Annotated in this window: 59 protein-coding genes (2 of these 59 cut by a window edge); 42 read left to right on the top strand and 17 right to left on the bottom strand. The window is 66.4% G+C overall.

The genetic code is table 11. The features are described from left to right. The 6 genes from ACFXNW_RS09260 to ACFXNW_RS09235 all read left to right on the top strand — a co-directional run. A protein-coding gene (locus ACFXNW_RS09260) for a PadR family transcriptional regulator (RefSeq protein ID WP_379417119.1) crosses the window boundary here: on the top strand, positions 1-538 show its 3' portion. The gene continues 128 nt to the left of window position 1, outside the view; the window shows 538 of its 666 coding nt (coding positions 129-666); its start codon lies beyond the left edge, outside the window; the stop codon is at positions 536-538. 62 nt (positions 539-600) lie between these two features. Beyond that, a complete protein-coding gene (locus tag ACFXNW_RS09255; protein ID WP_379417118.1) occupies positions 601-1,626 on the top strand; it encodes an esterase/lipase family protein in 1,026 nt (341 codons plus the stop codon). 162 nt (positions 1,627-1,788) lie between these two features. After that, entirely contained in the window at positions 1,789-2,331 is a 543-nt protein-coding gene (gene def / locus ACFXNW_RS09250; protein WP_379417117.1) for a peptide deformylase, read from the top strand. Then, positions 2,331-3,254 (top strand): methionyl-tRNA formyltransferase, encoded by a 924-nt coding sequence (gene fmt, locus ACFXNW_RS09245; protein WP_379417116.1) that lies wholly within the window; start codon positions 2,331-2,333, stop codon positions 3,252-3,254. Before def ends, fmt begins: the two co-directional genes overlap by 1 nt. A gap of 395 nt (positions 3,255-3,649) precedes the next feature. Continuing rightward, complete coding sequence (locus tag ACFXNW_RS09240; RefSeq protein WP_379417364.1) at positions 3,650-4,978, top strand: RsmB/NOP family class I SAM-dependent RNA methyltransferase; 1,329 nt, start codon at positions 3,650-3,652, stop codon at positions 4,976-4,978. A gap of 384 nt (positions 4,979-5,362) precedes the next feature. Further along, a complete protein-coding gene (locus ACFXNW_RS09235; protein ID WP_379417115.1) occupies positions 5,363-5,710 on the top strand; it encodes an MmcQ/YjbR family DNA-binding protein in 348 nt (115 codons plus the stop codon). A gap of 21 nt (positions 5,711-5,731) precedes the next feature. On the opposite strand, the gene ACFXNW_RS09230 is transcribed toward ACFXNW_RS09235, so the two are convergent. Together ACFXNW_RS09230 and ACFXNW_RS09225 are read right to left on the bottom strand one after the other, a co-directional pair. Beyond that, entirely contained in the window at positions 5,732-6,505 is a 774-nt protein-coding gene (locus ACFXNW_RS09230) for an RNA polymerase sigma factor SigF (RefSeq protein ID WP_379417363.1), read from the bottom strand. 140 nt (positions 6,506-6,645) lie between these two features. Next, entirely contained in the window at positions 6,646-7,068 is a 423-nt protein-coding gene (locus ACFXNW_RS09225; RefSeq protein WP_379417114.1) for an anti-sigma factor, read from the bottom strand. A gap of 128 nt (positions 7,069-7,196) precedes the next feature. Here ACFXNW_RS09225 and rpe point away from each other — a divergent pair, with 128 nt between their 5' ends. Continuing rightward, positions 7,197-7,853: a ribulose-phosphate 3-epimerase gene (gene rpe, locus ACFXNW_RS09220; RefSeq protein ID WP_379417362.1), complete on the top strand. Its 657-nt coding sequence runs from the start codon at positions 7,197-7,199 to the stop codon at positions 7,851-7,853. Between the two features lie 10 nt (positions 7,854-7,863). On the opposite strand, the gene ACFXNW_RS09215 is transcribed toward rpe, so the two are convergent. Beyond that, positions 7,864-8,334 (bottom strand): hypothetical protein, encoded by a 471-nt coding sequence (locus ACFXNW_RS09215; RefSeq protein ID WP_379417113.1) that lies wholly within the window; start codon positions 8,332-8,334, stop codon positions 7,864-7,866. Positions 8,335-9,175: 841 nt separating this feature from the next. Between ACFXNW_RS09215 and ACFXNW_RS09210 the strand changes: the two genes are divergently transcribed. The 4 genes from ACFXNW_RS09210 (at position 9,176) to ACFXNW_RS09195 (ending at position 12,159) form a co-directional block, all read left to right on the top strand. After that, on the top strand, positions 9,176-9,799 hold the full coding sequence (locus ACFXNW_RS09210; RefSeq protein WP_379417112.1) for a riboflavin synthase: 624 nt from the start codon (positions 9,176-9,178) through the stop codon (positions 9,797-9,799). Between the two features lie 95 nt (positions 9,800-9,894). Then, positions 9,895-11,139, top strand: a complete 1,245-nt coding sequence (locus ACFXNW_RS09205; protein ID WP_379417111.1) for a bifunctional 3,4-dihydroxy-2-butanone-4-phosphate synthase/GTP cyclohydrolase II — start codon at positions 9,895-9,897, stop codon at positions 11,137-11,139. A gap of 28 nt (positions 11,140-11,167) precedes the next feature. Beyond that, on the top strand, positions 11,168-11,647 hold the full coding sequence (gene ribH, locus ACFXNW_RS09200; protein ID WP_379417110.1) for a 6,7-dimethyl-8-ribityllumazine synthase: 480 nt from the start codon (positions 11,168-11,170) through the stop codon (positions 11,645-11,647). Positions 11,648-11,649: 2 nt separating this feature from the next. Further along, positions 11,650-12,159, top strand: coding sequence for a PH domain-containing protein (locus tag ACFXNW_RS09195; protein WP_379417109.1), 510 nt, complete (start codon positions 11,650-11,652; stop codon positions 12,157-12,159). 58 nt (positions 12,160-12,217) lie between these two features. On the opposite strand, the gene ACFXNW_RS09190 is transcribed toward ACFXNW_RS09195, so the two are convergent. Together ACFXNW_RS09190 and ACFXNW_RS09185 are read right to left on the bottom strand one after the other, a co-directional pair. Beyond that, a complete protein-coding gene (locus ACFXNW_RS09190; RefSeq protein WP_379417108.1) occupies positions 12,218-14,167 on the bottom strand; it encodes a gamma-glutamyltransferase family protein in 1,950 nt (649 codons plus the stop codon). 11 nt (positions 14,168-14,178) lie between these two features. Beyond that, complete coding sequence (locus tag ACFXNW_RS09185) at positions 14,179-14,331, bottom strand: hypothetical protein (protein ID WP_379417107.1); 153 nt, start codon at positions 14,329-14,331, stop codon at positions 14,179-14,181. 216 nt (positions 14,332-14,547) lie between these two features. On the opposite strand from ACFXNW_RS09185, the gene uvrC reads away from it, so the two are divergent. The 7 genes from uvrC to tpiA all read left to right on the top strand — a co-directional run bounded on the left by uvrC (position 14,548) and on the right by tpiA (position 22,971). After that, positions 14,548-16,578 (top strand): excinuclease ABC subunit UvrC, encoded by a 2,031-nt coding sequence (gene uvrC / locus ACFXNW_RS09180; protein ID WP_379417106.1) that lies wholly within the window; start codon positions 14,548-14,550, stop codon positions 16,576-16,578. A gap of 88 nt (positions 16,579-16,666) precedes the next feature. Beyond that, a complete protein-coding gene (gene rapZ, locus ACFXNW_RS09175) occupies positions 16,667-17,620 on the top strand; it encodes an RNase adapter RapZ (protein ID WP_379417105.1) in 954 nt (317 codons plus the stop codon). Then, on the top strand, positions 17,617-18,663 hold the full coding sequence (gene yvcK / locus ACFXNW_RS09170) for a uridine diphosphate-N-acetylglucosamine-binding protein YvcK (RefSeq protein WP_379417104.1): 1,047 nt from the start codon (positions 17,617-17,619) through the stop codon (positions 18,661-18,663). The genes rapZ and yvcK overlap by 4 nt, the downstream gene beginning before the upstream one ends. After that, positions 18,654-19,637, top strand: coding sequence for a DNA-binding protein WhiA (whiA, locus tag ACFXNW_RS09165; protein WP_379417103.1), 984 nt, complete (start codon positions 18,654-18,656; stop codon positions 19,635-19,637). Before yvcK ends, whiA begins: the two co-directional genes overlap by 10 nt. A gap of 306 nt (positions 19,638-19,943) precedes the next feature. After that, complete coding sequence (gap, locus tag ACFXNW_RS09160) at positions 19,944-20,960, top strand: type I glyceraldehyde-3-phosphate dehydrogenase (protein WP_379417102.1); 1,017 nt, start codon at positions 19,944-19,946, stop codon at positions 20,958-20,960. A 5-nt stretch (positions 20,961-20,965) separates the two neighbouring features. Continuing rightward, on the top strand, positions 20,966-22,186 hold the full coding sequence (locus ACFXNW_RS09155) for a phosphoglycerate kinase (protein WP_379417101.1): 1,221 nt from the start codon (positions 20,966-20,968) through the stop codon (positions 22,184-22,186). Then, positions 22,186-22,971, top strand: coding sequence for a triose-phosphate isomerase (tpiA, locus tag ACFXNW_RS09150; protein WP_379417100.1), 786 nt, complete (start codon positions 22,186-22,188; stop codon positions 22,969-22,971). Before ACFXNW_RS09155 ends, tpiA begins: the two co-directional genes overlap by 1 nt. A gap of 55 nt (positions 22,972-23,026) precedes the next feature. Here the strand turns inward: tpiA and ACFXNW_RS09145 are convergent, their stop codons facing one another. Next, positions 23,027-23,440: a hypothetical protein gene (locus tag ACFXNW_RS09145; protein WP_379417099.1), complete on the bottom strand. Its 414-nt coding sequence runs from the start codon at positions 23,438-23,440 to the stop codon at positions 23,027-23,029. Then, complete coding sequence (locus ACFXNW_RS09140) at positions 23,437-23,985, bottom strand: helix-turn-helix domain-containing protein (protein ID WP_379417361.1); 549 nt, start codon at positions 23,983-23,985, stop codon at positions 23,437-23,439. The genes ACFXNW_RS09145 and ACFXNW_RS09140 overlap by 4 nt, the downstream gene beginning before the upstream one ends. 105 nt (positions 23,986-24,090) lie before the next feature. On the opposite strand from ACFXNW_RS09140, the gene ACFXNW_RS09135 reads away from it, so the two are divergent. After that, entirely contained in the window at positions 24,091-25,371 is a 1,281-nt protein-coding gene (locus ACFXNW_RS09135) for an alpha/beta fold hydrolase (RefSeq protein ID WP_379417098.1), read from the top strand. Positions 25,372-25,398: 27 nt separating this feature from the next. On the opposite strand, the gene ACFXNW_RS09130 is transcribed toward ACFXNW_RS09135, so the two are convergent. After that, positions 25,399-26,196 (bottom strand): META domain-containing protein, encoded by a 798-nt coding sequence (locus ACFXNW_RS09130; protein WP_379417097.1) that lies wholly within the window; start codon positions 26,194-26,196, stop codon positions 25,399-25,401. Positions 26,197-26,372: 176 nt separating this feature from the next. Between ACFXNW_RS09130 and ACFXNW_RS09125 the strand changes: the two genes are divergently transcribed. The 3 genes from ACFXNW_RS09125 (at position 26,373) to secG (ending at position 29,007) form a co-directional block, all read left to right on the top strand. Further along, positions 26,373-26,945, top strand: coding sequence for a DUF3841 domain-containing protein (locus ACFXNW_RS09125; RefSeq protein WP_379417096.1), 573 nt, complete (start codon positions 26,373-26,375; stop codon positions 26,943-26,945). A gap of 186 nt (positions 26,946-27,131) precedes the next feature. After that, the gene (locus tag ACFXNW_RS09120) at positions 27,132-28,730 is read left to right on the top strand and encodes an MFS transporter (protein ID WP_379417095.1); all 1,599 of its coding nucleotides are present in this window, start codon (positions 27,132-27,134) and stop codon (positions 28,728-28,730) included. 43 nt (positions 28,731-28,773) lie between these two features. Continuing rightward, the gene (gene secG, locus ACFXNW_RS09115; RefSeq protein ID WP_379417094.1) at positions 28,774-29,007 is read left to right on the top strand and encodes a preprotein translocase subunit SecG; all 234 of its coding nucleotides are present in this window, start codon (positions 28,774-28,776) and stop codon (positions 29,005-29,007) included. A gap of 110 nt (positions 29,008-29,117) precedes the next feature. Here the strand turns inward: secG and ACFXNW_RS09110 are convergent, their stop codons facing one another. Continuing rightward, positions 29,118-30,305, bottom strand: coding sequence for a YbfB/YjiJ family MFS transporter (locus ACFXNW_RS09110; protein ID WP_379417093.1), 1,188 nt, complete (start codon positions 30,303-30,305; stop codon positions 29,118-29,120). A 70-nt stretch (positions 30,306-30,375) separates the two neighbouring features. On the opposite strand from ACFXNW_RS09110, the gene ACFXNW_RS09105 reads away from it, so the two are divergent. Further along, on the top strand, positions 30,376-31,203 hold the full coding sequence (locus ACFXNW_RS09105) for a LysR family transcriptional regulator (RefSeq protein ID WP_379417092.1): 828 nt from the start codon (positions 30,376-30,378) through the stop codon (positions 31,201-31,203). A 19-nt stretch (positions 31,204-31,222) separates the two neighbouring features. On the opposite strand, the gene ACFXNW_RS09100 is transcribed toward ACFXNW_RS09105, so the two are convergent. Further along, positions 31,223-32,071: an SDR family NAD(P)-dependent oxidoreductase gene (locus ACFXNW_RS09100; protein ID WP_379417091.1), complete on the bottom strand. Its 849-nt coding sequence runs from the start codon at positions 32,069-32,071 to the stop codon at positions 31,223-31,225. 55 nt (positions 32,072-32,126) lie between these two features. On the opposite strand from ACFXNW_RS09100, the gene ACFXNW_RS09095 reads away from it, so the two are divergent. Continuing rightward, positions 32,127-33,128: an alpha/beta fold hydrolase gene (locus tag ACFXNW_RS09095; RefSeq protein ID WP_379417090.1), complete on the top strand. Its 1,002-nt coding sequence runs from the start codon at positions 32,127-32,129 to the stop codon at positions 33,126-33,128. A gap of 59 nt (positions 33,129-33,187) precedes the next feature. Here ACFXNW_RS09095 and ACFXNW_RS09090 read toward each other — a convergent pair whose 3' ends face one another. Next, complete coding sequence (locus ACFXNW_RS09090) at positions 33,188-34,060, bottom strand: hypothetical protein (RefSeq protein ID WP_379417089.1); 873 nt, start codon at positions 34,058-34,060, stop codon at positions 33,188-33,190. Between the two features lie 479 nt (positions 34,061-34,539). On the opposite strand from ACFXNW_RS09090, the gene ACFXNW_RS09085 reads away from it, so the two are divergent. The 10 genes from ACFXNW_RS09085 (at position 34,540) to ACFXNW_RS09040 (ending at position 43,182) form a co-directional block, all read left to right on the top strand. Next, entirely contained in the window at positions 34,540-36,000 is a 1,461-nt protein-coding gene (locus ACFXNW_RS09085; RefSeq protein ID WP_379417088.1) for a recombinase family protein, read from the top strand. A gap of 183 nt (positions 36,001-36,183) precedes the next feature. Further along, positions 36,184-38,475 (top strand): hypothetical protein, encoded by a 2,292-nt coding sequence (locus ACFXNW_RS09080; protein ID WP_379417087.1) that lies wholly within the window; start codon positions 36,184-36,186, stop codon positions 38,473-38,475. A gap of 152 nt (positions 38,476-38,627) precedes the next feature. Next, positions 38,628-39,032, top strand: coding sequence for a hypothetical protein (locus tag ACFXNW_RS09075; RefSeq protein ID WP_379417086.1), 405 nt, complete (start codon positions 38,628-38,630; stop codon positions 39,030-39,032). Further along, a complete protein-coding gene (locus ACFXNW_RS09070) occupies positions 39,025-39,378 on the top strand; it encodes a hypothetical protein (protein WP_379417085.1) in 354 nt (117 codons plus the stop codon). Before ACFXNW_RS09075 ends, ACFXNW_RS09070 begins: the two co-directional genes overlap by 8 nt. 150 nt (positions 39,379-39,528) lie before the next feature. Continuing rightward, positions 39,529-40,074 carry an HK97 family phage prohead protease gene (locus tag ACFXNW_RS09065; protein ID WP_379417084.1) on the top strand — a complete coding sequence of 182 codons (546 nt, stop codon included), beginning with the start codon at positions 39,529-39,531 and terminating at the stop codon, positions 40,072-40,074. A 12-nt stretch (positions 40,075-40,086) separates the two neighbouring features. Next, on the top strand, positions 40,087-41,415 hold the full coding sequence (locus ACFXNW_RS09060; RefSeq protein ID WP_379417083.1) for a phage major capsid protein: 1,329 nt from the start codon (positions 40,087-40,089) through the stop codon (positions 41,413-41,415). Positions 41,416-41,508: 93 nt separating this feature from the next. Then, the gene (locus ACFXNW_RS09055; protein WP_379417082.1) at positions 41,509-41,688 is read left to right on the top strand and encodes a hypothetical protein; all 180 of its coding nucleotides are present in this window, start codon (positions 41,509-41,511) and stop codon (positions 41,686-41,688) included. 1 nt (position 41,689) lies between these two features. Beyond that, positions 41,690-41,830, top strand: coding sequence for a hypothetical protein (locus tag ACFXNW_RS09050; protein WP_379417081.1), 141 nt, complete (start codon positions 41,690-41,692; stop codon positions 41,828-41,830). 308 nt (positions 41,831-42,138) lie between these two features. Next, the gene (locus ACFXNW_RS09045) at positions 42,139-42,462 is read left to right on the top strand and encodes an HNH endonuclease (RefSeq protein ID WP_379417360.1); all 324 of its coding nucleotides are present in this window, start codon (positions 42,139-42,141) and stop codon (positions 42,460-42,462) included. Between the two features lie 531 nt (positions 42,463-42,993). Then, entirely contained in the window at positions 42,994-43,182 is a 189-nt protein-coding gene (locus tag ACFXNW_RS09040) for a hypothetical protein (protein ID WP_379417080.1), read from the top strand. A gap of 1 nt (position 43,183) precedes the next feature. Here the strand turns inward: ACFXNW_RS09040 and ACFXNW_RS09035 are convergent, their stop codons facing one another. From ACFXNW_RS09035 to ACFXNW_RS09020, 4 genes are all read right to left on the bottom strand, one after another. Next, positions 43,184-43,582 carry a hypothetical protein gene (locus ACFXNW_RS09035; protein ID WP_379417079.1) on the bottom strand — a complete coding sequence of 133 codons (399 nt, stop codon included), beginning with the start codon at positions 43,580-43,582 and terminating at the stop codon, positions 43,184-43,186. A gap of 10 nt (positions 43,583-43,592) precedes the next feature. Beyond that, positions 43,593-44,153, bottom strand: coding sequence for a DUF3558 domain-containing protein (locus ACFXNW_RS09030; RefSeq protein ID WP_379417078.1), 561 nt, complete (start codon positions 44,151-44,153; stop codon positions 43,593-43,595). Between the two features lie 98 nt (positions 44,154-44,251). Beyond that, positions 44,252-44,884 (bottom strand): hypothetical protein, encoded by a 633-nt coding sequence (locus ACFXNW_RS09025; protein ID WP_379417077.1) that lies wholly within the window; start codon positions 44,882-44,884, stop codon positions 44,252-44,254. A 40-nt stretch (positions 44,885-44,924) separates the two neighbouring features. After that, on the bottom strand, positions 44,925-46,139 hold the full coding sequence (locus tag ACFXNW_RS09020; protein WP_379417076.1) for an erythromycin esterase family protein: 1,215 nt from the start codon (positions 46,137-46,139) through the stop codon (positions 44,925-44,927). Between the two features lie 114 nt (positions 46,140-46,253). Here ACFXNW_RS09020 and ACFXNW_RS09015 point away from each other — a divergent pair, with 114 nt between their 5' ends. From ACFXNW_RS09015 to ACFXNW_RS09000, 4 genes are all read left to right on the top strand, one after another. Beyond that, entirely contained in the window at positions 46,254-46,949 is a 696-nt protein-coding gene (locus ACFXNW_RS09015) for a MerR family transcriptional regulator (protein WP_379417359.1), read from the top strand. An 88-nt stretch (positions 46,950-47,037) separates the two neighbouring features. After that, on the top strand, positions 47,038-47,706 hold the full coding sequence (locus ACFXNW_RS09010) for a molybdopterin-dependent oxidoreductase (protein WP_379417075.1): 669 nt from the start codon (positions 47,038-47,040) through the stop codon (positions 47,704-47,706). A 189-nt stretch (positions 47,707-47,895) separates the two neighbouring features. After that, positions 47,896-48,096 carry a hypothetical protein gene (locus ACFXNW_RS09005; RefSeq protein WP_379417074.1) on the top strand — a complete coding sequence of 67 codons (201 nt, stop codon included), beginning with the start codon at positions 47,896-47,898 and terminating at the stop codon, positions 48,094-48,096. Between the two features lie 19 nt (positions 48,097-48,115). Next, positions 48,116-49,603, top strand: coding sequence for a DUF222 domain-containing protein (locus tag ACFXNW_RS09000; RefSeq protein ID WP_379417073.1), 1,488 nt, complete (start codon positions 48,116-48,118; stop codon positions 49,601-49,603). 576 nt (positions 49,604-50,179) lie between these two features. On the opposite strand, the gene ACFXNW_RS08995 is transcribed toward ACFXNW_RS09000, so the two are convergent. Together ACFXNW_RS08995 and ACFXNW_RS08990 are read right to left on the bottom strand one after the other, a co-directional pair. Next, the gene (locus ACFXNW_RS08995; RefSeq protein ID WP_379417072.1) at positions 50,180-50,374 is read right to left on the bottom strand and encodes a hypothetical protein; all 195 of its coding nucleotides are present in this window, start codon (positions 50,372-50,374) and stop codon (positions 50,180-50,182) included. Between the two features lie 184 nt (positions 50,375-50,558). Next, the gene (locus ACFXNW_RS08990) at positions 50,559-50,729 is read right to left on the bottom strand and encodes a hypothetical protein (RefSeq protein WP_379417071.1); all 171 of its coding nucleotides are present in this window, start codon (positions 50,727-50,729) and stop codon (positions 50,559-50,561) included. 307 nt (positions 50,730-51,036) lie between these two features. On the opposite strand from ACFXNW_RS08990, the gene ACFXNW_RS08985 reads away from it, so the two are divergent. The 4 genes from ACFXNW_RS08985 to ACFXNW_RS08970 form a co-directional block, all read left to right on the top strand. After that, positions 51,037-51,927 carry a helix-turn-helix domain-containing protein gene (locus ACFXNW_RS08985; protein ID WP_379417070.1) on the top strand — a complete coding sequence of 297 codons (891 nt, stop codon included), beginning with the start codon at positions 51,037-51,039 and terminating at the stop codon, positions 51,925-51,927. Then, positions 51,917-52,126, top strand: coding sequence for a DUF397 domain-containing protein (locus ACFXNW_RS08980; RefSeq protein ID WP_379417069.1), 210 nt, complete (start codon positions 51,917-51,919; stop codon positions 52,124-52,126). The genes ACFXNW_RS08985 and ACFXNW_RS08980 overlap by 11 nt, the downstream gene beginning before the upstream one ends. A gap of 617 nt (positions 52,127-52,743) precedes the next feature. Further along, the gene (locus ACFXNW_RS08975; RefSeq protein ID WP_379417068.1) at positions 52,744-54,156 is read left to right on the top strand and encodes a glycoside hydrolase domain-containing protein; all 1,413 of its coding nucleotides are present in this window, start codon (positions 52,744-52,746) and stop codon (positions 54,154-54,156) included. 187 nt (positions 54,157-54,343) lie between these two features. Next, positions 54,344-55,932 carry the beginning of a WD40 repeat domain-containing serine/threonine protein kinase gene (locus ACFXNW_RS08970; RefSeq protein ID WP_379417067.1) on the top strand. 1,756 nt of this gene lie beyond the right edge of the window, so the window shows 1,589 of its 3,345 coding nt (coding positions 1-1,589); it begins with the start codon at positions 54,344-54,346; the stop codon falls past the right edge of the window.

Genomic DNA, 55,932 nt, shown 5'->3' with positions numbered 1-55,932 from the left:
CGAGTTCGGCCCGGGCTTCGGTCCTGGTTTCGGCCCCGGCTTCGGTCCGGGATTCGGCCGTGGACGTGGTCGCGGCGGCCGGGGCAGGCGCGGTGACGTCCGCGCGGCCATCCTGCTGCTGCTGACCGAACGTCCTATGCACGGCTACGAACTCATCCAGCAGATCCGTGAGCGCAGTGACGATCTGTGGCGCCCGAGCCCCGGATCCATCTACCCCGCGCTGGCGCAGCTCGAGGACGAGGGCCTGGTGCTCATCGAGAAGGTGGCCGGTCGCAAGACCGCCAAACTGACCGAATCCGGCACCGCCTACGTCGAGGAGCATCGCGACGAGCTCGGCGACCCGTGGGCCGACGTCAAACAGGACGTCGGTGCCCAGGCGATCGACCTGCGAGCGTTGGTCGGACAGCTCATGGGCGCGGTCGCGCAGGTCGCGGCGGCGGGTACTCCCGAGCAGGCGGCCAAGGCGGCCGATGTGCTCAACGAAGCACGCCGTTCGCTTTATCGAATCCTGGCTGACGACGCGACCCCCGAAAAATAACGGGGTGGTGAATACCCCGCCCGGGGGGCGCTTTTCGCGCAGACAGGGTAGATCATTGTGACATGGAACAAGCACGAGGTTTGTGGGGTCGGGGAACGTCACAATGGGGTCGGGCCGTACTGGCCGGCGTCGCGGCGGCGGCCGTGCTCATCGGTACGGCGACGGCGCAATCCGGGTCGGCCAGGGCCCAGCCATCCGGATACCTACCGCCGCTGGTACCCAGCGGGTCGGCGCCACCGCAGCCGGACCATCTAGCGGCCGCGCTGTATATGAAAACGCATCCGAACGCCGTCCCTGAAGGCACCAACGACTTCGGTTGCAAGCCGACTGCCGCGCATCCGCGGCCGGTCGTCCTGGCCCACGGCACCGACGCAAGCGCCTACTCCGATTGGTCGGCGATCGCGCCACGGCTCGCGTCCGAGGGGTATTGCGTTTTCGCGCTCAACTACGGCGGCAAGCCCGGCGCGACCAGCTTCGGCACCGAGGACCTGCGCCTGAGCGCCCATCAGATCGGTGACTTCGTCGACGACGTCCTCGCTGCCACCGGTGCCGAGAAGGTCGATCTGGTCGGCTTCTCGCAGGGCGCCAACGTGACGCGCTACTACATCAACAAGCTCGGCGGGGCCGGCAACGTCGGCCGTTGGGTCGGGCTGGCCTCGCCCAGCTATGGCGGCGTGATGTACGGGCTGGTGCCGATCGCCCAGGCCATACCCGGCGTCTTGGAAGCATTCGCGCAGGTGACGTCGCTGGCCGCGATCCAGCAGGTGCAGGGGTCACCGATCATGCTGGAGCTGAACGCGGGTGGCGACACCGTTCCCGGCGTGCACTACGTAACCATCGGCAGCCGCGTCGACGAGATGATCCAGCCCTTCGAGAACATCGCCCTGCACGGTCCCGGCGCCGAGAACGTCGTGATCCAGGACCGCTGCGCCGCGAACCTGACCGGACACTTCCACATGGTGTACGACCCGTTCGTGATGCAGCTGTTGCTCGAGGCTCTCGATCCGGCAACGGCGCCGACACCGATCTGCGAACCCGTGCAGCTCGGAACTGGCATCCCGCAGGTGATCATCGGGGGCAATATCTGAGCGGGAACACCGAGACGGGCGGCCGGACGGAGGGCTCGACACCCCGCCCGGACCGCACCGGATTTGTACCAGCAATCGGTCGCGGGATCCGGGATCTCCGGCCGGCCCGGCGTGCTCTCTAGAATGAGGCGACCGAATTTCCTCCGCACTCCGGGAGCCGCCGTGACCATTCAGCCCGTTCGCCTGTTCGGCGACCCCATCCTGCGAGCCCGCGCCGCGGAGGTCACCGGCTTCGATCGTGAGCTGCGGCAGCTGGTCACCGACCTCACCGAGACCATGCACGACGACGGCGGGGTCGGCATGGCCGCGCCGCAGATCGGCGTCGGGTTGCGCGTGTTCGTCTACGACACCGGCGACGCGGCCGGTCATCTGGTGAACCCCACCTGGACGGTGCTCGACGATCAGGAGCAGGTCGGGCCGGAGGGCTGCCTGTCGATTCCCGGCCTGCGCTACGACACCCGCCGCGCGCTGCGCGTGCGTGCCTCGGGTGTGGACATGACCGGCGCGCCGGTCGAGTTCGACGCCGAAGGCCTGCTGGCCCGGTGCGTGCAGCACGAATCCGATCATCTCGATGGCGTGCTGTTCATCGACAAGCTCGAGTCCGCCGACCGCAAGGACGCCATGCGGTCGATCCGGGAATCGGACTGGTTCGCCGCGGGTATCACCGTGCGCCCCAGCCGGTCGGTCGTCGAGCGGGGTCGCTGATGCGCATCGTGTTCGCGGGCACACCCGAACCCGCGGTGCCGTCGCTGCGGCGGTTCATCGACTCCGAACGGCATGAGGTCGTGGCGGTGATCACCCGCCCCGACGCCGTCGCCGGGCGCGGGCGCAAGGTCACCCGCTCGCCGGTCGGCACACTGGCCGACGAGCACGGCATCCCGGTCCTGACCCCGTCGCGCCCTTCCGATCCCGAATTCATCGCGCAGCTCACGGATCTGGCGCCCGACTGCTGCCCGGTGGTGGCTTATGGCGCGTTGCTGCCGCAGCAGGTGCTCGACATTCCCCGGTTCGGCTGGATCAACCTCCATTTCTCGCTGCTGCCCGCCTGGCGTGGCGCGGCGCCGGTGCAGGCGGCCATCGATGCGGGCGACGAGTTCACCGGCGCCTCGACCTTCCAGATCGAGGCCGGACTCGACACCGGTCCGGTCTTCGGTGTGGTCACCGAACGCATCGCCGTCACCGATACCGCGGGTGCGCTGTTGGACCGGCTCGCCGACAGCGGCGCGGTGCTACTGGAGAAAACCCTCGACGGTGTGGAAGACGGGACGCTGCAAGCGGTCCCGCAGTCCGCCGATGGTGTGTCCTACGCTCCGAAGGTGTTGGTGGAAGCCGCCAGGGTGCGGTGGGACCAGCCGGCCCTCGCCGTCAACCGCCGCATCCGCGCGGTTACTCCCGCACCCGGCGCGTGGACCGAAGTCGCGGGCAACCGCCTCAAGCTGGGCCCGGTGGAGCTGGTCGAAGAAGAGCTTCCGGAACGGCATATCGAGGTCCGCAAGTCCGGCGTCTTTGTCGGCACCGCGACCACTGCCGTCCGCCTGGAACAGGTTCAGCCACAAGGTAAACGCATGATGGCGGCGCTCGACTGGGCACGCGGCGCACGCCTCGAGCCGGGTGCGGTGGTCGAATGAGCGGCAACCAGAACTCCGGCGATCGAAACGATTCGGGCAGGCCGGACCGTCGACGCGATTCGTCGACGCGATCGGCCCGGGGGAAGCGGGACTACACCGGCGGGCAGCGCGACGATCGCGGTCGTGGCCCGGGCGAGGGCGGCGCCGGGCGTCGCGACCGCCGAGATCAGCCCGGCACGGGGGAGCCGAGATCCGGCGGCCGTCCCCGATCGGCCGGGGCCGGCGGCGCAGGGCGGCGGTTTGCGTCGGGTGATGCCCCCGGCGCTCGCGGTGGGCCGACCGGCGGCCGCGGAGCGGCGAAGGGTGCAGAACGCGGCGGTGGCCGTCGCGGTGCAGGAGATCATGGCACCAAAGCCGGTGGGCGAGCGCAGGATCGGGGCCGACGGCCGGACTCGATCGATCCGGCACGTGAGGTCGCGCTCGAGACATTGCGCGCGGTCCGTGAGCGCGATGCCTACGCCAACCTGGTGCTGCCGGGGCTGCTGCGCGAACGCCGGCTCGAGGGCAGGGACGCGGCGTTGGCCACCGAACTCGGGTACGGCGCTTGCCGGGCACAGGGCGTGCTGGACGCGGTGATCGCCGAATGCGCCGGTCGCGACGTCGCCGATATCGACGGTCCGCTGCTGGATATCTTGCGGCTCGGCGTGTACCAGTTGCTGCGCACCCGGATCGGTGCTCATGCCGCGGTCGATACGTCGGTGGCCTTGGCACGGGCCGAGTTCGGTGCGGGCAAGGCCGGTTTCGTGAATGCGGTGCTGCGCCGGGCAGGCGAGCGCGACGCTGCCGAATGGGTGGAATTGCTCGCCCCTCGTGATCCGGTGGGCCATCTGGCCTTCGAATACGCGCATCCGACCTGGATCGCGCAGGCCTTCGCCGACGCCCTCGGCGCCGACGCCGCGGAACTGGGGGACGCGCTCGCTGCCGACGACGCGCGACCGTCGGTGCATCTTGTGGCCAGGCCCGGCGATATCACCTCCGAGGAGCTGGCCCTGGTCACCGGTGGTGAGGAGGGCCGCTGGTCGCCCTACGCGGTGTATCTGGAAGGCGGTGATCCGGGCAAACTCGAGCCGGTGCGCGAAGGCATGGCCGCGGTGCAGGACGAAGGCAGCCAGCTGGTCGCGCTCGCGCTCACCCGCGCCCCGCTCGAGGGGCCGGACAACGGCCGATGGCTGGACCTGTGCGCAGGCCCCGGCGGCAAAGCGGCGCTGCTCGGTGCGCTCGCCGCCATCGATGGTTTCCACATCGACGCGGTGGAGCCCGCCGAACACCGCGCCGAACTGGTCCGCAAGTCCACCTCGGGTCTCCCCGTCCAGGTGCACGTCGTCGACGGCCGCGACAGCGGACTTACCCCCGGCTACGACCGCATCCTGGTCGACGCACCGTGCACCGGGCTCGGCGCTCTGCGCCGCCGTCCCGAGGCCCGCTGGCGTCGCACCCCCGCCGACGTCGCCGAACTGGTGGTGCTGCAACGCGAACTGCTGGCTGCCGCGTGGGATCTGCTACGACCAGGCGGGGTGGTGGTCTACTCGACCTGCTCGCCGCATCTGCCGGAAACGGTGGCCGTGGTGGCCGACGCCGTCCGCCGCACCGGCGCCGAGCAACTCGACACCCGCACCTACGTCCCCGGCGTCCCGGACCTGGGCCCCGGCCCCGGCGCGCAACTCTGGCCGCACCGCCATGGGACCGACTCCATGTTCCTGGCCGCGCTGCGCAAGCCGCTGTAGTCGCCGGATCCGACGCCGTTCGTCTCTCTGGCGGGATGGGCGGCGTCGGCATTCCGGGTGCCACTGCCAAGGCGGGTATCGGTGGTTCGGACTGGTCGTGGCGGTGGTCGGGCCCAGCTGCTTCCACAGTCCGCTGCGGCCATCGGCGGCCGGTGCGGCGATGATACGGGTCCTGCACCGACAGCACTGGCTGTCCGGCGGCGTGGCGCAACGTCGTGCCGCGATCGTGCCACCGGTGGCCGCCGATACATCACTCTGGACCGACGACTCGGACGTCCGAGGCGAGGTTCCGTCGGTACCGGAGGACCGATGTGCGCCCGGGCGCCGCGCCGCCATGCGACATTCGTCCAAGCCGTCTCACATCCACGAGTGCACACTCGACTCATGGGAATCGACTGGGCGGGTGTGGTGGCGCTGGCGACGGAGTTGCCCGGGGTCGAGGAGTCGACCTGGTGGCGGACGCCGGGGCTGAAGGTGGGCAAGAAGGGGTTCGCGCGGCTGCGGGTGGAGGCCGAGGGCGGGCTGGTCTTGCTGTGTGATCCGCAGGAGAAGGCCGCGCTGCTGGCCTCGGGGGATCCGTCGTACTACACGACGCCGCACTACGACGGCCATCCGTTCATCCTCATCGACCTCGACCGGGTCGATATCGCCCAGCTGCGCGAACTGCTGGATGCGGCGTGGTGGCTATCGGCCCCGGCAAAGCTGCGCAGGGAACGCGAACGCGCGGGCTGAGCAGACAATTCGGCCGCCCGGCTATTCCCGTGAGGACTGTTCCCGCAGGCGGGCAAGGGTTTTCGCAAGGATGCGGGAGACGTGCATCTGCGAGATCCCCATATGCTGCGCGATCTGGGTCTGGGTCATGGATTCGAAGAATCGCATGGTGAGGATGCGGCGTTCACGTTCGGGCAGGCCGTCCAGCAGTGGCCGGATGGCGACGTATTCCTCCACCCGGTCGAACTGGGATTCCTCCTCGCCGAGGGTGTCGAGCAGCGATGCGTCGGTATCGCGGCCGACGGAGGCGGCGTCGATGGAGGTGGGCTGGTAGGCGTTGCCCGCGATGACGGCCTGGGTGACCTCGTCGGGGTCGACCTCGAGTTCGGCGGCGATCTCCTTCGCGGTAGGGGAACGGCCCAGAGTCTGGGACAGCGAGTCGACGGCGGCGCCGATGCGCAGGTGGGTTTCCTTGACCCGTCGCGGCACCCGCATCGCCCAGGTGTTGTCGCGGAAGTAGCGGCGGACCTCACCCATGATGGTCGGCACGGCGAAGGACAGGAAGTTCGAGCCGCGTTCGACGTCGAACCGGTCCACGGCGTGAACCAGGCCGACACGTGCGACCTGGGTGAGATCGTCGAACGGTTCACCGCGTCCGCTGAATTTGCGGGCGATGTGGTCGGCGAGGGGGATGCATCGGTTGATCAGTTCGTCGCGCAACGCGATGTAGGCGGCGGTGCCGGTCTCGATGGTGCCGAGACGGGTGAACAGCGCCGCGACATCGTCGTAACCGGAAGCCTGTCGCGCCGTCTCGATGGTGTCGTCGGTGCTGTCGGCGGGTTGTTCGGTGTTGTCAGCGGACTGGACGGCATCGCCGGTGGGCTGTTCGATGTTGCCGGGCGTCTCGGGAGCACCGTCGTTGTCTGCGGGGTCGAGCACGGTGTCCTCGTCGGCCACTACGCCTTCCCTCGGACGCGACGGAATTCGACCGTCGTCGGGTATCCGGAGGCGGCCGGATCGAACGGGCCCTGGGCTGCTTCGACCGAATCGGTGAGCGTGCGCAGCACATGCCAGCCGAAGCTGCGCTGGTCGGGCAGCCCTTCATCGGCGGCGATGCCGGATACGTGCACCCGAAGCTCGAGGTCACCGACAGTGAACCGGCAGTGCAGGCTGCTCTCGGGAGCGGCGACCGCGATGAGCGTCGAGCACACTTCGTCGACGGCGAGGCGGATGTCGGCCACTTCGTCGAGGGTGAAATCACTGAGCAGGACCAGTGTTTCGGCGAGTCCGCGCACGATCGGCAGCTGACCGACCGATGCCGCGACCCGAATTTCCACCGGGGTGCTGTAGAGCCCCTGTTCCGCCGAAATATTGATCACGCCATGAGGCTACCCACTCCGGGCCGTGGCAACCCAACTACGGCTGTGACCCATCCCGCAGTGCGCGCGCCCTACCGTTAAACTGCCGCGTTGTGTCCACGCCGACGTTCTCCCGCCCCAAGTCCCCGATGATCGCTCCGTCGATCCTGTCCGCCGATTTCGCGCATCTCGCGGACGAGGCGAATGCCGTGTCCACCGCCGACTGGCTGCATGTCGATGTGATGGACGCCCATTTCGTTCCGAACCTGACCCTGGGGTTGCCGGTGGTGGAGAGCCTGCTCAAGGCCACCGACATTCCGCTGGACTGCCACCTGATGATCGAGGACCCGGCCCGTTGGGCGCCGCCGTACGCGGAGGCGGGCGCCTACAACGTGACCTTCCACGCGGAGGCCACCGACGATCCGGTGGCGGTGGCGCGCGATATCCGGGCGGCGGGTGCGAAGGCAGGCTTGTCGGTGAAGCCGAACACTCCGATCGAGCCGTATCTGGAGATATTGCGCGATTTCGACACGTTGCTGGTGATGAGCGTCGAGCCCGGTTTCGGCGGGCAGTCGTTCATCGCGAGTGTGCTGGAGAAGGCGCGCACTGTGCGGCGTCTTGTCGATTCCGGTGAGCTGCGTCTTGTCGTGGAGATCGATGGCGGTATCAATGCCGACACCATCGAGCAGGCCGCAGAAGCCGGTATTGATTGTTTCGTCGCGGGTTCGGCGGTCTACAACACCGCTGATCCCGGCGCCACCGTGGAGACGCTGCGCAGGCAGGCCGCCACGGTGTGGACGCGCTGATCAGGATTCGCTATACCTGCTCGAGCCTGCGGGTGCCGAGCGCTCGGATGGCTTCGATGACGGCACTTTGCGTCGGTCGGTCGGTGCCGCTTTCGGGCGCCTTCACCCAGCTCCGATAGCCGGTGCGTTCGTCGTCGGGGGAGGGCAGCACGATGTGGCTGCCTGCGCTGGCGACGGTGGCGTAGAGCCGGAACAGTTCGGCGGATTCGGCGACGGTGAGGCTGTCGGGCCGGGCGGGCCCGGTGAGGAAGGTCCAGCGCCGGGCGCGTGGGTGGGCGACAACGGGCCCGGCGATACCGGCCAGGCGTAGCCGCTGCTGGACTCGTTCGCCGAGTTCGGCGGGCATGGTGATGGCGCCGTAGCGGGCGCCCATTTTCAGGAGTATGCGTCGTGAGGTGGGGTCGATGGTGGCTGGGAATTGGAATTCGCGCCGGTAGCTGACGCAACGGTTTTCCAGTGTGAAATCGACGAGCGTGGTCACGCCGCACCCCCGGTGGTGTGGTTTTCGCTGGTGGATGTGTGCTGATCGACGGGCTCGGTGTCCGCGCCGATCTCGGTTCTGTCCACGGTGATCTTTCGGCTTCCTCGAGTGGTGGACTTGCGGTGGTTGTTGCGATAGCGCCGTCGCGCGATCGGTCTCGCGATGTTCCGGCCGTTGGCTGTGCTGCCGAGAGCTGAAACAAACTGGTGCACAACGGTTTACCAGTGAGCTCATGGCAAGGGGACGCTGTGGTCGGTGGTGAGGTGTCACGTGTGGCGTGCCGAGATCGAACTGCCGTGTAGGACTCTGCCGTCCGTGGTCACTCTGCCGTACGGAAACGCTGGTGCTGTTGAACGGTGGGAGTCGGCTACATAACGATTTTGCGTCAATATCCGCCCCGGCGCAAGCGATTGCGGAAATTTATGTTTCGGCGGTGTTTCGTACGGGCACCGACTGTACGGGCCTTGCGTGACATTCTTCTGTGCGTTTCGCAAAATGCCGCCCAACAAAGGCTACGGACCGAACGAGCGGTATTTTTCTGAATATCGGTGAAGAATTATCGCGCCGAAAGTTATCGGTCCCCGTTCGAGTAGATGGACACGGCTCGATGGTTGGGTTCGACGGCGTGTCACGGTCTCGCTGTCCGGCATCGACCCGATCGGCGGCTCGCTCCCCGCGGTGGACTATCGCCGATGATCGCTACAGATGTGGTGCGGCCGCGCTCATCGGGCCAGGTGCCGCTCATTAGGGTGAATCACGAGCACGGCACGGCCCTCGGGAATACCGGTCCGGGTCACGGCCGTTCCGCAACCGGAAGAACACACGCGACAGGGAGTCAGGCATGTTCACAGGCATCGTCGAGGAACTGGGCGAGATCGTCGCCACCGAGCAGCTGGCCGACGCCGCACGGTTGACGATCCGGGGCGAACTGGTGACCTCCGATGCCGGCCACGGCGACTCGATCGCCGTCAACGGGGTCTGTCTCACCGTCGTCGAAGTGGTCGACGGCGATTGCTTCACCGTCGACGTCATGGCCGAAACCCTGAACCGCTCCAGCATCGGCGGCCTCACCTCCGGCGCCAAGGTCAACCTGGAGCGCGCCGCCGCACTCGACAGCCGCCTGGGTGGACACCTGGTGCAGGGCCACGTCGACGGCACCGGCACCGTGCTCTCGCGCACCCCGTCGGAGAACTGGGAGGTCGTGCGGATCTCGCTGCCCGACGCCATCGCCAAGTATGTGGTGGAGAAGGGCTCCATCACCGTCGACGGCATCTCCCTGACTGTTTCCGGGCTCGGCCTGTCCGAGACCCCCGCCGCCGACGGCAACCGTGACTGGTTCGAGGTCTCCCTCATTCCGACCACCCTGTCGATGACCAACCTCGGCACCGCCGCGCCGGGCACCCTGGTCAACCTGGAGGTGGACGTCATCGCCAAGTACGTCGAACGCCTTCAGCAGCGCGGCTGACCACACCGCCCACCAGGCGGGCCACTGCCTCCGGAGCGACACTTCCCACCCAGTAGTGTGGGGTGGCACCTTATTCGAGATGGAGCACAACAGACGTGACCAGGTTCGACAGCATCGAGCGCGCAGTCGCCGATATCGCCGCCGGTAAGGCGGTTGTCGTCGTCGACGACGAGGACCGGGAGAACGAGGGCGACCTCATCTTCGCGGCCGAAAAGGCCACCCCGGAGCTGATGGCCTTCATGATCCGCTACACGTCCGGGTATATCTGTGTGCCCCTCACCGGTGAGGACTGCGATCGCCTCGGCCTGCCGCCGATGTACGCGGTGAACCAGGACAAGCACGGCACCGCTTACACGGTGTCGGTCGACGCCAAGGAAGGCGTGAGTACCGGCATCTCGGGCGCGGACCGCGCCACCACCATCCGCCTGCTTGCCGACGCCGAGGCCAATGCCGACGACTTCACCCGCCCCGGACATGTGGTTCCGCTGCGTGCCAAGGACGGCGGCGTGCTGCGCAGGCCCGGCCACACCGAGGCCGCGGTCGATCTCTCCCGCATGGCCGGGCTGCGTCCGGCCGGTGTGATCTGCGAGATCGTCAGCCAGAAGGACGACGGGCATATGGCCCGCACCGAGGAACTGCGCGTCTTCGCCGACGAGCACGAGCTCGCGCTGATCTCCATCGCCGACATGATCGCTTGGCGCCGCAAGCACGAAAAGCATGTGGTCCGAGTCGCCGAGGCGCGCATTCCCACCGTGCACGGCGAGTTCACCGCGGTCGGCTACCAGAGCATCTACGACGAGGTCGAGCATGTGGCGCTGGTGCGCGGCGACATCCTCGACGGTGACGACGTGCTGGTCCGGGTGCATTCGGAATGCTTGACCGGTGACGTGTTCGGCTCGCTGCGCTGCGATTGCGGTCCGCAGCTCGACGCTGCCATGGAGATGGTGGCCGCCGAGGGGCGCGGTGTCGTGCTCTACATGCGCGGGCACGAGGGTCGCGGCATCGGTCTGATGCACAAGTTGCAGGCCTACCAGTTGCAGGATTCCGGCCACGACACCGTCGATGCGAATATCGAACTCGGATTGCCCGCCGACGCCCGCGACTACGGCACCGGCGCGCAGATCCTGGTCGACCTCGGTATCCGCTCGATGCGGCTGCTGACCAACAACCCGGCCAAGCGCGTCGGACTCGACGGCTACGGCCTGCGGATCACCGAGCGAGTGCCCATGCCCGTGCGCGCCAATGCCGAGAACCTGCGGTACCTGCGCACCAAGCGCGACCGCATGGGTCACGACCTGATCGGTCTGGACGACTTGGATCTGGGAGAGACCGCGCAGTGAATCCGGCCGGACGGAAAGGCGAGAACCGATGAGCGGTACCGGCGTACCCACCTTCGCGCTCGAGGATGCCAAGGAGCTGAAGCTCGGTATCGTCGCCTCGCGCTGGCATACCCAGATCTGCGACACGCTGGTCGCCAATGCCGAGCGGGTGGCGAAGGAAGCCGGTGTGCGTGAGGTGACGGTGGTGCGCTGCGCGGGTGCGATGGAACTGCCGGTCGTCGCGCAGGAACTCGCTCGCACGCACGATGCCGTCGTCGCCCTCGGCGTGGTGATCCGTGGTGACACACCGCATTTCGAATACGTCTGCGACGCGGTCACCTCAGGGCTGACCCGGGTCTCGCTCGACGAGGGCACCCCGGTCGCCAACGGTGTGCTCACCACCAACAACGAGAAGCAGGCGCTGGACCGGGCCGGGCTGCCCGGCTCCGCGGAGGACAAGGGTGAGCAGGCCTGTGCCGCGGCCCTGGATGCCGCGCTGACCCTGCGCTCGCTGCGCGGGTCGAACTGACGATGCCCGTCGTCCGTATCTGGCGCAGGAACGCGGGCCCAGCACCGGCAGGGTCGGGCACCGAGCAGCCCGTCTGGGATCTCGAGGTACGCCCGCGCCGGGCACGTCGGACCGCGGTCGTGGTAGCGGTGGTGCTGGTGATCGCGTTCACCGCCGCCGGGATCTTCCTGCGCGTCGGCTCCACCGGCGTGCATTTCCGGGTGCTCGATCAGTTCGCCATGGCGGGGATCGGCGTGCTCGGTGCGTGCGCGGTGCTACTGCTCACGCGCCCGCGGGTGCGGGTCGGGCCCAAGGGTGTGGTGGTCCGCAATGTGCTCGGTGACAACGAGTTCCCATGGAAATACATTCGCGGGGTCTCCTTCCCGGACCGTAAGTCCTGGGCGCGGCTGGAACTCGTCGACGACGACTACGTGCCGATGCTGGCCATCCGCTCCAATGACAAGGAATACGCCGCCGCCGCGCTCGATCGGATGCGCGAGCTGGGCGCGAAGTACGCCGGTTCCGCCGACTGACCGGTACCGCGACTCGAAGGGTCGCGGCGCCGGTCCAGCGGTGTGTGCCCCTTGTCGATCAGCGGGTGTCGCCGAGGACTTCACCCTCTCGGCGCGGGTCTGCGCCGCCGATCCAGCCGTCTCCGTCACGGCGGACCACACTGAGCCCGCTCGTTTGCGGTGCCACCGAGACCTCGTGCCCCAGTTCGCGTAGGCGCACGATCAGCGGATCGTGGGCACCGTCGTCGCTGGCGTCGATCGCCGGATGTTCGCCGCCCACTCCGGTGACCGGAGTATTGGCCGCTCCGAAGGACACCGCCGACACCGCCTGCTGCGGGTCCAGGCCCCAATCCAGCATGCCGATCAGCGTTTTGACCACGAACTGGATGATCACCGAACCACCCGGTGATCCCGCGACATGGGTGAGCTCGCCGCGCGTACCGTCGGCGCCGTCGGAAAACACCAGCGTCGGGCTCATCGAACTGCGCGGGCGCTTACCCGGCTCCACCCGATTGGCCACCGGGATGCCGTCCTCGCCGACCGGTTCGGCGGCGAAGTCGGTCATCTGGTTGTTCAGCACGAACCCGTCGACCATGTGGAACGAGCCGAAGGCCGATTCCACCGTTGTGGTCATGGCGGCGGCATTGCCGTAGGAGTCCACGATCGAGATCTGGCTGGTGCCGTGCTCGGGTGGCTGCGGACCGACACCCACCGGGACCGGCCCGAAATCGCCGGGTTGCGCCGTACCCATACTGTGACCCGGGTCGATCAGTGCGGCACGGCCCTTCAAATACTCGGGATTGACAAGTGTCTCGGGAGAATTGCCCGGCAGTGGCACGAAATCGGTGTCGGCGACGTACTTGTTGCGGTCGGCGTAGGCCAGACGCTCCGCCTCGGAGATCAGATGCACCGCTTCGGCTTTCGGCTTGCCACCGTTGCGGTCGACGTTGTCCGGGCCGAGTGCGGCCAGGTCGAAGTTGGACAAGATGCCGAGGGTGGCGGCGACGGTGATACCGCCCGACGAGGGCGCGGGCATACCGCAGATTTCGTGCGCGCGATAGTCGGTGCACAGCGCGGTGCGCTTCTTCGCCTGGTAGTTCGCCAGATCCTCGGTGGTGATGAGGCTGGGGGTGCGGCCGCCGGAACCGGAGGTGGCGGCGTCGACCACGTCGCGGGCGATGGCACCGGTGTAGAAGGCATCGGCGCCGTCGGTGGCGATGGCGTTCAGTGTCTTCGACATCGCCGGATTGGTGAGCACCAAGCCTGCGGGCTTGGGGGAGCCGTCGGGGTTGAGGAAGTACGACTTCGCTTCCTCGTCCACCGCGAGGTTCGGCGCGGATTCGGCGATCTGGCCCGCCAGGCGCGGGCTGATCTCGAAGCCGCGATCGGCCAGCGACACCGCGGGGTCGAATAGATCGGCCCACGGTGTTTTGCCGTGTTCGCGATGGGTGAGTTCGAGCATGCGCAGCACCCCTGGCACCCCGATGGATCGGCCGCTGGCCCGTGCGTCCGGTTTCGGTTCGGTGCGATCGGTGTCGCTGACCCAGCGAAGGTAGTTCTCGGTCGCGGCGGCCGGTGCGGTCTCGCGGCCGTCATAGGCCTCCACCGACTTGCTCGCCGCGTCGTAGTAGACCAGGAACGCCCCACCTCCGATGCCGGACGCCTGAGGCTCGACGAGACCGAGCACCGTTTGTGCGGTGATGAGCGCGTCGGCTGCAGTACCGCCGTCACGCAGCACCTCGCAGGCTGCCCGGGTAGCCAGCGGATTCGCGGTCGAGACCGCATAGGTCGCGGTGCGAACCGGCGTCATATCGCTGCGATATCCGGACGCGATCTCGGGGTTGGTGCTCAGGTTCTGCGTGGTGGTCGCACCGCCGGCGGTGGCGGGTGCGGCGGTGATCGGCGTGCCGTTGGGAGCCGTTGTGCACGCCGCGGTTTCCTCGGGTTGCTCCGAACAACCAGCGGCCAATGAGATCACGAGAGCCGCAACGACGGCAGCTCCCGTGCGAATCTGTCGCGCACGCGTCATGAACGGAGACCTTAACCGCTGACGCCGACGAACGTCCCGCGATCGGCACCGGCCTTCTCGATGGTCGCGGTGCGTTCGACCCGCCCGAGGACCGCTGCGGAGACGATCGGACGTCGCGACGTGTGCCCCCGCCGCCACTTGACCTCAACGTTGGTTGAGTTCATAGCGCCGTGCCTGGAAAGGAGTTCTACTGTGACGATATTGGTAACGAAGCCGATCTCGGTGAGGTGGCCGCCGACGCCCTCACCGAACCCAAGGATCGGTTCCAGGCGCCGTCTCCGGGCTGCCGGGCCCGGAGAATTCGCCCACCGCAGCGCTGTCGCGGCCGCGGCCGCGCTCCCACGGCGGGGTTTGTCGGACCGCGTCGATAGGCTGGGTGGGTGGCAGATCCCGCGACGTACCGGCCGAAGCCGGGCACGATTCCCGTCGAACCCGGTGTGTACAAGTTCCGGGATTCCTACCGTCGCGTCATCTACGTCGGCAAGGCCAAGAGCCTGCGGTCCCGGTTGAACTCCTACTTCGCCGACCTCGCCTCCCTGCACCCGCGCACCCGCCAGATGGTCACCACCGCGGCGAGCGTCGAGTGGACGGTGGTGTCCACCGAGGTCGAGGCGCTGCAGCTGGAATACAACTGGATCAAGGAGTTCGATCCACGATTCAACGTCCGCTACCGCGACGACAAGTCGTATCCGGTGCTGGCGGTGACGCTGAACGAGGAGTATCCGCGGCTGTTCGTCTACCGCGGCGCACGCAAGAAGGGTGTGCGCTACTTCGGCCCTTACGCTCATGCCTGGGCGATCCGGGAAACCCTCGACCTGCTGCTGCGGGTGTTCCCCGCCCGCACCTGCTCGAACGGAGTGTTCAAGCGGCACAGCCAGATCGGACGTCCCTGCCTGCTCGGCTACATCGACAAATGCTCGGCGCCATGTATCGGCCGGGTCAGCGCCGAGGAACACCGCGACATCGTCGAGGACTTCTGCGACTTCCTGGCCGGGCGCACCGACCGCATGGTCCGCGACCTGGAGCGGCGCATGCACGACGCCGCCACCGACCTCGACTTCGAAACCGCCGCCCGACTGCGCGACGACGTGCAGGCCCTGCGCCGAGCGCTGGAGAAGCAGGCCGTCGTGCTCGGCACCGGCACCGACGCCGATGTGATCGCCTTCGCCACCGACGAGCTCGAGGTGGCGGTGCAGATCTTCCATGTGCGTGATGGCAGGGTGCGCGGTCAACGCGGCTGGGTGGTCGACAAGTCCGGCGACGCTGTCGACGTTCCCGAGGCGGGCGGCGAGATGGGAGCCCTGGTCGAGCAGTTCCTCACCCAGTTCTACGGCGAACAGGCCGCCGTCGCCGCGCAGGGTGCCGAGGAACAGTCGGCCACCGTGGTGCCGCGCGAAGTGCTGGTCCCCGATCTTCCGGCTGATGTGGAACAAGTGCAGCAGTGGCTGTCGCAACTGCGCGGTTCCGCGGTGCAGGTGCGGGTGCCGCGCCGCGGCGACAAGAAGGCGCTGGCCGAGACCGTGCAGCGCAACGCCAAGGAGGCGCTTGCCCAGCACAAGCTGCGCCGGGCAGGCGATCTGACCTCCAGATCGGCCGCGCTACAGGACATTCAGGACGCCCTCGACCTCGACACCGCGCCGCTGCGCATCGAATGTGTCGACATCAGCCACGTCCAGGGCACTGACGTCGTCGCGTCGCTGGTGGTGTTCGAGGACGGTCTGCCCCGCAAATCGGAGTACCGGCATTACACGATCAAGGAAGCCGCGGGCGACGGCCGATCTGATGACGTCGGCAGTATCGCCGAGGTCACCAGGCGCCGGTTCGGTCGGCTGCGCCGCGAGCGCGACGCCGCTGAACGCGTCGAGCTCGACACTCCCGTCGCCTCCGAGACCGCTTCCGTGCTACTCGACGGCGACGACGAGCACACGTCGCTACCCGGCATCGATCCCAAGACCGGTAAGCCACGCAGGTTCGCCTACCCGCCCAATCTGTACGTCGTCGACGGTGGCGCACCACAGGTCGCGGCGGCCGCCGAGGTGCTCGACGAACTCGGCATCACCGACGTCGCGGTGATCGGCCTGGCCAAACGCCTCGAGGAGGTGTGGGTGCCCGGCGAACCGGACCCGGTGATCATGCCGCGCACCAGCGAGGCGCTCTACCTGCTGCAACGGGTACGTGACGAGGCCCACCGGTTCGCGATCACCTTCCACCGCAGCAAACGCTCCCGCCGGATGACGGCCTCCGCGCTGGATTCGGTGCGCGGGCTGGGTGCGGCACGGCGAACGGCGCTGGTCACGCACTTCGGCTCGGTCGCCAAGTTGAAGGAGGCTACGGTCGAGGAGATCACCGAGGTGCCCGGTATCGGTGTGGCGACGGCACAGGCGGTGCTGGCCGCGTTGCGCGGAGATTAGCCGAGTTCGCGTACGTTGTGTATGCGCCGGATACCGAATCCGGTGCGAGATGATCGAGAGGCACCCAAGACAACAGATCCGGTGGTACATGACACGCGTCGAATCGAACAGCAGCGGCCGTGCCCCCGGGCCCGCCGCAGCGCGCGGCGGGCCCGCCGGTGCGCAGGTAGAGGTCGTCCTGGTGACCGGCCTGTCCGGGGCGGGCCGTGGCACCGCGGCGAAGGTGCTCGAGGACCTCGGCTGGTACGTCACCGACAACCTGCCGCCCGAACTGATCGGGCGCATGGTCGAACTCGGTGCCGCCGCCGATCCGCCGATCCGGCGATTGGCTCTGGTCATGGATGTGCGCAGCCGCTTCTTCACCGGCGATCTCTCGGTGGTCACCGAACAGCTGCGTGAGCGCGGCGTGCGGACGCGGGTGCTGTTCCTCGAGGCCTCCGACGATGTGCTGATCCGCCGGTTCGGGTTCGCGCGGCGCAGGCATCCGTTGCAGAGCGAGAGCGCCGATGGCACCTTGTCGGCGGGTATCGCGGCCGAGCGGATCCGGCTCTCGGCGGTGAAGGCCGCCGCCGATCTGGTCATCGACACCACCGAACTGTCCATCCATCAGCTGCACCGCAAGCTCGAGGAGGCCTATGGTGGCGGTGCCTCGGCCGCCTTGCAGCTGACGATGCAGTCGTTCGGTTTCAAGTACGGAGTACCGCTGGACGCAGACATGGTGTTGGATGTGCGTTTTCTGCCCAATCCACACTGGATACCGGAACTGCGGGAACATTCTGGACAGGAGTCGGTGGTCAGCGAGTACGTGCTGTCGCGTCCGGGCGCGGACGACTATCTGCGTACCTGCCACCACCTGCTCGACCTGGTCACGAACGGTTACCGCCAAGAGGGGAAGCGATACATGACGGTGGCAGTGGGGTGCACCGGCGGCAGGCACCGCAGCGTGGCGATCGCCGAAGCGCTGGGCGAAACGATGCGAACCGACTCCGAGGGGGCCGTCGACGTGGTGCGGGTGGTCCATCGGGATCTGGGGCGCGAATGACGGGCTGGGACACCAATCCCGCCATTGTCGCGCTCGGTGGCGGGCACGGTTTGTACGCGACGCTGACGGCGGTGCGGCGGCTGACCACGCGCATCAGCGCGGTGGTCACCGTCGCCGACGACGGCGGATCCTCGGGCAGATTGCGCGCTGAACTGGGTGTTCCACCGCCCGGTGATCTGCGCATGGCGCTGGCGGCGCTGGCCGCCGACGGCGACGGTGTGTGGACGCGCACGGTGCAGCACCGATTCGGTGGCACCGGCGCGCTGGCCGGGCATTCGGTCGGCAACCTGATCCTCGCCGGTCTCACCGAAGTGCTCGGCGATCCCGTGGCGGCTTTGGACCAAGTGGCGGCGCTGCTCGGTGTCACGGGGCGGGTGCTGCCGATGTCGCCGATCGCCCTGGACATCGAAGCCGACGTGTCCGGCCTCGAGGCCGATCCACGCGTCAGCCGGTGCATTCGCGGCCAGGTGGCAGTGGCCACGACACCGGGCAAGGTGCGTCGGGTGCGGTTGATCCCCTCGGATCCACCCGCGAGCCCGGAAGCCACCTCGGCGATCGAACACGCCGACGTGGTGGTGCTCGGCCCCGGATCCTGGTTCACCAGCGTGATCCCGCACGTGCTCGTTCCCGAATTGCGCGACGCGCTGGTCTACACCAGGGCGCGCAAGGTGCTCGTGCTGAATCTGGCCGCCGAGCCGGGGGAGACGGCAGGATTCTCCGCCGAACGCCATATACATGTATTGTCCCAGCACGCACCGGATTTCGCGGTCGACGATGTTCTGGTCGATTCCGGATGCGTGCCCGAGGGCAGGGAGCGCGAACATGTGGCAAGAGCGGCCGAACAGTTGCGAGCGCGGGTAGTCTTTTCCGATGTCGCCGACGCGGGAACGGACCGGCACCATCCCGGAAAGCTTGCCGCCGCACTGGATCGACTGATCCGGGAACCTCGGCCGCAAATGTCAGGGCTTCGAGTCGAGGGACGGCACATGGGTCAGGATGTGCGGTCCGGGTTGGGTGGAAAGGAGCGCGTCTCGTGGCGATGACAGCCGAAGTGAAGGACGAGCTGAGCAGGCTCGCGGTGTCCCAGGTGAGTTCGCGCAAGGCGGAACTGTCCGCCCTGCTGCGCTTCGCCGGTGGACTGCACATCGTCGGCGGGCGGGTGATCGTCGAGGCCGAGGTGGACATGGGCTCCATCGCGCGCAGGCTACGGCGGGAAATCTTCGAGCTCTACGGATACGGCTCCGACGTGCACGTACTCGGCGCAGGCGGGCTCCGCAAGACCTCGCGCTATGTGGTGCGGGTGTCCAAGGAGGGCGAAGCGCTGGCGCGCCAGACCGGACTGCTCGATGTGCGCGGACGTCCGGTGCGCGGATTGCCGGCCCAAGTCGTCGGCGGCAGCGTCGGTGACGCCGAAGCCGCTTGGCGCGGTGCGTTTCTCGCACATGGCTCGCTCACCGAACCCGGTCGTTCCTCGGCGCTCGAGGTGAGCTGCCCCGGCCCGGAGGCGGCGCTGGCGCTGGTGGGCGCGGCCCGGCGGCTCGGTATCTCGGCCAAGGCGCGCGAGGTACGCGGCACCGATCGCGTCGTCGTGCGCGACGGCGAGGCAATCGGTGCACTGCTCACCAGGATGGGTGCACAAGACACCCGGCTCACCTGGGAAGAGCGCCGGATGCGCCGGGAGGTCCGCGCCACAGCGAACCGCCTGGCCAACTTCGACGACGCCAACCTGCGTCGTTCGGCGCGCGCCGCGGTCGCCGCCGCCGCCCGCGTGGAGCGTGCGCTGGACATACTGGCCGACGAGGTGCCCGACCACTTGGCCGCCGCAGGCAAACTGCGCGTGCAGCACCGGCAAGCCTCGCTCGAGGAACTCGGTCAGCTGGCCGATCCGCCGATGACCAAAGATGCTGTAGCCGGCCGTATCCGGCGGCTGCTGTCGATGGCCGATCGCCGGGCCAAGGATTTGGGCGTGCCCGATACCGAGTCGGCGGTCACCGCGGAGCTACTCGACGAAGCCTGAGTCATCGGGCCGGTCGCTTCGGCCGGCCCGGTTCAGTCGGCTTGCATGATCGGTGACGGCTGCCCGGAGTGTGCGGGGTGGTTTGCGCGGGTGGTTCGGCGGGTGTCGTTGCCCGCAGGCTCGGCGAACCTGTCGATACCGGTCGGTAACCAGGGTGTATGCCGGTCTTCCTGTGCTGCTCGCGGCAACAACGGTACGCACCCGCGCCCGGCTTCAAATCGTGAGGTGCGTGTCTGTGAGGTTACGGCCGGGCACTACTGTAGGTGGAGACGGAATGAATCCGCTTGAAAGCTGAGGAGCGATAACGTGACTGTCCGGGTAGGCATCAACGGCTTCGGTCGTATCGGCCGTAACTTCTTCAGGGCGGTCGAGGCGCAGAAGGCGCTCGGCACCACCGACATCGAGATTGTCGCGGTCAACGACCTCACCGACATCAACACCCTGGCGACGCTGCTGAAGTACGACTCGATCCTGGGTCGTCTGCCCCAGGACGTGTCCGTCGACGGCGACACCATCGTGGTCGGCGACCAGCGGATCAAGGCGCTGGCCATCAAGGAGGGCCCGTCGGCACTGCCGTGGGGCGAGCTCGGCGTGGACATCGTCGTCGAGTCCACCGGCATCTTCACCGACTCGGCCAAGGCCAAGGGCCACCTGGCCGCGGGCGCCAAGAAGGTCATCATCTCCGCGCCGGCCTCCGGCGAGGACATCACCATCGTGATGGGCGTCAACGACGACAAGTACGACGGCAGCCAGAACATCATCTCCAACGCCTCGTGCACCACGAACTGCCTCGGCCCGCTGGCCAAGGTGCTCAACGACGAGTTCGGCATCGTCCAGGGCCTGATGACCACGATCCACGCGTACACCCAGGACCAGAACCTGCAGGACGCGCCGCACAAGGATCTGCGTCGCGCCCGCGCCGCCGCCCTCAACATCGTGCCCACCGGCACCGGTGCGGCCAAGGCCATCGGCCTGGTGCTGCCCGAGCTGCAGGGCAAGCTCGACGGCTACGCGCTGCGTGTGCCGGTCCCCACCGGCTCGGTCACCGACCTGACCGCGACCCTGGCCAAGCCCGCCTCCATCGAGGAGATCAACGCGGCGTTCAAGGCCGCCGCGGAGGGCCCGCTGAAGGGCATCCTGAAGTACAACGTGGACCCGATCGTGTCCAGCGACATCGTCACCGATCCGCACTCGTCGATCTACGACGCGCCGCTGACCAAGGTCATCGACAACCAGGTGAAGGTCGTGTCCTGGTACGACAACGAGTGGGGCTACTCCAACCGCCTCGCCGACCTCATCGGCGTCGTCGGCAAGTCGCTCTGACGCAGATGGCAGTCCACACACTCGCAGATCTGCTGAGCGAGGGCGTCGAAGGCCGGGGCGTGCTGGTGCGCTCCGACCTGAACGTCCCCCTCGACGACAACGGCGCGATCACCGACGCGGGCCGCATCCTGGCCTCGGTGCCCACCATCAAGGCGCTGGTCGAGGCCGGCGCCAAGGTGGTCGTGACAGCCCATCTGGGCCGGCCCAAGGGTGAACCGGATCCGAAGCTGTCGCTGGCGCCGGTCGCCGCGCGGCTGGCCGACGAGCTGGGCCGCAATGTTCAGCTCGCCGGTGATGTGGTGGGTCAGGACGCGCTCGCGCGTTCGGAGGGCCTCACCGACGGCGATGTGCTCATGCTGGAGAACATCCGCTTCGATCCGCGTGAGACCAGCAAGGACGACGCGCAGCGGGCCAAGCTGGCCGCCGCGCTGGTCGAGCTGGTCGGCGATGACGGCGCGTTCGTCTCCGACGGCTTCGGTGTGGTGCACCGCAAGCAGGCGTCGGTGTACGACGTGGCGAAGGTGCTGCCGCACTACGCGGGCACGCTGGTCGCCGCTGAGGTCGATGTGCTGGCCAAGCTCACCGAGAACCCGCAGCGGCCGTACGCGGTCGTGCTCGGTGGATCCAAGGTTTCGGACAAGCTCGCGGTGATCGAGGCGCTGGCCCCCAAGGTCGACACCCTCGTCATCGGCGGTGGCATGTGCTTCACCTTCCTTGCCGCACAGGGGCTCCCGGTGGGCTCCTCGCTGCTGCAGGAAGAGATGATCGACACCTGCAAGCAGCTGCTGGAGCGCTTCGCCGACGTCATCCATCTGCCGCGTGACATCGTGGCGGCGGACAAGTTCGCGGCCGATGCCGATTCGAAGGTCGTCCCGTCCAACGAGATTCCCGACGGCTGGATGGGCCTGGATATCGGCCCCGAGTCGGTGGACCGGTTCGCGGCGCTGCTGACCGAGGCGAAGACGGTGTTCTGGAACGGCCCGATGGGCGTGTTCGAGTTCGACAACTTCGCCGCAGGTACCCGCGGTGTCGCCGAGGCGATCGTGACCGCGACCAGCAAGGGCGCGTTCACCGTCGTCGGTGGCGGTGACTCGGCCGCGGCCGTGCGCACGCTCGGCCTGCCCGAGGACGGTTTCTCGCACATCTCGACCGGCGGCGGTGCGTCGCTGGAGTACCTCGAGGGCAAGGAACTCCCCGGTATCAGCGTGCTGGAGGAGGACGCGTAATGGCTCGTACGCCGCTCATCGCGGGCAACTGGAAGATGAACCTCAATCACCTCGAGGCCATCGCTCTGGTGCAGAAGATCGCGTTCGCCCTGCCGGACAAGTACTTCGACAAGGTCGATGTCACCGTCGTCCCGCCGTTCACCGATATCCGCAGCGTCCAGACCCTCATCGAGGGTGACAAGCTGCGGATCACCTTCGGCGCGCAGGACGTGTCCGTGCACGACGAGGGTGCCTACACCGGCGAGATCAGCGCGTCCATGCTGGCCAAGCTCGGCTGCAGCTATGTGGTGGTCGGGCATTCCGAGCGCAGGCAGTACCACAACGAGGACGACGCGATCGTGCTCGCCAAGGCCAAGCAGGCGCTTAAGCACGGGATCACTCCGATCGTGTGCATCGGCGAGGGTCTCAACGTCCGCGAGGCGAAGACCCACGTCGAGTACAACCTCGAGCAGCTGCGCGGTTCGCTCAAAGGTCTGACGGCCGAGGAGATCTCGAAGATCGTCATCGCCTACGAGCCGGTCTGGGCCATCGGGACCGGTAAGGTCGCCACTCCTGCCGACGCGCAGGAAGTGTGCGGCGCCATCCGCGGCGAACTGGCCGAGCTGGCCTCGCCCGAGGTGGCGGCGTCGGTTCGGGTGCTCTACGGCGGTTCGGTGAACGCCAAGAACGTCGGCGAACTGGTCTCGCAGACCGATATCGACGGCGCTCTCGTCGGCGGAGCCTCCCTCAAGGGTGACGAGTTCGCCACTCTGTCGGCCATCGCCGCAGGCGGCCCGCTGCCCTGATCGGGTGAAGGCATCGAGGCCCACCGGGATTCCGATCCCGGTGGGCCTCAGTCGCCTATATCGCCTGACCTGCTGTGGTGAGCCAGGTGGAGATGTCGTCGATGACGTGTGGGTCGACGCGCACAGCGGCCACCGCATGGGGCACGTATTCGTCTGTAGGGGTATATGTTTCGGTGACCTGCTCGGGATGGGCAATATAGATCTTGTCGAACCGCAGCACAGCGACACCACGAGCCGCCGGCCCCCAGGCAAGGTCCTCGAGCGGTTTGTTCACGCCCATCGTGCTGTCGCGGTCGGCTGGACCGGATCCTGGCAAGAAGACGACTCCAGCGTGCGTGCCGCGACCTTGCGGCACGCTCAACGTGCCGGATACGGCTGACGGCCCGCTCCCGAGGGTGATGGCATATTCGTCGAAGCCTTCCGCGTCTGCGTAATGCGGTGGACGCCAGGCCTGCTCGGTATCTGTCACGAGCCACCCTCTGTGGAGTCGTTTCGCGCAGAGGTCATGGGAAACAGGATCGGGCTGAGCAGGTAGGGATTTCGGTCGGCCGATGCTTCATGGGTGAGGCGCGGCAGGATCACTGCGCGCAGGTCGTCGATCAAACCGGCGAGCTCGTCGCGATCGAGCCAGATGACATGCTGCCGGTAACCGACCTGGTCCGCGGCTATATCGGCGTCGCCACGGTCGAGATAGCTTTGAAACTCGGCCATCAGCGTGGCCATCGCGATCGCGAAAACATCACGGTGTTCGTCGTTGGTCGCAGCGGCGGCGGCGTCGGCGTCGATCACCGCGCGTTCGCGGCGCAGGCGATAGCTGCGTTCCACCACGCCGCGCACTCGCTGCTCGCCGGCTATCTCCAGGACTCCATGCTCGGCCAGCAGGTCCACATGCCGGTAGAGGGTGGCTTTCGAGACATCGGGCATCTGCGCGTGCAGCTGGGCGGTTGTCGCAGCTCGGCCACCGGACATGGCGTGCACGATGCGCAGGCGTACCGGGTGGGCGAGCAGTTCCATCGGGTTCACAACGCTATGTTCTCATTGTTGATACTGTTTGCAAAGATGAGAATATTAACTGGCGGTCGAGACAATGCTGTCGTCCGCCTGGTGAGGAGGATTCAGATGGTGGTCGCGAGCCCAAGCCGTACGGGCGTCGAGGTTGTGGAGCATTTGCGTGCGGGCCGGTTCTCGCAGGTGCACGCGATGTTCGCGACGCACTTGCAGGCGCTGGTCCCGGCCGAGACTCTGCGCACCGCCTGGCAATCCATCCACGACCAACACGGACCCTTCGTGGCGGCCGGTGATCCGACAGCTACTGCGGGCCCGGTGGGAACATCGGTAGTGGTGCCGGTACTGCTGGCGCAGGGCACATTATTCGTCGAACTGGTCGTCGACGCTTCGGGTCGTCTGGTGGGCCTGCAACTGACCCCACCGCACCAGCCGTGGCAGCCACCCGACTACGCCGACCGAGCAGCCTTCGACGAGCACGAAATAACGCTGGGCAGTGGGCCGCTCGCGGTGCCGGCAACGATTACCGTGCCTCGTTCGGCAACCCGATGCCCCGCCGTCGTGCTGCTTCCCGGCGGTGGGCCGTTCGATCGCGACGCAACATCCGGGTCGAACAAGCCGCTCAAAGATATCGCGTGGGGCTTGGCCGGCCGTGGCGTCGTGGTAGTGCGGTTCGACAAGGTCACCCATGTGCACGCCGCGATGGTCGCCCAGCACGAAACCTTCACCATGACCGACGAATACGTTCCGCATGCCGTCGCTGCCGTGCAGGTGCTGTGCGAGCACCCCTCGGTAGATGCCGGGCGAGTGTACGTACTCGGGCACAGCATGGGCGGCAAGGTCGCAGCTCTGGTCGCGGCCGCCGAACCGGCCGTCGCCGGCCTGATCCTCATGGCCGCAGACGCCGAGCCGATGCAGTGGGCCGCGGTACGGGTGGCCCGGTATCTGTCCACCTTCGCTCCCGACGGCGGTGCCGCCGCTGCGCAGGCTGTCGAAACCCTCACCTGCCAAGCGCAATTGGTAGACAGTGACGATCTGTCATCGGAAACCGACGCCGGCCGACTGCCGTTGGGCCTGTCGGCGGCGTATTGGTTGGATCTGCGGGGCTACGACCCGGTCGTGACCGCGGCCACGGTCGGCAAGCCGATGCTGATCCTGCAGGGTGGGCGTGACTATCAAGTCACCGTGGATGACGATCTGGCCCGCTGGCGGGCCGGGCTCGACGGGCGGCCCGAGGTGATCATCCGCGTCTATGACGCCGACAATCACCTGTTCTTCCCCGGAACCGGCCCGTCCACCCCCGCCGAATACGGCCCACCCCAACACGTCGACCCACACGTCATCGACGACATCACCGCCTGGCTCACCACAGGGCATCGACTGGCTGCGCCCTAGTGACCAGCTGGTTACTGTCCGGGGTCGTTACTGTGCCCGGAGCATGAGTCCGTGGCCGTTGGGGTTGCGCAGGGTGAGTTCGTTGGCGTCGACGGTGGCCTGGGCGGTGCCGTCGAGGGCGGTCAGGACGGCCTGTTCTACTTCCATGGTCTCGGGATCGCACATCATCTTGGTGGTGGCGACGGTGAAGGCGATGTCGGCGCCTTCGGGGGTTTCGGTGATCGCGGCCTGGCCGGTCAGCCGGTTGCAGCCGGCGAAACCCGTGAGCGTGCCGTCTTCGGCGATGGTGAAGGTGGGCTGGAGTTCGTCGATCTTCTGTGAGTGGATCTGGGCGTCGGGGGTGAGCAGCGCGGTGACGACCCAGGGGGTGCCACGCAGCGGTCGGTCGGGCATGAGGACCTTCTTGTCCATCATGACCACCGTGGTGTTGTTGCCCTCCAACGTGAGCCGCGATTCATCGAGGCGCCAGGTGGGGGAGGCATTGAGCAGATCGCCGAGCCACTGATCGGCGTCCATCTTGTCGCCGGGGCACGCCATGAGGGTGCTGGCCAAACCGGACACCTTCATGGTGTTGCCGTCGAGCACGACGGCGCCGTTGTGGGTATTGCAGCCAGCCGACGCAGACACCCGGTCGTCGGCGAAGGCGAGCGTCAGCGGCCCGCCGCCGGGTATGGGAGTGCCCTCGACCTCGGTGGAGATGTAGGTATGGCCCATCGGCGTCGGCGGGGGACCGGCGGGTTCGGAGTCGTCGTCGTTCGAACAGGCCGTTGCGGCCGCGAGGGTGAGCAGCAACGCCGCTCCGAACCGGATCAGGTTTGCCGACATGTTGCGATCCTACCGGCGGGGGGTCGGCTGGTTCAGGAATGAAGGACAGAAAACCAGGTGACGCCGACGGGTGTCGGTCGTAGCGTATGTTTCCTGCTCGTCGACGAGAAATAGGGGGAGGAACCAATGTTCGCGGATTCGACGATCATGCTGCCTATCCAGCCCGAGGGTTGCTGATGCGATTGTGGACGTTGCAAGCGCCGGAAGTCGTTGCAGCCGTGCGTGACAACGGTATCTTCCGTGCGGATTGGGAATACGCGGTCGTGAACTGGCGACCCGCCTACCGCGCCATGGTCGCCGAAATGGAGCGTCGGGGCATTGCCTGCCATGGTGCCGCGCCGGTGTGGTGCTGGCCCGGCAGAGCGCTGCGGCGCGGGCCGACTCGTGACACCGCGAACAGCCTGCTCGGCCTCGACCAATGGGCGCACGGCGTGCACCTGATAAAGCTCGACGTCCCCGCTTCGGCCACCATGGCCACGTCTTACGCCCGATGGAACGACTATCTCGGCGTGACGATGGAACTGCTCCGCTCGGCCGGCCGCAAGGACGGCGCCGCCTTCTCCGCCGATCAGGCACCCATGGACTGGAGTGCCACCCTCGCCTCCGAGTGGGACAACATGCAGATCGTGATCCCCGAATTGCGCCGCGAGTGGGTTGTCCGCACCCGCTACTACGCGCCCGACGCCGAGACCGCCGCCCGGATCGCGGCCGACCCGGATCTCACTCCGGCGCCTGCCGTGGCGCGCTGACGCTGCGACCGAGGTGGATGCGCGTGGGGGATGGGGTCGGCGTCGGAGTTCGACGTCGGCGCCGGTCGTCGCAGCCGAACTCGCGCCTCCCACGGCAGAGGGCTCGGTGAGGTCGAACCGCAAGGCGGGGCCACCCGGCCCAATGATCATCAAGGTGCCGTCGGAGCCCCGACTAGGCTGTCTCGAGTGACCACCGCCGCACCGAAACCGCCTTCCACCTGGGCGCCGCTGCGCAATCGGGTGTATCGGGCGCTGTGGATCGCGCAGTTGGTGTCGAATCTCGGCACCTGGATGCAGACGGTGGGCGCGCAGTGGATTCTGGTGGATCAGCCCAATGCCGCGGCGTTGGTGGCGTTCGTGCAGACGGCGACCACACTGCCCGTGATGCTGCTGTCGATTCCGTCGGGAGTGATCGCGGATCTGGTGGATCGGCGCAGGTTGCTGCTCGGTGCGCAGACCACCATGGCGTTGCTGGCGGCCACCCTCGCGGTAACGACGGCGACCGGGCACACTACGCCCGCTGTGCTGCTGACGTTGCTGTTCCTGCTCGGCTGCGGTCAGGCGTTGACGGCTCCGGCTTGGCAGGCGATCCAGCCCGAATTGGTCCCGCGCGAACAGATTCCGTCGGTCGCCGCGCTCGGCAGTATGAGCATGAATATCGGGCGCGCGGTGGGGCCCGCGATCGCCGGTGTGCTGGTGTCGCTGTCCGGGCCGACGCTGGTGTTCATCCTCAATGCCCTGTCGTTCGGCGCCATCGTCGCCGCCTTGATCCTGTGGCGCAGGCCGTCCACCGAGCGGTCGCTGCCCAGCGAACGTCCGCTGGCCGCATTGCAGGCGGGTACCCGGTTCATCCGCGCCGCACCTGCGATCCGGCGCGTGCTTCTGCGTTCGATCCTGTTCATCGCCCCGGGTAGCGCGTTGTGGGCGCTGCTGCCGGTCGTCGCGCGTGACGGTCTGCACCTCGGCTCCTCCGGGTACGGCCTGATGCTCGGGGCGCTCGGTGTCGGCGCCGTTCTCGGTGCACTCGCGCTGTCGCGGGTGCGTGCGCTGCTCACCCCGACCAGGCAGCTGGGGATCGCCGCGGTGGTGTTCGGGGTGGCGACCGTCGGCGCGGCTCTGCTGCACTCGGTGGTTCCGGTCCTGCTGCTTCTGGTGTGTGCGGGCTTCGCTTGGTTGTTGGCCTTGTCCACCATGAACGCGACGATGCAACTACTGCTACCCGGCTGGGTGCGAGCGCGCGGGCTGTCGGTGTACATGCTGGTGTTCATGGGCGGCCAGGCCATCGGCTCACTGGTGTGGGGCCTGGTCGCGGGCGCGTTCGGGGTGGTGGCGGCGCTACTGTCCGCGGCCGTGCTGCTCGGCTGCTGCGCGCTGACCACCCTGTGGCTGCCGATCCGCCACGACGCCGACGCGCTCGATCTCACCCCGTCGGCGTTCTGGCCGGAACCGCAGCTGGTGGAGGAACCATCGCCGGCGGACGGACCGGTCATGGTGCTGCGCCCCTACGACGTGCCGCCGGAGAACGTCGAGGAATTTCTGGCGGCGATGGTGTTCGTCGGCAGGTCCAGGCAGCGCACCGGCGCGATGGAGTGGCGGCTCTACCGTGACGTCGGCGTCGTCGACCGGTACGTGGAGGCGTTCGTGGTGCGGTCCTGGTCAGAACATATGCAGCAGCATCAGGTTCGGTTGACAGCGCAGGATCAGCTGAGGGAAAGTGCCGTCACGCGGTTCGCCAGTGGCGACGAGACCACGATCACCCACCTGGTCGCGGTGCCCCCGCGCTGACCTGATTCGTTCCAGTCCGCCCCGTCCGCATAGACTGTCGGCCATGCGGATGTTCCTGGATATCCTCCTGATCATCACCAGCGTGCTGCTGGTGCTGCTGGTGCTGCTGCACCGCGCCAAGGGTGGAGGTCTGTCCAGCCTGTTCGGTGGCGGTGTGCAGTCCAGCCTGTCGGGCTCGACGGTCGTGGAGAAGAACCTGACCCGCCTCACCATCTTCGCCGGGGCCATCTGGCTGATCGCCATCCTCGGCATCGGCCTGGAGATCAAGTTCTCCTGATCACCTCGGGCGGCCCGTGCACCTGACGCACGGGCCGTCGACATCCTGACACCGCTGACCGACCGAGATCGTGCTGGGTCGCCGCATGCCGGCAACCGGGCGCGATCATGTCATCGCCGCGCGAGAGCCTGTCGGCGCGACAACTGGGCTGAGGGTTGATCGCCGGAGCCGACGGCCGCGCTGTTCGAGGCACCGATCCGGCGGTTCGCAGCGACAGCCAACGCAGCGGCGCAAGCCAGGACCACCGCCGCGACCGCGAACGCGGCACCGTAACCGTCGCCCAGTAGCGGCGCCACCACCAGCGGACCCAGCAGCTGACCTGCCCCATACACCGCCGTCAGGGCTGCGGCCGCCGTCGCGCCCCGCAGCCTGCCGCCGATCTCCATTGCCAGCAGCGTGATCCCCATGAATGTGGCACCGAACAGTGCCGCCGACACGATCACCTGCCACGTCCCGGTCGATACCGCGAGCAATCCGGCCGACAGGAACTGCGCGAACAACGCCACCGGCAACAGTCCCGCCGTCGGCCGGCGTCGCGCCAGCACGCCCCACACCACGGTCGCCGGCGCCGCCGCCACACCGACGATCACCCAACTGCCCGGAGCCAGCGCCGAGTCGCCGACCGCGGCGACCAGGAAGGTCCCGATCACGATGTAGCCGAGGCCTTCGAGGAAGTACGCGCCGAGCAGCAACCGCCACGGCCCACCGCGCGGATGCCGGGTAGCCCCGGTACCGGGCGCCGAGCCCGGAATATCCAGCCACAGCGCCGGGGCGATCAGCAGTACGGTCAGCACCGTCGCGCCGATCCACATGCCCTGCCACGACAGCATCGGCCGCACCGCGAGCACCAGCACACCGGTGACGGCGATCCCCAGCCCTACTCCGCCGAACGCGATACCGGCGGCATATCGACCGCGCAGCCCCGCCACCGCACGCGCACAGCCGACGAAGATCACCGCACTCGCCACCCCCGCGACCAGCCGCGCGGCGGCAGCAGTCGACATCGGCAGCGCCATCAGGGCTTCGCTGAGCACCAACGCCACTGCCGAGACCCGGAAGAAGCCGGGTCCGTTCAGATCAGGCCGACGAGCCAGCAGCACCGCGCCGAGCAGGTACCCCGCATAGTTGGCGGCCGCGACGACCGCACCGGCATGTGCGTCGAGACGATGCGCGTCGATCATCACCGGAAGTAGCGGGGTATAGGCGAAACGGCCGACGCCCATCGCAGCGGCCAAGCCCGCGCAGGCCGCCAAGGCAGGTGCGAGGGTTCGTTCGGGTGCGGGCGCTGTCTCGGTCACGTGAATCGACGCTACGGTCCGCTCCGCCCGCCGTGAAATGCTTGTTGTGCACGATGTATACGCTGGACGCATGGATGTGGAGTTGCGTCACCTGCGCGCGTTCGTCGCGCTGTGCGAGGAGGCCAACTACACCCGTGCCGCCGCCCGCCTGAACCTGAGCCAGCCCGCACTCACCCGCACGATCCAGCAGTTGGAGCGGCTGCTGGAATGCCGGTTGATCGAACGAAGCTCCCGAAGCTTCGCGCTCACCGACGAGGGCTCCGACCTGCTGAACCGCGCCCGCCGGGTTGTCGCCGACGTCGACGCCATCTCCGCTGACCTGCGCCGCCGCGCCACGGTCGAGATCGGATTCTCCTGGCTGCTGCCCGACGAATGGTTCGCCGAGACCCGCACCCGGTTCGAGGCCCTCGGCGGACGGATCAGCCTGCGGCGCGTCGATGACCCGCTGGCCGCGCTCGACGAACGCGCCATCGATATCGCCATCTACCGCACCGACAACGGCCTGCCCCGCCACCTGCGCTCCCGGTCGATCGCTACCGAACGCCGAGTGCTCGCCGTCAGTGCGGGCTCACCGCTTGCCGAGGCCGTCGGACTGAGCTGGTCCGACCTCGCCCATGAGCCACTGGTGGTCAATACGATCTCCGGGACGACCACCGCCGCGTCCTGGGACCCGCCAGATCACGAGCGCGCGGTCATCACCTGCACGAACTTCGACGAATGGATCGAGTTGGTTGCCGCCGATCGTGGGATCGGTGTGGTGCCCGAACTCGCCCGCGTGCGCGCGCCGCATCCGGGCGTGGTCTATCGCGATGTACCGGATGCGCCCCCGTCGCGGGTTCGACTGGCGTGGCGTTCCGAGCCACCGCGGGCGGTGCGCCGTTTCCTCGAGGTCGCCTGAACGGGCTCGCGGGTTGCAGTCACTCCGCGCGCGGTACCCGCCCGTCGACGTCGGTGAATCCGTACTCCTCGGCGAGGTCCGCGACCCGGAAGGCGCGCCCCGTGCGCCGCTTCCGGTCGGGATCGGCGGCCAGAGCCGCTACCGCCCGGCCCGGGAAACGCGGCGTCTCGGCCGCATTGAGATCGAAGGTGCCTTCGCCGGGCAGCGTGACCTGACGTTTGCCTTCGGCGTCGGCAGGAATCATTTGCAGCAGTTCGGTATCCACGATGCCAGGCCACAGCGACACTACGGTCACGCCGGAATCGGTGAGTTCATGCGCCATATCGGCGGTGAGCCGGTCCAGGGCGGTTTTGGCAACGCCGTAGACGGCGTTGTGCATGTAGCGTTCGGCGCCGGGGGAGGAGATATTGACGATCAGCCCGCCCGATTCCCGCAGCAGCGGAGCGGCGAACACGCCGGCGGCGTAGTGCGAGCGAACCCCCACGTCGAAGGTCTCGTCCCACGCGGACGGCGGTACTTCCCAGAACGGTTTGCCGAGCCAGCGAGCCGCGGCGGGGGAGTTGTAGACGTTGTTCACCAGCACATCGAGCCTGCCCTGCTCGGAGCGCACCATGTCGAACAGGCGCGCGACGGCGTCGTCGTCGCGGTGATCGCAGATGTAGGGGATACCGGTGCCGCCGAGTTCGTCGATCTGGATGGCTGTGTCGTGCACGGTACCGGGGAGTCTGCCCGCCGTGACCGACCGACCGGTGACGTACACCGTCGCCCCGGCCGCACCCAGTTCGAGGGCGATGCCTTTGCCGATGCCGCGGCTGGCTCCGGTGACTACCGCGACCCGGCCGTCTAGTTCTGCAGGTATTCCGCTCACGGTCTCGGGACATTACCGTGAAACTGAAACGCGTTCTAGTGTTCGGGAGGTTGTCGTGGATGTAACGCATCGGTTCGTAACGACCAAGGGCGTGCGGCTGCACGTGGCGGAGCAGGGTGCGGGCTATCCGGTGGTGTTCTGCCACGGATTCCCGCACACCTGGTACGTCTGGCATCGGCAGATGGAGGCGGCGGCGAAGGCGGGCTTGCGCGCGCTTGCCCCGGATATGCGCGGATACGGCCGTACCGGCATCCCCGACGACGCCGACGCCTACACCAACGAGGCCGTCATCGGTGATCTGCTCGCGCTCCTCGACGATATCGGCGCAGACCAGGCCGTGTTCGTAGGCCTTGATTTCGGTGCCGCGCTGCTGTGGGAGCTGGCATTGCGTGCGCCGGAGCGGGTGCGCGGCCTGGTGGTGCTGAACAACCCGTTCACTCCGCGCGCGCCGCGCGTGCCGTCGAGCTACTGGTCGCGGATGGCGGAGAAGCACTTCTTGCACCTCGAGTACTTCCGTGAGCCCGGTGTCGCCGATGCCGCGCTGGCTGCCCAGCCGCGCGAATTCCTGGCTCGGGTGTACTACGCCCTCAGCGGTGACTACCACTATCTCGACACCTGGCGAAACCCTCCGGGCATCAGCTACCTCGAGGCGCTGCCACAGGCGCCCACGCTGCCGTGGAGCTGGCTCTCGACCGACGAATTCGACACCCTAGCCACAGAATTCGAACGTACCGGCTTCACCGGCGGACTGAGCTGGTACCGAGCCATCGACCGTAACTGGGAGCTGACCGCCGACTATGCCGGCGCTTCTGTCGCAGTCCCGGTGTATTTCGTCTACGGCGAGAACGACCCCGATATGGAGGGTTTCAGCGGGCGTGACCCGCTCGAGACCATGCGGGCGTATGTGCCTGACCTCCGGGCGGTCGAAAAGATCGGCGGTGCTGGTCATCTCGTCCAGCTCGAGCGCGCCGACGCGGTCAACGCCTTCTTGCTCAGCAGCCTGGGTGACCTCGGAGTCGCCGCACCATTCGCCGAGAATCGGGCAGATTCGGCGTAGCTGATGAATGAACTGTCCAGCGTCGACGCGACCCGAAACCGGACCCACTGCCGAGTAATTCATCGGAAGTAGATGTAGTCCTGAACCCAGTGGAAGCCTCGGTTGCGGAGGGTGAAGCTGTCCAGGTCTACGCGTTCGAGGGTGATCACTACCGGGCGGTTGTGGAGGGTGCCGCGTAGGAGTAGTTGGTCTGGGGTGGGTTGTTCGTGGGACAGGGTGGCCAAAGGTGTTTGGGGAACAGCGGTTTCGGTTGTCCTGAGTTCCAGGGTCCCGTTGGGCAAGAACGTGGCGGCGGCGGGGATGAGGTCGCCGTCCATCTCTTGGTAGGTTGCCTGTTCGGGGTCATCGAAAACTAGTCGTTGCCAGCGGATTTCGTTGGTGGTCAGTGGGAGGAGAGATTGGCCGTCGAGGGTGAGATCGCGTACGTTCCAGATGCCGTACAGCTCGGATTTGGGGCTGTGCGGGCCGTACTGTTCTTGCCAGACCCGCCAACGGTCGGAGCTGCTGTCCAGCGCGATGCAGAGGCCGATAGCCACCGTAATCCACAGCGCGATGCGGTTCTTCCGGTCGTCGGCGAACAGCGCGGGTTGTGTCAGCGGCTCGCACGCGCGTTGCCGCACAAAGACATCGACCAGTCGCCGCAGATACGGGGCGAGCAGGATCAGGCTGATCAGAAGCAGGTGCGAGGCGAGCAGTTTCTCCGGTATGTCGTAGGACATGTTCACCAAGAGGATTTGCGCGGTGCTGCCCAGACTCAACGCGGCACCGAGCACCGCGGTCCGAGGCACGAACAGCAACAGCCCGGCCACGACCTCCACTGCGCCGATCGTGATCTCATACGGATAACAGCTGCCGACCTGCAACCACAGCACCGAAGCCGGGCTCAGATCGCCGTACGGTTGCAACAGCTGGGCCAGCTCGGGCCCTGGCATCTGCGTGGGGATCAGCTTGGCGAACCCGAGGTGACGGTTCCCGAGTCGGGTGCGTTCGTATCGACTCGCCGATCCAACTTTTCCGTGGGGGCGGCGAGGACGGCGGACCCGCCCCGGCGAGGTCCGGTTCGTGCTGGTTGACGCTGTTTCATGCCTTCAGTCAAAGCAGCGTGGTGTTGTAGGCGCGTATGTAGTTTTCGATATGCCCGCGATATGTCCCGGCCGACAGAATCGAGAGGCTATGCGGTTAGGAGGTGTACCCGGCCCGGCGAGTGGTGGCCCGTGTGCCGTGGAAGGCGACGTCCATAATCGTTGGGAGGTAGCGCGGTCAGCGCGACAAGCAGCAGAGGAATACCTACCCCGCGAGGCCTACCACGCTGACCCTTGCCCTGCACTTAGAGCGGCTACCAGTACTGATGCCGCTGTCGGCCAGATTGTTGGGGTACGCTCGAATGTAGCCTTCACCTGGAGATATAGCAATGGTCAATAATCAAGATCAGCGCCGCGCCGTCGTCTACGCCAGAGTCAGCAAGGATCGCGACGGCCGCTCGACATCGGTGAATGATCAGGTCATGGACTGCCGGGCCGTGGTCGCACAACACGGCTGGGAACTCGGCAAGGTCATCCGCGACGAGGGCCTGAGCGCCTCCAGCTACGCCACCAAGGACCGGCCCGGCTATCGGATGCTGCTCGACGAACTCCGGTCCGGCGACGCGCTGGTGGTCTGGGAGCCGAGCAGGGCCACACGCAAGCTGTCGGACTGGGTGGAACTACGCGACCTCTGCGCTGCCCGTGGTGTGCTGCTGGTCGCCGGTGGCAACGTCTATGACCTCACGCGACCATCGGACCGGCTCAGTACGGGCATCAGCGCTGTCACCGCCGAGCACGAGTCCGACCGGACCAGGGAGCGTATCCAGCGCGAGAAGCGCTACGCCGCCGAACGTGGTGCCGCGCTGACCGGGCTGGGCTTCGGCTGGGTGCGCGTGTTCGATCCCGACGGCCGCTCACGCTGGGAGGTCGACCCGGTGGCCGGTCCGGCGATCCGTGAGGCGGTGGCGTCGATCCTGGCCGGGCGCTCGTTGGCATCGGTCGTGCGGGACTGGAACGCGCGAGGGGTGGTGCGGCCGAGCGGGCAGGCGTGGAACATCGCGAAGGCGCGGCAGTCACTGCTACGGGCATCGCTGGCGGGGTTGAGGACCCATCAGGGCATCGTCACGGGTCCTGGTGCGCTGTGGCCTGCGATCATCACCACCGACGAACACCGGGCGCTGACCGCGCTGCTGACCGATCCGGCCCGTCTGCACCATGACGCCGGGGGGCCGAGGGCGCGGCATCTGTTGTCGGGTATCGCGGTCTGCGGCGAGTGTGGCGAGAAGGTGGCGCTACGGGCACAGGGGGCCGCTTACGCCTGCCGCACCGGCCACAGCTACCGCGCGAAGAAGCAGCAGACCGACGACCATGTGGTCCGAGAGGTGTTGCGGGCACTGTCCGACTGGCGGGCCGACACCTTCCTGTTCGATGTCGTCGAGGACGAGCACGGGGAGTCGGTGGTGGGTGGTGTGCCGGATGAATCATTGTCGGCGCGTGTGGAATTGGCGACGTTGCGGAAGCGACTGGAAGATGCGGCGAGTTCCTATGCGGCAGGCGAATTGAGTGCGGCGATGCTGTCCCGAGTCGAAAAGGGTCTGCTGACACAGATTTCCGAGGCAGAGAAGCGCGCGGTACCGAAAACGGTTCATCCGTTGCTGGCGGCGATATCGAAGGACCCGGCGGCGCTGTGGCAGTCGCTGTCGCTGGACGAGAAGCGGACCGTCGTGAAATTGACTGTGCGGGTGACGATTCTGGCGACGGGCAGGCGCGGTAAGGGTTTCGACCCGGAATCCGTTGTGGTGGAGCGGATATTGACCGACCGGACCGCGTTGACGGCGGCGCTGACGTAGAGAGAATCACTCTCTGGAATCATTCCATTTATTTATAATACGAACGGACTTACAAGAATTCGCATTAATTAACGCCGTTTACCATGCACCGATCCCGGAAAATGTCCGCCACCCCGGCCAGAATGAGAGAAGCCCCCCAGGACCACTTGGAGGGCTTTCTCGAACCAGGCGGAGGAATCGCCAATGACAGATATTCTACCCAGCGGAACCGACATTTTCCGGGAACCGGACACCGATACCCTCGACTATCTAGACCATGTCTTCGGCACCGACACCGGGCACGCCTATCTGCTGATCCAGCAGCGGGGCAAGAGCAGGGGCGGCGAACGCCCACGTCGTCGTCGCTGGCCCGCCGAGCGCGAGAACCTGGCGCGACTCATCCGCGGCCATGACGGCAATGTCTGGGCCTGCCCCTATCTGATGCGCACCGACTACGACCCGAGCGGACACAAGAAGACGGGCCGGGTACAGCGCAACGCGGTGGCGCGCAGGCGGATTCACTGTGACGCCGACACCCCCGGACCGGACCATGCCGAGATCGCGCGGGCACTTCACGGGTGGGCGGTCGAATCGAGCCCCGGTAAGGCGCACATCTATATCGAGGTCACCCGCGAACTCACCTACGATGAGCACCACGCGCTGTGCAAGGCCCTGTGTGCCCGTATTCCCGGCGGCGACCCATCGAAGGTGACGGACGAGAATCTGTTGCGCCCGGTCGGTGCCTCCAACCACAAGACCGATCCGCCGTCGCCGGTGGGCTTCCTGGTCCATCCGAACGAGGCCACGCCCTGGGACCCCGACGCGCTCGCCGCCGAGCTGGGTATCGACCTCACCGCCGACGCCGACGCTGTGCACGCACCGACGACACCGACCGCTGTAGCCGCCGACGTGGCCGCGTTCATCACGCGGTGGGCCGCCCCGAACGACCGGGACCTCGAGCACATCGCGGCGACCCTGGAGCTACTGAACCCCGACAACCGGCACGGTACGGCGCAAAAGACGCTGAACATGGCCTGCGAGGAAATGGGTGCAGGCATGGTGTCGTCGGCGGTGCTGGACGCGGTCCGGAAGTGGTTCGACCTGGCGAAGCCCGAGCAGGCCCCCGACGAGTTCTCGGACATGCTGGCGCACTCGGTCGGCAAGGCACTGGCGAAGACCCCGGCCGAACTCGATGCCATCGCCGAGCGCGCCCGTCTCAAGGTGAGGTGCTGGGCGGAAGACGAACGGATCTTCGCGATCCTCGCGCCCGAGTGCACACAGCGAGTGGAGGAGGAGCACGACGGGGAGATCTATGTGAAGTGGGTGGTCGAGTCTTCCGCGCCCGAGCCCGTGACCCCGATCGCGCTGGACGAAGTGCACGCCGTGTTCCGTAAGTGGCTCGGCAATGACTACGACCTGGATGCCCTGGACGTGGTGCTGGCGGCTGCCGCGGTGGAACGACTCGACGGTGATCCGCTGTGGGTGCTGCTGGTGTCCGGGCCGGGCAATGCGAAGACGGAGACCGTGCAGGCACTCGCCGGCGCCGGGGCGATCATCGCCTCCACCGTCGCGTCCGAGGGGGCTCTGTTGTCGGGGACGGCGCAGAAACAACGCGCCAAGAATGCGACCGGCGGCCTGTTACGGAGCTTCTGCCCCGGCGGGGTGCTGGTGGTGAAGGACGTCACCACGCTCCTGTCGATGTCCGGGGATGCACGGGGGCCGGTCCTGGCAGCGCTGCGGGAGATCTATGACGGCAAATGGGTGCGCAATGTCGGCGTGGACGGTGGCCGGACCCTGGAGTGGGTGGGCCGGATCGCGATCGTCGGGGCGGTGACCACGGCCTGGGATTCGGCGCATTCGGTCATCGCGGCGATGGGTGACCGTTTCGTGCTGCTGCGGATGGACTCGCGGACCCCGACCGTGCGTCGTGCTGCCGGTAGACGCGCCCTGTCGAACACCGGGCACGAGGTCGAGATGCGCGCCGAGCTGGCCGCCGCCGTCGCGGGTGTGCTGGCCGGTGTCGGAGACGGGACGCCGCCCGTTGTGGAGGACGCCGAACAGGAGAGGCTGTTGGACGCGGCGGACCTGGTGACGCTGGCGCGCACAGGGGTGGAGCGCGACTACCAGGGCAACGTCATCGACGCCCACGCGCCCGAGATGGCCACCCGATTCGCCAAGCAGCTGTTGCAGGTCGTCCGCGGCGGCCTGGCGATCGGGTTGTCATCGGTGGAGGGCGTGCGGCTGGCGATCCGCTGCGCGGCCGATTCCGTCCCACCGCTGCGGCTGGCGATCCTCCGGGACCTTGCCGCCCATCCCCACAGTTCGACGCAGGAGGTCCGGAAGAGGCTCGGCAAGGCACGGAATTCTGTCGACCGGGAGTTGCAGGCGCTGCACATGCTGGAACTGCTGGAGTGCGACGAAATGGAAATCGGTCCCGATCGAACCCGGTGGTTCTACACCCTCGCGGCTGAAGTCGATCTGTCGGTTTTCGACTAGGGAAATATGTTCCAGATTCTGCTGCCATGCACACATGTACATAGAAAAGAGTGTCTGACCAGGCGCTGAGGAGAACAGGAGAAGTCTCCACACCCACACAGCAAAATCTGGAACACATTTTCCAAGATCACGAATTGAACGGAGAAATGATCATGGCACGCTGCAACAAGATCGTTCCCGGCGACCTCACCCTGCGCTGCCAGCGCTCGCGACACCACGTAGTCGACCCCGCCGAGAACCAGACACATCTCACCTGGGAGCCGAGCATGAAAGTCACCTGGACGAGTGATCAGGATGTGGAATACCACGACCCGCCGACCGGCACGAGGACGACGAGCAGACCCTGGCCACGACGGCGCAAGTCCACACCGCGCACGAAGCCGATGCCGACCGTCCGCCGCCGCTACGAACTCACCACCGCACGCGAATTCGACGACGCCGAACGACTCGACCGCGCCCGGCTCCGATTCCAGCAAGCCACCGCCACCGACTTCGACCCGCAAGGTCTGGCCAACCTCGCTGCCGCGATCGACCGAGAGGACCAAGATCATGCCTGACTGCCGCGACGACACCCCCGACCACAACTACACCCGCGACAGTCTGATCAGTGAATTCGAGGCCCTGAGTCGTGGCTACGCAGCGCTGGGCTCACCACGCGAGGCGAACCTCCCCCTCGCGCTGGCGGGCATCCTGGCGGGCAATACGAACTATCAGGCGGCGCTGGGTATGTTCGCAACCGAGGTCGGCTCGGGATTCACCGCCCGACTGCTCGCCGCAGTGGCGCACCGCTACCGGGACACCCCATTCGCTGGCGAGTTGATCGACGGACTGGCCGACATGATCACCACCGCCGCGACCGACTACCAGCGCGTCCCCGACCACATCCCCGAGGACTGGGTGTAAGAGCGCCACACCCCTACCCCGTACCTGTATTTGAGCTAGACTGATATCAGCTCGGCACTCGCAGCCAGCGCCGGAACAACCCGGACGAGAGCGCGATCGCCACGCAGATTCCGCCGAGAACCGGCATGCGTAGGAAACCGAGCGACGATCATGATCGAAGTACTGCACCGATCCGCGCCTATGGGCGACACCACCGGCCGCACCGTCCACGGCACCGTCGTGCCGTATGGCGAGATCGCGACCGTCCGTGACTTCCCCAGTGGCCGAAGCTACCGGGAGCGGTTCCAGATGGGGGCCTTCGCACGCAGTATCGAACAGCGCGGGCACAAGATCCGTTTGCTGATCCAGCACTCCGAGCGATCCCTGCCTGTAGGCCAGGCTGTGGAATTAACCGAGGTCTCCACCGGCCTGCGCGCTGTGTTCCTGATCAGCGACACCACCGCTGGCAACGATGCGCTGACCCTGATCCGCGACGGCATCATCGACTCGTTCTCTATCGGCTTCTCACCGATCCGCGACCACATCGACTCCGACGGTGTCGTGGTACGGACCGAGGCAGCGATGCGCGAGGTGTCCTTGGTGACAACCTCTCCCGCGTACAGCAAGGCGCTGATCGCCGGTGTGCGTACGCAGGATGTCCCGGTCATCGACATCGACTCGGCTCGGCGGATATTCGCTATCGAATTCGAGATGTAAGGCACAGAACCAATGACACTCAAGGACTCCAACGGGCGGGTACTCCAGCTCGACCAGATGAAGAAAGAACGGGCACAGCTCGAAACCGAGGCACGCGCCATTCTCGCCAGGGCCGACGGGCAGGACATCGCGGGCAACGATGCCGAGCGATTCGACGAGATCGCGGACCGGGCGAAGCTGCTGCGGCAGAACATCGAACGCATCGAGAACCGCGCCGAGGAGGTCAAGCGCCTTTATGCGGCCGATCCGAACAGCTCACAGTTCGCCAGCGGCGGCGGCGGTGATCACCGGCACGAGCGCGACGAGGCCACCTACCGGGCCTCCAGCCCCGCACCGAAACTGGCCGGTGAGGCGATTCTGACCCGAGAGCAGAAGGTCAGCGACTGGAGCCGCGACAACGGCCACACCACCGACGAGGGCGGCAATTTCGGCCTCTACCTCCGCGGGCTGGCAACGGGCAACTGGCACAACGCCGTACACGAACGCGCCATGGTGGAGGGCACCCTGTCTGCCGGAGGCCACGTCGTGCCGACTCCGCTGGCGAACAAGGTCATCGATTTGGCCCGCAACGCAACCCAGGTCGTCCGAGCCGGTGCGATCACCGTTCCAATGAGTTCCGCAACCCTGAAGGTGCCACGGCTTTCCGGTGAAGGCGGACCCTCCTGGAGGAACGAGGGCGCGGCGATCACGGCGGGCGATCTGTCGTTCGATGCTGTCACCTTCACCGCGCGTAGCCTGGACCGTCTGGTGGTGCTATCTCGGGAACTGTTCCAGGACTCCGATCCTGCCGCCGGTGACATTATTGCCAGGTCATTCGCGGCACAGATCGGTGTGGAACTCGACCGGGTCGCCTTGCGCGGCAGTGGATCTGCACCCGAACCGCGTGGCGTGCTCAACACCGCCGGGATCACCACCACCACCCACGGTGCGAACGGCTCGGCCATCGCGAATTACGACTGGTTCGTCGATGCGGCGGGGGCGGTGCGTAACAACAACTACGAGCCCACGGCCCACATCGCCGCACCGAGGACGGGCACGTCACTGTCGAAGCTGAAGAACAGCCAAAACGACTATCTGGTACCGCCTTCCGGGATGCTGCCGCTGTATTTCACCAAGCAGGTGCCGGTCAACCTCACCACGGGGACCAGCAACGACACCTCCGAAATCTATACGGGGCAGTGGGATTTGCTGGCGATCGGCATCAGGCATGGTTTCGAGATCGAGTTACTTAGAGAGCGCTTTGCGGACAATGGGCAACTGGCGTTTGTGGCGCACCTCCGGGCCGATGTGCAGGTACTCCAGCCCGGGGCATTCTCGGTCGACACCGGAGTGAGGGCCTGATCATGGACTACGACGCGAAGCTGATCGAGATGTTCGGGGACGGCTACACGGTCGAGCTGGTGGATGTCGACGACGAGAAGGACTGAGCCGGTCATGAGTTTTGAGGTACTGCGCCAGGTCCGCCGATACAACGAGCGTGCCTTCGAGCAGGAACAGAACCGCGTGCTCGCCGAGATGGACAGCGCTATGGACGAACCCGGCCCGGACTCCCTGGTTCGCGAGGGGCTCCCGATCGAAGACTGGCGGGCTCTCCCCGACCCCGAGGAGGCGTGACATGAACCTCCGGCTGAAAGTGATCATGCGGGCACCGGTCTGGACCCCCGATCCGGAAACCCCGGACTGGCTGCGACGCAACGGCTATCACCACGACAAATTCGTCGCCCTGCCGAAGCACAAGGAACCGGTAGCCGCGTAACACAATTGCACAGAGACTTCGGTTGCGGCATCACCGCCGGTACTTCGAGGTACTTCTTCCCGGCGTGGCGGACCGAAAACCACACCCCCGGCAGGGGTTCCTTGCCTCCTTGTCTGCTCCTGCCGGGGGCCTGTGGCACAACACCTACACCCGCGAGAACAGGCAGGCCGATGTGGCTATCCTGATGGCGCTATCGCTGCATGAGCTGATCTACCTACGTGAAATGGCTTGGCGTGCTGGCAATACGACCGCTGTCAACCTCCTGGATCAAGTACTCGACGCCAGGCACGAATCGCATTGCCCCAACCATGAATCCAGCCCGAGTAGTCGTCATGAGTCGTAGCCGCCGCGTTAACCCGATCTACAAAACCCGCGAGTGGGCCGAATTACGTGTGTGGGCAAAAACGTTCCTGCCCTGGATATGCCACGTCTGTGAGGAACCCATAGCGCCCCACCTCTCCGGACGGCATCCACGTGGCTGGACACTCGATCACGTGTTACCTGTGCGTACCCACCCACACCTGGCCTACGACAAGTCAAACCTGAAACCAGCACACTCACGCTGCAATGGAATACGCACTGCCACACTGGTAGCAGACATGCAGCGTGTGAAGACATCACGACGTTGGTAGTGCACCACACCACTACTGCACCGCACCTAGCCTGCCTGCCCTGCACCCACCTGCACCCACACCACCTACCTAGTCAGTGCTCTGTGTTGCCTTGCATGCATCATGACCTTGATTGCCTGATCAACCTGAATCAAGTTCAATCATTCATAAACGAAACAAAATGATCGTTCTCATGTGGTGGACAAACGGCATGTATGTGGTCAGGACCCGAGGGCCAGCGCTGACGTAGTGATTCACTACAGCCCACTTACCTGCACCGATACCCTGTCGAACCGTCACTACCTGCTCGCTGCCATGATCAACCGCTGTCCACTTGAACGCACACACCTCACCACGGTCGACCTGTGGCTCCACCTACCCACAGCATGCATGCCGAGCACGGTGGAGGACGCCCGACTCTTCCCACCCATGGGGGGGCTATCGGCATCCGTTGTCGCGCAAGGCTTCTCGGACGCGTTCGTCGCGCGATTTCTCCCTCTAGCTCTCCCTAGTGCAAAAACGCTCTGACCTGCGGTTATGTACCCTGGACTCATGAGTACACGGAGCAGGCTGAACGCCCTATTAGGGCCGGACAAGTACGTCGATTTGCGCGCCGAGGTGGCCCGAGCGGGTGAGGTTCCCAACCACAAGCTGGAGGAGATCATCACGGCGCTGGAGGACGGGAAGACGGACGAGGCGAAACGGCTGATACAGCGACTGCACATGTATCGGCGGCGGTGACCTACCGAACGCCATCCCCGGCGTTATTGACGCCCGCCGCGTTGTCCTGGTCGGCCTGTTGGAGCTTGCCGATCGATGCCGCGTAGGTGTCGCGCATGAGTTCCACGATCTTGATTGCCTCGTCCAAGCGTCCCACCGCGCTCGCGGACTGTTCGATGTCGGCTCCACCGGTCGCCACGGCCGCGAACTTGGCCTGGAGGGCCTTTGCCGACTCGAGTCCGCCGAACCCGCTGACATGGGCGAGATTTCGAGCATCGTCGCGCAGGTCGAGCAGCTCCAGCCGGAACGTCTCGCAGCGGTCGCGCAGAGCGGCACCGATCTGGTCGTCCATCTTCAGCTCGCCAGCGATCGCCTTCTGCTTCATGTCTGTCCAGTGCTGAAACGCGTTGTCGTCGGCCATTGTGTCCCCCCTATTTCGGCAGATTCGGTTCGAGCCGGGCCGCCTGCTCGACGGCAAGATCACACATGTCGGGCATCGCCGACTCGGAGCCGCGCCAGGTCACCGCGATTTCGAACATCCCTTGTGCGGCGGGCATGGCGGCATAGCAGCGGTCGCGTTTGGTGTCGCTCTTGTCGTACAACGTCACACCGGAACGCGGGCCGATTGTCACGTTCTCGAAGCCGGTCAGGTTGTCGTTCTGCCGCGCCTCGTCGATGGTGTAGCTGGTCGAAAAGACGTCGACGCGGACGGTGGCGCTGGAATCGGTCGGCTTCCATGAGCAGATACGCCAATCAGCCTCACCGGACGGCGGATCAACAGACGTGCGTTCGGTGCTGGGATCCAGTCCCGCGTCGGTCAGCGCCTGCTCGCTCAGATCCGAACAGGGATTGAACAGCTCGACGGCGGCCGCGGCGCTGGCTACGTCGGACGTGGTGGTGGTCGGCGTCCCGTCCGTGGTGTCTCCACATGCCACTGTGCCCAATGCGACCGCGCCGACAACAAGTCCCGACAACACGATTCGGTTTCTCATCCCGCCCCTTCACTGACCGCATGACACGACGGCCCGAACCCTACCGCATGGCGTACAGGAGCACCCCCCCGACCGAAGCCAGAGGGTGCTGGTCGCGATCAGCGTTCGCCGAGTAGTTTCTGCCCGTGGCGCTGCTCGTACTCTTCGAGGACCCGCCGCATGATCTCCGCGCTGTGGTCTTCCTCGCGCTCGATTTCTTCTACGCTCAGTCCCAGCCATTCCTCGGGAGTGTTTTCCTCAAGGTACAGGCGCGCGTCCTCGGGTAGTTCCACTGCGGCACCCAGCCGACGCAGGCCCTTTACGACCCTGTAGTCGTCGGTGAGTGAGAGGGCCATGATGAGATCCGACAGAGTTTCCACGAGAGGAGCGGGTACAGGCTGGATCGCCGCCAGGGCTGTGCAATGGGCGGTTAGCGCGTCTTCCACAGCGGTCGTGATCCACGCGTAGTCGTCGTCGTTCATGACGCGCTCCGGTCGTGGTGCCGCTGGCAGACCCGCATACCGGCGCCCGGCGGTGCGGACGTATACGAGAATCGGCCACGGCGTCGACGGGTCCTCGAGCGGGATCGAGCCGACCGCCCACTTGTGTGAGTTCTGGCGCATGATCATGTAGGCGTACGGGCCGACGTCCTCGCAGAAGTAGGTTCCGGCAACCGGATGGCGCCAAGGCAATGCGGACGCTGTCCTGTCCATGACTGTGTATCGGTGCTGGTCGAGTTGCTGTGACATCATCGCGGGCTCCTGAGTAGGGTTATTCGGGCAGTACCCCAACTCACCACCGGCGCTGTCCGTCGGTGTCGGCGACGAAGATGACAGCGTCGGCGCCCTCCACGTCGGCCGGTTTCAACGGGATATGACCGGGCACGATCGGTTCGCCCGTGCCGATCGCCGGGTCGAGCGCGGCGCGCAGGTGCTGTGCCGGGAACAGGGTGCGGCGGGATGTTGTCGCTTCGGCCAGCACCCCCTGGAGGGTGCCCGGTTCACTGTGCGGATTGGCATCGGTGGCCAGGAAGACGTAGCCCTCACCGAGAGTGAGCGCGACGAGAGCGCCTGCGCTGCACCAATTCACCTCATCCCCGCCCATCGACATCGTCGACCGCGCCGGCTGGAGGTGCACGTTGTGCGCGAACACCAGGCTCGGCCCGCGCAGCTGCTCCTCGGCGCGGATGGCGAGCAGGTTCTCGGCCATCATCTCGGCGCGCAGGCTGAGCAGCGTAGCGGTGCGATCGGGTCCGGGGCTCGCCATGGCGGCGTGATAGCGCAGCAGGCCGAGCGCGGTGCGCGCGTGTGCGCAGCCGTGGTCGTAGCCGGTCGGGTCCACGGGGCGCAGGATGGGTGCCGCGCGGCGCAGCGCGCTCGCCAGGTCGTCGGCGACGATGCGCAGGGCGCGAGCGCGGTCGGAGTTGCCGATGGAGGCCGACGGGTCGTACATGGCCGCCTGATTCGTCCAGTCGGCGTCCTCGCCCAGTAGCGCGTCGAGGTCTCGGGCAGACTCCGGTCGCAGCGCCGCGGGCAGGTAGTCGGCAACTGCGGACAGCGCCGGCCGTGGACTCGGTATATCGGTCTGATCACCCGGTGAGTCGAACCCGTGGAAGCGAACCCGATCCTGAGGCGCACGACCGGAATTGTGCGCGCGAAGCCATTCGACCAGTTCGCGATTGCCCGGGATGGCGCCGAAGTGGTGGCTGAACCCGGTCGAGAGCACCGCGTCGATCTCAGTGTTCGCACCGTTGACGTAGTCGTCGACAACGGACGCGGCGAACCTATCGATCTCCAACACGATCGACCGGTAGCCACGTTCGACCAGATATGCGAGGAGTTCGTTGCGCAGCAACGGGAACGCCGCGATCCCGTGGGTCGGCTCGCCGAGCGCGAGTAGGGTCGGCGGCTCGTCGCGGGCGGCGAGTAGTTCGTCGACGGCACGGCCGAGGCTTGCCGCGTCGTCGAGTTGGCGGCCGAACTCATGCAGTGATGTGGCAGTAGACATGCAAAACCCCTTTTCGGAAGGAACTACCTTTGACGGTATCGTTGAAGGTTCGAGTGAGACTTCTGCTGAGATTTACAGCAGGCTCTGATTAAAAGCCTCAAATGGAGGTGCACACTGCGACCCATCGACCTTGCCCGTGAACACGGTTTGTCCGCCCAGGCGATCCGCAACTACGACGACGCAGGCATCCTCCCGCCCACCGAGCGCAGCGAGACCGGCTACCGGCGCTACACACCCCTGCACGCGCAGGCCCTGCGCGCGTTCCTCGCGTTGCGCGGTGGCCACGGACATCAGCGAGCGCTGGAAATCATGCGTGCGATCAACCGCGGTGACACCGACTCGGCCTATCGGCTCATCGATTCCGCGCACGTCGCGCTGCTCGACGAACGCCACACACGTACCGAGGTCGCGGCAGCTCTGGGCGCACTGTCCACCACACCGCCGACCCCGGTTCCTGGACGGCCGTTGACCGTGGGTGAACTCGCCCGCCGCATCGGTGTGCACCCGGCGACACTGCGTACCTGGGAGGCCGAAGGCATTCTGCACCCCGAACGCGACCGGGTAACGGGCTATCGCGAATACGGCCCGGACAGCGTCCGTGACGCCGAGATCGCGCGGCAGCTGCGCCAGGGCGGCTACCAGCTCTCTCAGGTCGGCCAGTTTCTCGTTCAGCTGCGCGAGGCGGGCGGGGCGGACGTGCTTGCCGCCTTTCTCGACTCCTGGCAGAACCGGCTGACCGCGCGCAGCCGCAATCTCCTCGCGGGCGCGGGTCAGCTCGATGCCTACCTCGGCATGCTCGAATCGGCGTAGTCGGGCGGTCCAGTAATTGTTCTCGACCTCGCTGTACTCGCGAGGTACGCTCCTATCATATACGGCCCCGTATAGATGGAGGATCGACATGGCACTTCCCCCGGGCCAACGCGCCGTCGACGGATTCCCCCGCTTCGGCACCCACCTCCACCACCCACCTCCGGACGTTCCCGCCGACCCTGTGATCGAGATCGGCGGGGCGCTGGCCGAGTCCATCACGCTGTCCGTGGCCGAACTCGCAACGTTGCCGCGGCGAGAGATCCGAGCCGACTTCCATTGCGTCGCCGGATGGTCGGCCACCGACCTCCTCTGGGAAGGCGTCCCCTTCGAGACCCTCTACCGCACCCGGGTCGAACCGCTGATCGAGGCGGGTGACTCGATCAGCCACGTCGTCTTCGAAGGCCTCGACGGCTTCCAGTCGATCGTCCTCCTCGAAGACGTACTGGCCGACAACGTCCTCATCGCCGACCGCCTCAACGGCCGACCACTCGACAGCGACCACGGCGCCCCAGTCCGCTTGGTCAGCCCCCACCAATACGGCTTCATCAACACAAAGCACCTCTCCCGCATCGAATTCGACACCACCGAACCCCCGATCCCGGACCGCTGGTCGCCCCTCGCTTCGCATCCCAGGGCGAGAGTGTGGGAAGAGGAGCGGCACCGCCATCTGCCTGGACGTTTAGTGCGGCCGATCTACCGGTCGCTGATCGGGCCGATCCGCAAGTTGAGTGCGCGGGGGAGTCGCGTGTCGCGGTGATTCCGCGCTGATGCGTCCGTCGACCGACCGCCCGAGCCGTGCGCCGGTCCGGTCGCCAGCGCACTGGGCGGATAGTCATCTGACGTCCGCGAAAGCGAGACAGCGGCGCTCACCGAACTGCGCCCGCATCCGGCAACCGTTCCGCCTGCGGTCACCCGGTCACCCAGTGGGGGGGGGGGGGGCAACCTCGTGGACCGTGATGATCTGGTTTCCGCCCGCATCAAGTTCGCCGAATTGTTTCCCGCCGCAGTCGGTTCCGCTGTCGTCCTGGTTACTGCGCCGCCGGTCGGCAACGGGTCCACGCCGCACGAGGCGACGCATCACCTCACCAAGCCTGCAACCGGGCGCATCGTGAGTGACGTTCTCGATTCCGCTGTTGCTGAGACGTAACTCGAGGTAGAATTCGAACATGCATTCGAGTGGGGGGATTGGGGAAACGGGCATCGCGGCACGGTTGCGCGCCGCCATCACCGACCTTCTCGACGAACCATTGACTGGATTGTCGGATGGCGGTGTCATCGACCTGATGCGGGATGTGGAGCGCTGCACCCGGATGCTGACCATGGTGCGCCACCGCCTGCTCGTCGAAGCCTCCGATCGGTCCCTGCCCGCCCGGCACGGGTCGAAGTCGTTGAAGCGGTTCCTGATGGAAACCCTGAACCTGGCCGGCGCAGACGCTGGTTCGCGGGTGCATCAGGCGCAGACGGTTGCCACGTTCCACGACATGGCCGGAGAACCGGTCGACCCGCTCCTGCCCCACACCGCACGCGCACTGACTGCCGGGGACATCTCCGCCGACCATGCCCGCGGTATCGCGACAGTCATCAATCGGGTTCCGCGCGGAGCGTCGGCCGATGACCGCGCGGCGGCCGAGGAAGTTCTGACCGAGTTCGCTCGCACCGGTTCACCGGACGATATCGGCAAGGTCGGCGACAAGATCCTGGCCTACCTCGACCCCGACGGCCACCTGACCACCGACAACGATCGCGCCCGCATGCGTGGCATCATCATCGGTCGTCAACGCCCCGACGGCATGAGCCCGATTCGCGGAGACATCGACCCGGTGCTGCGCGCGTTGCTGGATCCGCTGCTTGCGAAGTACGCCCGCCCGGGCATGTGCAACCCCGACGACCCCGCCTGCCCAACCGGCCCCGAGTCGCTAGATCCGGCGCTCCTGGCCGAGGCCGCTGCCCGCGACCACCGCTCGCCCGCACAACGCAACCACGATGCACTCAAAGCCCTGCTGGAATCCGGGGTGATCGCCGACCAGCTCGGCACCCACCGCGGAGTGCCAGTGGCGACGATCCTCACCATGAGCATCGATGACGTCGAACGCGCCGCCGGAGTAGCGACCACCGCCACCGGCGGCACCATCCCCATCCCCGACGCCCTCACCATGACCCAACGATCACAACCCTGGCTCGCGGTCTTCGACCACACCGGACTCCCACTACACCTCGGCCGAACCAAACGCCTTGCCTCGCGGGATCAGCGGTTGGCGTTGATCGCCGCACTGAAAGGCTGCTCACGCCCGGGCTGCGACGCTCCGGCGAGCCTGTGCGCGGTCCACCACGTCCTCGATTACCGCAAGAACGGCAGCACCGACATCGAGAACCTCACCCTGGCCTGCGACGCCTGCCACGCGCTCATCCACGACGGGCCCGGCGGCTGGAAAACCCGCATCGAAGGCCCCCGCTCCCCGTACGCGGGCCGCACGGCTTGGATCGCCCCACCTCACATCGACCCACAGCAGAAACCACGCATCAACCACCGGCATCACGCCAACGAACTACTCGCCCAAGCGCTCTCGCGCATCCATGTTCGCAACGAACACGCCCGCGAACAACACCGACAATGGCGCCGCCAACAAACACGGCCGCGACCGGCCGCCGCTTGAATCAGCGATAATCCCCCGGCGAGCATTCTGCGTTGGGCGAGAGTGAGGGAAGCGGCGCGGCGCCGTCATCTGCCTGGTCGAGTGGTGCGGCCGATCTACCGGTCGCTGATCGCGCCGATCCGCAGGCCGAGTGCGCCGGGGGTCGAGGTCGAGGCGGATGTGCGGGATCTCGCCGGTGCGGAGCGCAGAAGGTGCGCAGGGCCACCGACTGTCGGCGCGGAGGTAGCCGATGGCGTGTGGGCGAGGATGGAGGTGGTCTCCCGGTATGGGTTTCGGAGGAATTGTCAGAATGGTGTTTTCAGAATGGCTGTGAGTCATGGGAAATGGCCGTTCGTCAGGGCATGCGGTCATCCGGGAATGCAGAAAATAAGGTGATGCCGGGAATGCAGAAAATAAGGTGATGCGCGGGCGGCGGGGGAGCGGTGTGCGTCGGCTGGGTGCCGGAATCACCGGAAGGGGCCGGTTCGCTCGCGGGCGAGAAATATTGTCGCCGTGCGGTTCGCGGCGAATACCGCTGGGAATATTCCGGGCGGAATTGGCGACGGTTGAAACTGCGAATCGGATGCGGAACGCGTGTTATTCGCTCAAGTATTTTTCGATGTCGCCCAGTGAGTCCGCCGAGTACAGTTTGACGCCGTCTGCTGCGTCGAGTAGAGCCCACCGGTTCTCGTCCGGGTCGGCGATCAGTTGATAGCCGGCGCGGCGGGCGCGGGGTGTGAGGAAGCGCAGTCGCGCCGCCGTTTCGGGGTCTGTGGGCGGTGGCTCGTTCACTGGGCTCGGCTCCTGTTCTCGGTGTCGGGCTGCCAGTTGCGCAGTGCGTCGGCGAATCGTGTCAATGATCGAGTATCGGTGATGACGGGGCAGGTCAGTGGGTGTTTCGGCAACGGGACGCCGGATCGGCCCGGGTTCCGTCGCGGCAAAGGCACTTTCACGAATAGCTCCAAGGTGATCGGTGTCAGAAACCCATGTGCGGGCGGTCGGCGGGCATCATGCGGCGGTCAGCTACCAGGCGCGCCTTGGCTTGCTGCTTGATCGGGCACACCGACACCAGGCAGTCGATATGCGCCTGCATCACCCGATGCGCCTCGCCTGCGGTCATGGACGGCACACGCTGGTGATCAGTCACGGGGACTCCGAACATCTTCGGCACCTCTAACTTTCCGGAACGCGGATGAATGGGTGTGCCCGGCGGTACCGCCGACTATTCGCGGTGGGGACTCGGCGCACCGTGCGGAGGGGCGTCGGCTGCGGTGCGTAGTCCTATTCACCGCCGGACACGCAGTAAGTAAACACTGAAATTTCTCGCTTCTGGCGTGTCTGTATGCAATTGGCGCACAATGAAATTGATCCACCTGGAGTGGTTTCTACAGACTGAATGACCGTTCCATTCAGTCTGACATGACAGTAAGCAAAGCTAACGAAAGGCGGTATCCGTGCAGACGGAATCGAACCCATCGACCCTGCCGCGCCGGGTCCTCGGGCGACGACTGAGTGAAATGCGCGAAGCAAGGGAACTGAGCCGTGCACGTGCGGCGCAGCAGGTTCAGATGGGCACGCAGACGCTGTGGCGGCTGGAGTCTGGGCGCAGCAGTGAGGTCAAGCGGATGGTGATCAAAGAGCTGTGCGATCTCTATGAATCGAGTGACGACGAGCGGCGCGAACTCCTCTGGCTCGCGGAGGAGTCCAAGAAGGAAGGCTGGTGGCAGTCATACGTCGACGCGATGGTCCCAGAGGTCGAGATGTACGTCGGCCTCGAACAGTCGGCACGCGCCACCATCACGTGGCAATCGACGCTGGTGCCAGGTCTGCTTCAGACGCCGGGGTACCGGCAAGCGGTGTGGGAGATCGCGAAGACGCAGCGGCAGCGCATCGACTTCGGGCGGGAGATCGAGCTGCTCGAAGAACGGCAGCGCCGCTTGCAGGATGCGGAGAACTTCAGCTTCTGCGCGTTCCTGTGCGAGTCCGTATTGCGTCGTCGGGTGGGTGGCGCGGAAGTCATGGCCGAACAACTGAAACGACTCATCGAGGTTGGCTCACTCCCGAACGTGTCGATTCGAGTGGCGCCCCTGGCCACGCCCAGCCACGCCGGGTTGATCAACAAGGACTTCGTGTATATCGAGTTTCCCGAACACCTGAATCCGTTGTTGAGTGAACCGCCGGTGGTGTACATCGAGGGCTTCACGGGCGATCTGTACCTGGACAAGCCCCTCGAGACGGAGACTTATCGGGCGGCTTACACGGACATCGGCCGGGTAGCGTTGGACGAAGGGGATACTCGTAGCCTCATCGAGGTGATTCTGAAGGAGGTGCAGAGTGAAATCTGATCTGTCCGACGTGGTTTGGTTCAAGAGCACGCGCAGCACCGGCAGTAAGGAGTGCGTCGAGGTCGCGCACCTCGCGTCCGGCTTGGTCGGCCTGCGCGACTCGAAGAACCCCACCGGCCCGGCCCTGGTCTTCGGCCCGGGCGGGTGGGACGCGTTCTTGACAGGGGTATCGGAGGGCAGGTTCGAACGGCCCGCCTGACTCCAGGGGCCTTGGCGGAATCTCAGACCGCGCTTCCGAAACTCACGGCGGACTCGGAAGCGCGGTCCAGATCGCCTGGCGTCGGTTTCGGGCGGACGGATAGTTCGCCGAGGAGATCGCGTCGGCCTCAGCTGGTGGGCTGGGCGGGTATGTCGCCCAACCCTGTCGCTCACTTCCGTGGCAGTCCGAAGGTTTCAGCAGCGCCGATGATCTCGTCGGCAGACCGCACCACGGTGCCCCTCCGCAACATCGATGGTCTCGTGGTCAGAACAGCCAGAATCCCATCTGGACACGATGCGGCTAATCGTGGCCGCGATCGGTGCCCACCTCGTATCGTGAAAGGTGCGACCTGCCACCGGGAGAGCTGTTCGGGCGCAGCGCATCCCCATCGCCACATGTTTGCCGGGATCTCGAGGCGTTGCCCTGGCAAGTTCGGACTGGGTGATGTCGAGGTGCCGGCAAGTTCGGCGTTGGGTCGTGAGGGTGTTCTCAGCTGCGGTTATGCCGGGGATCTCGGACCGCCGCTGCTCGGCTGCCTGCCCGGCTCGTCGAGTGGCGTCCGCTCCACCGTCTGAACGCAGCACAGGTCGGCTCGACGAGGTGCAAGGAGAACGGTTGTGCAGCTGCTGGACTTCTCAGCAAGCCTGATCGATCCGCAGGCGATCGTGGATGCCGGGTACGGCGGTGTGATCGGCTACTTTTCAGAATCTCGGCCGGGGACCGACTTCGGCGCCAAGCCGCTGCGGCGCGACTATTGCGACGCATTGCGTGCGCACGGGCTGGAAATCGTCTCCAACTACCAGTACGGCAAGGGGGATACCTCCGATTGGCTCGGCGGCTACGACGCCGGTGTCCACCACGCCGAAATCGCGGTGCGCTTCCACACCGAAGCCGGCGGGCCGCAGCGGCGACCGATCTACGCACCAGTGGACTCGAATCCCACCCTGCAACAGTGGAACAGCTTGATCGCGCCGTTCCTGCGCGGCTGGGCCAGTGTGGTCGGCCTCGAGTGGACCGGTATGTACGGCAACGCCCGCTGCATCGAGTGGGCGCTGGAGGACGACGTCGCCCGGTGGTTCTGGCAACACAACTGGTCCGGCGACCCGGACATCAATGTCGATCACCCGGCCGCACATCTGCACCAGATCGAGATCGACTCCCGTCAGGTCGGCGGGGTGACCGTCGATGTCAACTCCGTGCTGAAGCCCGACTACGGGCAATGGTCGCTCGCGAGCAGCGCGCCGCCCAAGCCGGAATTTCGTGAGATCAACGAGATCGGAGTCTCCCCGAACTGGCATTCCCGTGAGGGCGCACCGGTGCTGTGGTGGCTGCTGCACACGCAGGAAGGCAACGGCACCGCCGAGTCGCTGGCGAATTACCTACAGAACTCGTCCAGTGGTGTGTCCTACCACTACACGATCGACAACTCGGTGACCGTGGTGGATGTCGTGAATACCGATGTCGCGTCGTGGTCGGTCCTCGACGCCAACAACCGCTCGATCAACCTGTGCTTCGCCGGGAGCCGCGCGGCCTGGTCCCGGCAGGAGTGGCTCGACAATATGAGCCGCGCGATCGACGTCACCGCCTACCTCGCCGTGCAGGACTGCCGCAGATACGGCATTCCGCCGCGAGTCATCTCACCCGCGGAACTCGGCGCCGGGCAGGCAGGCATAGCCGACCACTACGCGATCACCGAAGGCCTCGGCGTCGGCTCGCATACCGACGTCGGTCCGAACTTCCCCTGGGACATCTTCTCGGCGGCAATAACCAAGTACGCGAATGGAGCTGACATGTCATTCCTCGAAGAGACCATCACCAACTACCGAGGCGACATCGTCACCGTCGGCACCTTGCTGCACTACCTCGATAAGCACGTCGGCCTGACCCTCGACCAAGTCGCCGGCCCGAACACCTCCCGAGGCGCGGACTTCCCCGGCTGGGAGTCCCTCGGCGGGCGGACCGTCGTCGAGGCCCTCGCCGCGATCGGCGAGAAGCTCGGCATCGAGGGGTTCGGCAATACTCCCACCTGACATGCGGTCGGCGAACCGCCAGGCACCCTCCAGGACTCGGACTGTGTTCGCGCAGAGGTGAAACGAGTTCGACAGCCCTGCCGGACCCGGCCTCTCCGGGTAGGTTTCCGATGTCGTGGCCAGAGCGCATCTGACCGGGACTCGGCCGATGGCCGGAACCTCGCGGATTGGGTCGGAGGAGAATCGGGTGGCCGAGGGCAGGGCGTGGCAGTTCGGCGACGTAATCGACGGGCGCTACCGAGTCGATGACATCCACGACGACGGCGGCATGGGCCAGGTATACCGGGTGCGGCATCTCGAATGTGGTACGGATCTGGCGGTGAAGTGTCCGCGCCCGGAACGATTCGACACCGAGGAACAGCGCGAGCGATTCATTGCCGAGGCGGACACCTGGGTCTCGCTGGGCCTGCATCCGAATGTATGCGCGTGCCACTATGTCCGCGACCTCGATGGCATTCCGCGAGTGTTCGCCGAGTACGTCGCCGGTGGAAGCTTGCGGGACTGGATAAGGGACCGACGTCTGTATGCCGGTGACCCGGCCGAGGCCCTGGCCCGCATTCTCGATATCGCAGTGCAGATCGCGTGGGGGTTGGCGTACGCACACAGTCGCGGTGTCGTCCACCAGGATGTGAAGCCCGGCAATGTGCTGCTGGACCCGACCTCGAGCGGAATTGTGGCCAAGGTAGCCGACTTCGGTCTGGCGCGCGCCAAGGCCGCGGGTGCGGACGCGACCGCGGAGCAGGTGCACGGGAGGAGCAGGTCGGTGACGAACATGGGCTGGACCCCCGCGTATGCCTCTCCGGAACAGGCTCGGCGACAGCGGTTGGACTTTTCCACTGACGTCTACAGTTTCGCCGTGTCCATGCTGGAGATGTTCACCGGTGGACGTCGGTGGGGCTCCGGGTTCGAAGCGGGCGCCGCACTGGCGACTCGATGTGGTCATTCGGAGCCCGGAATTCCCGAGCTACCGCCGAAACTGGCTGATCTGCTGGCACATTGTCTGCGCCATAACGCGCAAGCTCGACTGGGCTCCATCGCGGAGGTCGCCAAGCAGCTCGTCGACATCTACGAAGCGGAGATCGGCACAGCGTATGCGCGCCCCGTGCCGGCTGCCGCTGATCTTCGGGCCGACGAACGCAACAACCGCGGCGTCTCCTGGCTCGACCTCGGCAAAACCGCCGAGGCATACGCGGCCTTCGATGACGCGCTGGCCGCCGACGCCCAGCATCTCTACGCCACCTACAACGCCGGTCTACTGCGCTGGCGTCGTGGCGAGTGCACTGATGAAGACCTAGTCGCCGCTGTCGAAGCGACCGCCGCCGGCATCGTTGACGCCGACGAGTTCCGGCGACTGATCGCCGGGGTGCACCGAGAACGCGGCGACCATCGGCGGGCGGACACGGGGATCGATCCGGAGCCGGTGGTCTCCGCCGCCGTGCTGGAGGGCGCCCGGCGTATCCCCTGGTACATCCACCCGGAGCCCGCCGCGGTCTACGACCCGGTTATTCAGATGATGGTCAAGCCGTCGCGGCCGTCGATCCAGGTCCGGTTCACCGGTGACGGCCTGCGTGCGGTGACCGTCTGCGATGGCGTTTTGAGCACGTGGGATGTCGAGACAGGCCGATGCCTGCGAGCGGTGGCCGACACTACCCACCGGGACGGAGGCAGCGTGTACCTCGCGATCACCGGCGACGGTCGGTATGCGATCACCGCCGGGGGGACTGCCGTCCGATTCTGGGATGTCGACAACGGCCGCTGCCTGCGGACCTTCGATGC

Origin of the sequence: Nocardia sp. NPDC059180, from assembly GCF_042754945.1 — a bacterium.
GTDB lineage: Bacteria > Actinomycetota > Actinomycetes > Mycobacteriales > Mycobacteriaceae > Nocardia.
Note: the sequence above shows the minus strand (reverse complement) of the source record. Positions and strands in the feature narration are given on the sequence as shown.

What these genes read in the sequence shown, in the direction of transcription:
- ACFXNW_RS09255 (WP_379417118.1), top strand. Translation starts at nt 601, where the DNA reads ATGGAACAAGCACGAGGTTTGTGGGGTCGGGGAACGTCACAATGGGGT.
- fmt (WP_379417116.1), top strand. Translation starts at nt 2,331, where the DNA reads ATGCGCATCGTGTTCGCGGGCACACCCGAACCCGCGGTGCCGTCGCTG.
- ACFXNW_RS09235 (WP_379417115.1), top strand. Translation starts at nt 5,363, where the DNA reads ATGGGAATCGACTGGGCGGGTGTGGTGGCGCTGGCGACGGAGTTGCCC.
- rpe (WP_379417362.1), top strand. Translation starts at nt 7,197, where the DNA reads ATGATCGCTCCGTCGATCCTGTCCGCCGATTTCGCGCATCTCGCGGAC.
- ACFXNW_RS09210 (WP_379417112.1), top strand. Translation starts at nt 9,176, where the DNA reads ATGTTCACAGGCATCGTCGAGGAACTGGGCGAGATCGTCGCCACCGAG.
- ribH (WP_379417110.1), top strand. Translation starts at nt 11,168, where the DNA reads ATGAGCGGTACCGGCGTACCCACCTTCGCGCTCGAGGATGCCAAGGAG.
- ACFXNW_RS09195 (WP_379417109.1), top strand. Translation starts at nt 11,650, where the DNA reads ATGCCCGTCGTCCGTATCTGGCGCAGGAACGCGGGCCCAGCACCGGCA.
- ACFXNW_RS09190 (WP_379417108.1), bottom strand. Translation starts at nt 14,167, where the DNA reads ATGACGCGTGCGCGACAGATTCGCACGGGAGCTGCCGTCGTTGCGGCT.
- ACFXNW_RS09185 (WP_379417107.1), bottom strand. Translation starts at nt 14,331, where the DNA reads ATGAACTCAACCAACGTTGAGGTCAAGTGGCGGCGGGGGCACACGTCG.
- rapZ (WP_379417105.1), top strand. Translation starts at nt 16,667, where the DNA reads ATGACACGCGTCGAATCGAACAGCAGCGGCCGTGCCCCCGGGCCCGCC.
- yvcK (WP_379417104.1), top strand. Translation starts at nt 17,617, where the DNA reads ATGACGGGCTGGGACACCAATCCCGCCATTGTCGCGCTCGGTGGCGGG.
- ACFXNW_RS09155 (WP_379417101.1), top strand. Translation starts at nt 20,966, where the DNA reads ATGGCAGTCCACACACTCGCAGATCTGCTGAGCGAGGGCGTCGAAGGC.
- tpiA (WP_379417100.1), top strand. Translation starts at nt 22,186, where the DNA reads ATGGCTCGTACGCCGCTCATCGCGGGCAACTGGAAGATGAACCTCAAT.
- ACFXNW_RS09140 (WP_379417361.1), bottom strand. Translation starts at nt 23,985, where the DNA reads ATGGAACTGCTCGCCCACCCGGTACGCCTGCGCATCGTGCACGCCATG.
- ACFXNW_RS09135 (WP_379417098.1), top strand. Translation starts at nt 24,091, where the DNA reads ATGGTGGTCGCGAGCCCAAGCCGTACGGGCGTCGAGGTTGTGGAGCAT.
- ACFXNW_RS09130 (WP_379417097.1), bottom strand. Translation starts at nt 26,196, where the DNA reads ATGTCGGCAAACCTGATCCGGTTCGGAGCGGCGTTGCTGCTCACCCTC.
- ACFXNW_RS09125 (WP_379417096.1), top strand. Translation starts at nt 26,373, where the DNA reads ATGCGATTGTGGACGTTGCAAGCGCCGGAAGTCGTTGCAGCCGTGCGT.
- secG (WP_379417094.1), top strand. Translation starts at nt 28,774, where the DNA reads ATGCGGATGTTCCTGGATATCCTCCTGATCATCACCAGCGTGCTGCTG.
- ACFXNW_RS09105 (WP_379417092.1), top strand. Translation starts at nt 30,376, where the DNA reads ATGGATGTGGAGTTGCGTCACCTGCGCGCGTTCGTCGCGCTGTGCGAG.
- ACFXNW_RS09090 (WP_379417089.1), bottom strand. Translation starts at nt 34,060, where the DNA reads ATGCCAGGGCCCGAGCTGGCCCAGCTGTTGCAACCGTACGGCGATCTG.
- ACFXNW_RS09085 (WP_379417088.1), top strand. Translation starts at nt 34,540, where the DNA reads ATGGTCAATAATCAAGATCAGCGCCGCGCCGTCGTCTACGCCAGAGTC.
- ACFXNW_RS09080 (WP_379417087.1), top strand. Translation starts at nt 36,184, where the DNA reads ATGACAGATATTCTACCCAGCGGAACCGACATTTTCCGGGAACCGGAC.
- ACFXNW_RS09075 (WP_379417086.1), top strand. Translation starts at nt 38,628, where the DNA reads ATGGCACGCTGCAACAAGATCGTTCCCGGCGACCTCACCCTGCGCTGC.
- ACFXNW_RS09070 (WP_379417085.1), top strand. Translation starts at nt 39,025, where the DNA reads ATGCCTGACTGCCGCGACGACACCCCCGACCACAACTACACCCGCGAC.
- ACFXNW_RS09065 (WP_379417084.1), top strand. Translation starts at nt 39,529, where the DNA reads ATGATCGAAGTACTGCACCGATCCGCGCCTATGGGCGACACCACCGGC.
- ACFXNW_RS09060 (WP_379417083.1), top strand. Translation starts at nt 40,087, where the DNA reads ATGACACTCAAGGACTCCAACGGGCGGGTACTCCAGCTCGACCAGATG.
- ACFXNW_RS09055 (WP_379417082.1), top strand. Translation starts at nt 41,509, where the DNA reads ATGAGTTTTGAGGTACTGCGCCAGGTCCGCCGATACAACGAGCGTGCC.
- ACFXNW_RS09050 (WP_379417081.1), top strand. Translation starts at nt 41,690, where the DNA reads ATGAACCTCCGGCTGAAAGTGATCATGCGGGCACCGGTCTGGACCCCC.
- ACFXNW_RS09045 (WP_379417360.1), top strand. Translation starts at nt 42,139, where the DNA reads ATGAATCCAGCCCGAGTAGTCGTCATGAGTCGTAGCCGCCGCGTTAAC.
- ACFXNW_RS09040 (WP_379417080.1), top strand. Translation starts at nt 42,994, where the DNA reads ATGAGTACACGGAGCAGGCTGAACGCCCTATTAGGGCCGGACAAGTAC.
- ACFXNW_RS09035 (WP_379417079.1), bottom strand. Translation starts at nt 43,582, where the DNA reads ATGGCCGACGACAACGCGTTTCAGCACTGGACAGACATGAAGCAGAAG.
- ACFXNW_RS09030 (WP_379417078.1), bottom strand. Translation starts at nt 44,153, where the DNA reads ATGAGAAACCGAATCGTGTTGTCGGGACTTGTTGTCGGCGCGGTCGCA.
- ACFXNW_RS09025 (WP_379417077.1), bottom strand. Translation starts at nt 44,884, where the DNA reads ATGATGTCACAGCAACTCGACCAGCACCGATACACAGTCATGGACAGG.
- ACFXNW_RS09020 (WP_379417076.1), bottom strand. Translation starts at nt 46,139, where the DNA reads ATGTCTACTGCCACATCACTGCATGAGTTCGGCCGCCAACTCGACGAC.
- ACFXNW_RS09010 (WP_379417075.1), top strand. Translation starts at nt 47,038, where the DNA reads ATGGCACTTCCCCCGGGCCAACGCGCCGTCGACGGATTCCCCCGCTTC.
- ACFXNW_RS09000 (WP_379417073.1), top strand. Translation starts at nt 48,116, where the DNA reads ATGCATTCGAGTGGGGGGATTGGGGAAACGGGCATCGCGGCACGGTTG.